Raw genomic sequence first — 44,246 nt, 5'->3', positions numbered from 1 at the left:
GCCAACGCCTGAGCGTAAGCGCAAAGCAGCAGCCGCTGTTAAGCGTCACGCCAAGAAAGTTCAGCGCGAACAGCGCCGCGCCGTTCGTCTGTACTAATACACAGACGATCGTAGCAAGCTTCTGCCAAGCCCGGCCCTCAGCCGGGCTTATGGCATTTGCGGATATCGCTTGATGCTTCACTGTCAAAGCCGCAGACGCGACCGCGACAAACTGCTTTACACGTCAGACCTGGCTCTTTTGCCAGCAGTGCACGTCTCTTCTGACGAGCCTTCCAAGGCTACTGACGAGCACACCCTACTGATTCCTCTCAACGACGATCAGCCCAAGGCGCCTTCTTGCGTGCCTGCTTTTGAGCTATCCGAGGCCTGTCACCGGGCACTGCGGGACTCAGCGCAATACTTTCGAACAGTCGAACCCTGATTGGGACTAACCTCAGTGGATTTTCGGCGGATACACTCCCCTACCGCGAATACGCAGACGATACCTGGTCGAGCCGCACACTTGCCGCGCCTCAAAATCATGACCGGTATCCACTCGCCTCTCGCGTGGGCCAGATACTCACATGCAGTGATGACGAGAACGCCATGGCCGGGCTGATTCCCCAGAGCTTTATTGACGACCTTCTGAACCGCACCGACATCGTCGATGTGGTCAGCTCGCGGCTGCAAATGAAAAAAGCCGGCAAGAACTACACCGCCTGCTGCCCGTTCCACAAAGAAAAGACCCCCTCCTTCAGCGTCAGCCCGGACAAACAGTTCTATTACTGCTTTGGCTGCGGCGCGGGAGGCAATGCCCTCGGCTTCCTCATGGACCACGACAACCTGGACTTCCCCCAGGCCGTCGAGGACTTGGCCAAAGCCGCCGGCATGGAAATTCCCCGCGAAGAAAGTGGCCGCCCGCACAAACCCCGGCAACCCACCGACTCGCCGCTGTACCCGCTCCTGAACGCCGCCGCCGACTTTTACCGCCAGGCCCTGAAAAGCCATCCGGCGCGCAAAGCCGCGGTCGACTACCTGAAGAGCCGCGGCCTGACCGGTGAGATCGCCCGGGATTTCGGCCTGGGTTTTGCGCCTCCTGGCTGGGACAACCTGTTCAAACACTTGAGCAGCGACACCCTGCAACAGAAAGCCATGATCGATGCCGGCCTGCTGATCGAGAACGCCGAAAGCGGCAAGCGCTACGACCGCTTTCGCGATCGCGTGATGTTCCCGATCCGCGACAGCCGTGGACGCATCATCGCCTTTGGCGGCCGGGTGCTGGGCGACGACAAGCCGAAATACCTGAACTCACCGGAAACCCCGGTCTTTCATAAAGGCCAGGAACTCTACGGCCTGTATGAAGCGCGCAAGAACAACCGCAACCTCGACGAGATCATCGTCGTCGAGGGTTACATGGACGTCATCGCCCTGGCCCAGCAAGGTCTGCGCAACGCCGTCGCCACCCTCGGCACCGCCACCAGCGAAGAACACCTCAAGCGCCTGTTTCGGGTGGTGCCCAGCGTATTGTTCTGCTTCGATGGCGACCAGGCCGGGCGTAATGCCGCCTGGCGCGCCCTGGAGTCGACGCTGTCGAGCCTGCAGGACGGACGACGCGCACGCTTTCTGTTCCTGCCGGAAGGCGAAGACCCGGACACCCTGGTCCGCTCCGAAGGCACCGACGCCTTTCGTGCCCGCATCAACCAGCACGCACAACCCCTGGCCGACTATTTCTTCCAGCAGTTGATCGAAGAGTCCGATCCGCGCTCGCTTGAGGGCAAGGCCCACATGGCCACCCTCGCCGCGCCGCTGATCGACAAGGTGCCCGGGGCAAATCTGCGCACCCTGATGCGCCAGCGCCTGAGCGAAATCACCGGCCTCAACAGCGAAGCGGTCAGCCAACTGGTGCAAAGCGCACCACAAGAAGCGCCGCCAGCCTACGATCCAGGCATCGATTACGACGCCATGCCGGATTATTCCGACTACCATCAACCGCAGGAAGCCTACGCGCCCCAGCAGGAATGGACGCCGAAAAAGTCTGGCGGCGGCAAGAAATGGGAAGACAAACCCTGGGACAAAAAAGGCAAGCGAGGCGGCGATCGCGATCAGCCACGTGCCCCGCGCGTCCCGGCCGCCGTCGAACCACCAACACTGGCCGCTTTACGCACGCTACTGCACCACCCGCAACTGGCGGAAAAAGTCGAGGACGCCGGGCACTTCGCGGCCGAGGACCACTCCAACACGCAATTGCTGGTGGCACTGCTCGAAGCGGTACAGAAGAATCCCAAGCTAAACTCATTTCAGTTGATTGCGCGCTGGCACGGGACCGAACAAGGTCGCCTGCTCAAGGCATTGGCCGAAAAGGAATGGTTGATTGATGGCGACAACCTTGAACAACAGTTTTTCGACACCATAACTAGCTTGTCAGCCCGCCAACGCGAGCGAAACCTGGAACAACTGCTCAGGAAAGCACGTCAAAGTGAGCTGAGTAGCGATGAGAAAAACCAACTGCGCGACCTTCTAAGTCGCAATGTTTCCGCATCAAGCCCGACCTCAACTGGCGCGTGAGGTCATAGCTCAGGTATAATCCTCGGCTTGTTTTTTGCCCGCCAAGACCTTCAGTGGATAGGGTGTTATGTCCGGAAAAGCGCAACAGCAGTCTCGTATCAAAGAGTTGATCACACTCGGTCGTGAGCAGGGCTACCTGACTTACGCGGAGGTCAACGACCACCTGCCGGAGGATATTTCAGATCCGGAACAGGTGGAAGACATCATCCGCATGATCAACGACATGGGGATCAACGTATTCGAGGTTGCGCCAGATAAGGATTCCCTTATGCTGGCCGACGCCGATACCGACGAAGCCGCGGCCGAAGAGGCAGCAGCAGCGTTGGCAGCGGTTGAGACCGACATTGGTCGCACTACCGACCCAGTGCGCATGTACATGCGTGAAATGGGTACCGTAGAGCTCCTCACTCGTGAAGGCGAAATTGAAATCGCCAAGCGTATTGAAGAGGGCATCCGTGAAGTGATGGGCGCGATTGCGCACTTCCCTGGCACGGTTGATCACATTCTCTCCGAATACACTCGCGTCACCACCGAAGGTGGTCGCCTGTCTGACGTCCTGAGCGGTTATATCGACCCGGACGACGGCATTGCGCCGCCTGCTGCAGAAGTGCCGCCGCCTGTCGACCCGAAAGCAGCGCCTGCTGCCGACGATGCCGAAGAAGACGACGCTGAAGCCAGTGACGACGAAGAAGAAGCCGAAAGCGGTCCGGATCCGGTCATCGCAGCCCAGCGTTTTGGCGCTGTCGCCGACCAGATGGAAATTACCCGCAAGGCCCTGAAAAAGCACGGTCGTGACCACAAGCAAGCAATTGCCGAAATGGTCGCGTTGGCCGAGCTGTTCATGCCGATCAAGCTGGTGCCCAAGCAATTCGAAGGCCTGGTCGAGCGTGTGCGCAGTGCCCTGGATCGTCTGCGTCAGCAAGAGCGCGCGATCATGCAACTCTGCGTACGTGATGCACGTATGCCGCGTGCCGACTTCCTGCGCCAGTTCCCGGGCAACGAAGTAGACGAAAGCTGGACCGAAGCACTGGCCAAAGGCAAAAGCAAATACGCTGAAGCCATCGGTCGCCTGCAACCGGACATCATTCGTTGCCAGCAGAAGCTGACCGCACTGCAAACCGAAACCGGTTTGACGATCGCCGAGATCAAGGACATCAACCGTCGCATGTCGATCGGTGAGGCCAAGGCCCGCCGCGCGAAGAAAGAGATGGTCGAAGCGAACTTGCGTCTGGTGATCTCCATCGCCAAGAAGTACACCAACCGTGGCCTGCAATTCCTTGACTTGATCCAGGAAGGCAACATCGGCTTGATGAAAGCGGTGGACAAGTTCGAATACCGTCGTGGCTACAAATTCTCGACTTATGCCACCTGGTGGATCCGTCAGGCGATCACTCGCTCGATCGCCGACCAGGCCCGCACCATCCGTATTCCGGTGCACATGATCGAGACGATCAACAAGCTCAACCGTATTTCCCGGCAGATGCTGCAGGAAATGGGTCGCGAACCGACCCCGGAAGAGCTGGGCGAACGCATGGAAATGCCTGAGGACAAGATCCGCAAGGTATTGAAGATCGCTAAAGAGCCGATTTCCATGGAAACCCCGATCGGTGATGACGAAGACTCCCACCTGGGTGACTTCATCGAAGACTCGACCATGCAGTCGCCAATCGATGTCGCTACCGTTGAGAGCCTTAAAGAAGCGACTCGCGAAGTACTCTCCGGCCTCACTGCCCGTGAAGCCAAGGTCCTGCGCATGCGTTTCGGCATCGACATGAATACCGACCACACCCTCGAGGAAGTTGGTAAGCAGTTCGACGTTACCCGTGAACGGATTCGTCAGATCGAAGCCAAGGCGCTGCGCAAGCTGCGCCACCCGACGAGAAGCGAGCATCTGCGCTCCTTCCTCGACGAGTGATCACAAAACCCCCGGCCCTGCCGGGGGTTTTGCTTTATGCAGATTAAATCCTCGCGACATCGCTCCCGCCGCCCAGCCCGTCTACACTCGAAACATTCCCCCCCAAGCCATAACGAGACCGTTATGCCCAGACTCCCGGCCGTGCTGCTACTGTCGCTGATGACCTGGACCGCAACGGCTGGCGCGCTGACTCTTAATGACGAAGAACGTGGCTGGCTGGCGGCTCATCCAGAGTTACGCCTGGGCGTCGACGCGTCGTGGCCGCCATTCGAGTTTCGTGACGAGCAAGGCCGCTACCAGGGCCTGGCGGCGGACTACATCAACGTCGTGCGCGATCGTCTGGCCGTCAAGGTTACGCCCGTGGAGCCGGTCAGTTGGACCGAGGTGCTGGACCAGGTCAAAAAGGGCAAGCTCGACCTGCTGCCCGGCATCATGTCCACCCCCGAGCGCCAGAACTACCTGGCCTTCACCCGACCCTACCTGGACTTCCCCATCGTTATCCTGGCCCATGTGGGAGGCGCCCAGCCCCATAACCTTGAGGACCTCTACGGCCTGAAAATCGCCGTGGTGGAAAACTACGCCCCGCACGAACTGCTGCGCACCCAGCACCCCGATCTCAACCTGGTGCCCTTGCCCAATGTCAGCTCGGCGCTGCAGGCCCTGGCTACCGATGAGGTCGACGCGGTTGTCGGCGACCTCGCGTCCAGTGTCTGGAGCCTGCGCCAACTCAAGCTCGATGGGCTCTACGTCAGCGGCGAAACCCCCTATCGCTACCAACTGGCGATGGCCGTGCCACGGGATAACAAACTGCTGGTAAGCATCCTCGACAAAGTGCTGGCCGACATGAGCCCCGGGGAAATCAGCGCCATCCAGGAGCACTGGGTAGGCAACGTCCTCGATCACCGGGGCTTCTGGTCCGACCTGTTGATCTATGGCCTGCCCGGTGTGGGCTTGCTGATCGCGATTCTCGCCGTGGTGATCCGCATCAATCGCCGCCTGAGCTCGGAAATTTCCCGGCGGGTCGCCCTGGAACAGGAACTGCGCAGCAGCGAATACCATTACCGCGGTCTGGTGGAGAGCCTGTCCGCCATCGCCTGGGAAGCACGTATCAGTGACTTCACCTACAGCTACGTGTCGCCCCACGCCGAAGATCTACTCGGTTACCCCCTGTCCCACTGGTTGATCCCCGGCTTCTGGCGCAACATCATTCACCCCGCCGACCTGACACGGGCCCAGAGCTTCTGCGATCACGAAGTGCTGGCCGGGCGCGATCACAGCCTCGACTACCGAGTGATCACGGCCGACGGGCGTTGCCTGTGGGTACGCGACATCGTCAGTCTGATCGAACACGGCCACGAGCCGATCATGCGTGGCCTGATGATCGACATCAGCGAAGCCAAGCGCACCGAAGAAGCCCTGCGCCTCTCCGAGCAGAAGTTTGCCTCGGTGTTCCAGCAGTGCCCGGACATCCTGGTGATTGCGCGCCTGTCCGACGGTTGCCTGCTGGAAGTCAACGAGGCCTTCGAGGAGCAGATCGGCCTGAGCGCCGAACAAGTGGTGGGACAAACCGCCACCGATCTGAACATCTGGGGCATTGCCGGCGTCGGCCCGGGACTGTTGCAGCGTTTGCAGGCCGGCAGCATTCGCAACCTGGAGATGCCCTTTCGCCGCAGCAATGGCCAAGTGTTCACCGGCCTGATCTCCGCCGAGCCCTTCGAGCTCGACACCACGCCAGCGCTGGTGGTGGTGGTCCGGGACATCAGTCAGCTCAAGGAAACCCAACAGCAACTGCAGACCTCCGAAGAGAAGTTCGCCAAGGCCTTCCATGCCTCACCTGATGGCCTGCTGCTCTCACGGGTCAGCGACGGTCTGCTGATCGAGGTCAACGAAGGGTTCAGCCGCATCACCGGTTTCAATAGCGCCATGTCCCTGGATCGCTCGACCCTCGACCTAGGGATCTGGGTCAACCTCAATGAGCGTCGCAAAATGCTCGACCTGCTCAAACGCGACGGCTTCGTGCGCGACTTCACCTGCCACATCCGGCGCAACGACGGGCAGATCCGCCTCTGCGAAATGTCCAGCCGACCGCTACCGATCGGCGAAGAAGAATGCATGCTGACCATCGCCCGGGACATTACCGAGCGGCACCTGATGCAGGAAAAACTGCAACAGGCTGCCACCGTGTTCGAGAGCACCGCCGAGGGCGTGTTGATCACCGACACCCAGCAGCACATCAGCGCCGTCAACCGTGCCTTCAGCGAGATTACCGGCTACAGCGAGACCGAAGCCCTGGGCCACACACCCCGGCTCCTGGCCTCGGGCCTGCACGACAGCGCCTTCTACGCGGCCATGTGGCATCAGTTGACCGCCGAGGGCCATTGGCAGGGCGAGATCTCCAACCGGCGCAAAAATGGCGAGCTGTACCCCAGCTGGCTGACCATCAGCGCGGTGCGCAACAAGGACCGCTTCATCACCCACTTCGTCGCGGTATTTGCCGATATTTCGAGCCTCAAGCACGCCCAGGCCAAGCTCGACTATCAGGCCCACCACGACCCGCTGACCGGCCTGCCGAACCGCACGCTGTTCGAAAACCGCCTGCTGACAGCCCTCAACGGCCAACGTGAACAGGGTGGCCTGGGGGCCGTACTGTTTCTCGACCTCGACCGCTTCAAACACATCAACGACAGCCTCGGGCATCCGGTCGGCGACCTCCTGCTCAAGGGCATCGCCGTGCGGCTCAAGGAGCAACTGCGGGACATCGACACCGTGGCGCGCCTGGGCGGCGACGAGTTCATCATCCTGCTGCCGGGCCTGCAGCAAGCCAGCGATGCCGACAACATCGCCAACAAGCTGCTGAACTGCTTTGGCGCGCCGTTCCAGGCCGGTGAACATGAGTTCTTCATCAGCGCCAGCATCGGCACCAGCCTCTATCCCAAGGACGGTAGCGACGTCGCCACCCTGGTCAAGAACGCCGATGCGGCCATGTATCGCTCCAAGGCCAAAGGCCGCAACCGGGTCGAAAGCTATACCCGCGACCTCACCGCCCAGGCCAGCGAGCGCATAGCCCTGGAACATGAACTGCGCCGCGCCATCGAACGCAACGAATTGTCCCTGTACTACCAACCGAAAATCAGCCTCAACCATCCACGCCTGGTCGGCGCCGAAGCGCTGATCCGCTGGCACCACCCGACCTTCGGCGATGTACCGCCCGAGCACTTCATTTCCCTGGCCGAAGAAAACGGCATGATCCTGCAGATCGGCGACTGGGTACTGGAACAGGCCTGCCTGCAGATGCACGAGTGGAGCAAGCGCTACGAGGGGTTCGGCTCACTATCGGTCAATCTCGCCGGCGCCCAACTGCGCCAGCCCAACCTCTTGGGGCGCATCGAACAACTGCTCAGGGACAACCACCTCAAACCCGGCCTGCTGCAACTGGAGATCACCGAAAACTTCATCATGAGCCAGGCCGAAGAAGCCCTGGAAGTCCTGCACCAACTCAAACGCCTGGGAGTGCAACTGGCCATCGACGACTTCGGCACCGGCTACTCCTCCCTCAGCTACCTCAAGCGCCTGCCGCTGGACTACCTGAAAATCGACCAGTCCTTCGTCCGCGGCCTGCCCGACGACCCCCACGACGTGGCCATCGTCCGCGCAATCATCGCCCTTGGCCGCAGCATGCAATTCACCATCATCGCCGAAGGCGTGGAAACCCAGGCCCAACAGCAGTTCCTCGCCGGCGAAGGCTGTGAACAGATCCAGGGCTACATCGTCAGCCTGCCCCTGCCCGCCGACGAATTCGCCGCCACCTTCCTTCGTATCGCAGTTTCGGACTTTTCGGATAGCACAGCCGAGAAACCATCGCTATAATCCGCGGCCTACTGAGGGCCTATAGCTCAGTTGGTTAGAGCAGAGGACTCATAATCCTTTGGTCCACGGTTCAAGTCCGTGTGGGCCCACCAAATCCGAAAGCCGCGCACTGCGCGGCTTTCGTGTTTCTGGATGGACCACTACATTGGCCGATGAGCTGCCCGTCCACAGTCCGTGGACGTCGACCGTAGAGGACTGCCCAATGCTAGCCAAGTGGATGGATTCAGTATCTAGACAAGCCAGCTAGTTTGTAGCCTTCAAGCCACAAATAATAACTAGGACACCTATTCTGTAGCCCGTGAGCCATAAATCAAATGTGGCGTCTCTTGCGCAGATGTAGCCCAAGAGCTACATTTTCCTGCATCAAATCTGTTTTAGATGCCCAGGGGCTACAAATGACCTCTCTCTACGATATTTCCGAAATGCTGAAACAGGCGCGTGGCGATGCGAAACTGAGCCAGGACGCACTGGCCAGCCGTGCCGGCGTTTCACGCACCACGGTAGCGCGCATGGAAACATTGGCCAAAGGCGATATGAGCGTCTCAGTGCTGGTTCGGCTGCTGGAAGCAGCAGGCTATGACCTGAAGCTAGTTAAAGCCGGGCACGAACGCACGGTTGAAGACATCCTCAGCGAACAGCGGTCAGGGAGTGCTTGAGCATGATCCTCGACGTTCACGTCAGCTCAAGGTTAGTGGCCAAGCTCTACCGGGAGCGCGATGAATACGTGCTGAAGTATCTTCCAGGAACAGCAGTGGAAGACTTTGTCAGCCTGACGATGCCTGTTCGCGAAGAAGCATGGCGCTGGCCCCGCGACCTGTTCCCTTTTTTCCGGCAAAACCTGCCCGAGGGTTATTTGCTCGGTGTTATCCGTGAAGAGTTTGGCCCGCTGCTCGATGGCACCGATCTGTCGCTGCTGGGCGTGGTGGGAGGCACCGGCATCGGCAGAGTCTCGGTCACGCCTGAAGGCATTCAGCCAGGCGTCGAGATGGCCCCCCTGGAGATCAACCACCTTCTCAGGGCGCAAAACACCACCGACCGATTCGCCGCACTGGTACGGCAATACGCTCGGGTAGCCGTTTCAGGGGTCGTGCCAAAATTCATTGCCACCGACGCCGCCGAACCTCGGGAGCCGCTAGGCAAACCGACCCTGCGCACGGGCTTTCACATCATCAAAGGCTCCGACGACACTACCCCTTTTCTAGGTTTCAACGAGTTCTACACCATGCGCGTACTGGCGCGGCTTAATGTCGTACCGGTTGCAACTTGTCGCATGTCTGAGGACGGCAAAATCCTGGTGGTAGATCGCTTCGACGTGAACGAGCACGGCCTCCCACGCTGCGGCGTCGAAGACGCCTGTGGGCTACTGGGTTTGCCGCCACATGAAAAGTACGCCCCCACCACCGAACGGGTGTGGAATGCCACACGGGCCTACATCCCCGCTGACCGTCTCCAGGCTCAACGCGAGCACCTAGGCTGGCAGCTACTGACCAACTACGTGGTGCGCAATGCCGACTGCCATTCGAAGAACATCGCGCTGTTTTATACCTCGCGTGCTGACGTGGCCTTTACTCCGGTCTATGACCTGGTGACCACTCAGGCCTACCCGCGCTTCGCTAGCAGCCCTCCTGGTCTGTCCGTAGGCGGAAGACAAACCTGGACACCGGGTCGATCACTGGAAACATTTTTCAAAGCCGTGCTGAGCATTCCTCCGAGCAAGTACGCTGCCATGGTCGAACAACTCTGCGAATCCGCCGTAGAGGTCGGACTCGAAGTTATCGAAGCATCGAGAAATGAGCCCGCTTGGCGCGATGTGGCCAAACACATGTTGCACGCCTGGAACGAAGGCATGGAAACATTGCGCAGCCCCAAAGCCGCCCCGCATTTTCGCGGCTTGGATACCGCCATCGAAGAGGCTGGTTTCTCAGGGCCGCGCAAAACAGAGCGCAGCCGAGAGGTGATTGGTCGCTCTGAATTGCTGGCAAAGAAGCACTGAAACTATAGCTGGGGGCCAACTGGTTTAAACCACTCCCCACAGCAGCCTTGCGCTGCGACGCCCCAGTGAGCCAAATATCCGAAGATTGGCATTGAAGCGACTTTCGTGTTTCTAGTCGACGCGCGCTGATTCACCCCTAACCACGCTAATCAAATGTCCAGCTATCCCTGCCGTGAGGCGAATAACTTTCATCAAGCGTTGGCATGGCGGCCGGAACTATAGCGAACTCACCATCCAGAGCCCCCAGGACTCGTGCATAAGCGACCATGCCCACCGACAGATCACCCTTTTCGATGGCGATAACCTTCTGTCGAGTGATGCCCGCCAGGGCCGCGAGGCGGGCTTGGGTCAGCCCGCGATTCAGGCGGCGTTGGCGGAGCTGTTCATACCCTCAATATTCCCCGCCCTTCGTTCCCTGCAACAGCTTTCCCAGCTATTTGCGACCGCCTGCCCATTCGTGCGTTTAGGGGTTGGTCACATCACTCAGCATTTGCTAGATTCGAGCCTTGCCTGCCTGGCGAGCCTGAGAGTTGTGGGCGTCATTCCGTGCTTGAATCAGCCGCGACTGATCCCGTTTCCGGGCGTATAAAAAAACATCAATACAGTCAATGGCATACCTAGCGGACATCGGACATGGAAGTAGTTCAGGCGCATCCAGCAGTAGACTCCAGGTTGAGTCATGTGCGTGATTTCGAAGAGTGTCGCCACACCGAGAGCGGCGCTGTGTTTATTATCGCCTCGGGCAGTTCGGCCAAGGACTTCCCGATCGAAGAATTCGCTCACATCCCGATGATCACCATGAATGGTGCGATCTCGTTGTTCAGCAAGACGGCCATCCGGCCGCACTTCTACGTTTGCACCGATATGAGCTTTCCGCTCCAGCAGCCTGAGTTTTTTGCCCATGCGATGAAAATCAGCCAACGGGTTGCCTTGTGGGCAGAGTATGCGCGCCGCACAAACGTGCACCCGGCGGGGAAACTGTTCACGCTCAAACGTGCCCCGAAACAAACCTGGCTCGACTATTTTTTCCGGCGCAACAAGAACCTGGTGCAAAGCCGTGCGCCCATCGGGCAACGGGCCAAGAGTATTGGCTTCAGCAAGAACCTCAGTGATGGTTTTTTTGATGCCCGCACGGTGGCCTATCTGGCATTGCAACTGGCCCACCACCTGGGCTTCAGCAAAGTGTTCCTGGTGGGGGTCGATCTGAATCAGTCCACCGGGCGTTTTTATGAAACCACAGGCTCAGTGCTCTCCCCTTGCGGCCTCGACAAGCATTTTCACACGCGGATTCTTCCCTCGTTGAAGTTGATGTCGAACAAAGTCATGGGGGAAAACTTCGCCGTGTATAACCTGTCCAGCAGCTCGCGGATTCCTGACAGTGTGATTCCGAGAATCGATCTCCCGGCCCTCAGAACCCTTCTCAAATGAGACCTTAAAGGGCGCAGTTGTCCCCCCAGCGCCGCCATGGATGTGCTGTAACATGCACGCCCACTGACCTGTGCTGTTGGAGAAGCCGTTTTGCCTGACACTCGCCCCCTCGCGCTCGATGAAATCGACCGCCAATTGATCGCCGCCTTGCAGCTCAACGCCCGCGAAAGCGTGGCCATGCTCGCCCGGCAACTGGGCATTGCGCGCACCACGGTGACGTCGCGGCTGACGCGCCTGGAAAAGGCCAAGGTGATCACCGGCTACGGCGTGCGCCTCGGCCAGCGAGTGGTCGACGGCGGCTTGCAGGCCTATGTCGGCATCACCGTGCAGCCGCGCTCCGGCAAGGAAGTACTGCGCCGCCTGAGCAGCATGGCCCAGGTCCAGCAACTCTGTGCGGTCAGCGGTGAGTTCGATTACGTCGCCTGGCTGCGCACCGAGTCGCCGGAGCAACTGGACCAATTGCTCGACCAGATCGGCAGCGTCGATGGCGTCGAGAAAACCACCACCTCGATCATCCTCAGCAGCAAGATCGACCGCGGCCAGCCAGTCTGACCAGAATATTCGTCATATCGAAGCATCACCATGCAAAACGACGACACTTTGCGTCTTATTAACGTGCACTACGCTCCCTAGAATGGCGACAGTCTTTTCCTATACTCAGCACCTCGTGCGAGTCGCCAGCAAGGTCAGCCATGAACAACAACAATCGCCATCCTGCAGACGGTAAAAAACCGGTCACCATCTTCGGTCCTGACTTCCCTTTCGCCTTTGATGACTGGATCGAACACCCGGCCGGCCTGGGCAGCATCCCGGCGCACAACCACGGCGCGGAAGTGGCGATTGTCGGTGCCGGCATTGCCGGGCTGGTGGCGGCGTATGAGCTGATGAAGCTGGGCTTGAAACCGGTCGTCTACGAAGCCTCGAAAATGGGCGGGCGCCTGCGCTCCCAAGCCTTCGAAGGTGCCGAGGGGATCATTGCCGAACTGGGCGGCATGCGCTTCCCGGTGTCGTCCACCGCCTTCTATCACTACGTCGACAAGCTGGGGCTTGAGACCAAGCCCTTCCCCAACCCGCTGACGCCGGCCTCCGGCAGCACGGTCATCGACCTGGAAGGCCAGACCCACTACGCGCAAAAACTCGCCGACCTGCCCGCGCTGTTCCAGGAAGTCGCCGACGCCTGGGCTGACGCCCTGGAGGACGGCTCGCGCTTTGGCGAGATCCAGCAAGCGATCCGCGACCGCGACGTACCGCGCCTCAAGGAGCTGTGGAACACCTTGGTGCCGCTGTGGGATGACCGCACCTTCTACGATTTCGTCGCCACCTCCAAAGCCTTCGCCAAGCTGTCGTTCCACCACCGCGAAGTGTTTGGCCAGGTCGGTTTCGGCACGGGCGGCTGGGACTCGGATTTCCCCAACTCGATGCTGGAAATCTTCCGCGTGGTGATGACCAACTGCGACGATCACCAGCACCTGGTGGTCGGCGGCGTCGAACAAGTACCGCTGGGTATCTGGCGTCATGTGCCGGAACGTTGTGCGCACTGGCCAGCGGGCACCAGCCTCAGCTCGCTGCACAACGGCGCGCCACGCACCGGGGTCAAGCGCATCGCCCGCGCTGCCGATGGGCGCTTCAGCGTCACCGACAACTGGGGTGATACCCGCGAGTACGCGGCGGTGCTGACCACCTGCCAAAGCTGGTTGCTGACCACCCAGATCGAGTGCGAAGAATCGCTGTTCTCGCAAAAGATGTGGATGGCCCTGGACCGCACCCGCTACATGCAGTCGTCGAAGACCTTCGTCATGGTCGACCGGCCGTTCTGGAAAGACAAAGACCCGGAAACCGGCCGCGACCTGATGAGCATGACCCTCACCGATCGCCTGACCCGTGGCACCTACCTCTTCGACAACGGCGATGACAAGCCAGGGGTGATTTGCCTGTCGTACTCCTGGATGAGCGACGCGCTGAAAATGCTCCCGCAGCCGATCGAAAAACGGGTGAAACTGGCCCTCGATGCGCTGAAGAAGATCTACCCAAAAGTCGACATCGCCGCGCGCATCATCGGCGATCCGATTACTGTGTCCTGGGAAGCCGACCCGCACTTCCTCGGCGCGTTCAAAGGCGCCCTGCCCGGCCATTACCGCTACAACCAGCGGATGTACGCGCACTTCATGCAGCAGGAAATGCCGGCCGAGCAGCGCGGGATTTTTATCGCCGGCGATGACGTATCCTGGACCCCGGCCTGGGTCGAAGGCGCGGTGCAGACCTCGCTCAATGCGGTCTGGGGCATCATGAATCACTTCGGCGGCAGCACCCATGCCGAGAACCCGGGCCCGGGTGATGTGTTCAATGAAATCGGGCCAATCGCCCTGCCCGAGTAAGAGGAGTCCGAAATGCGCGTAGCCCTGTACCAATGCCCACCGCTGCCGCTGGACGTTGCTGCCAATCTGCATCGCCTGCAGCAGCTCGCGACAGAAGCCAAGGGCGCCGACCTGCTGGTGGTTCCGGAGATGTTCCTCACCGGCTACAACATCGGCGTCGACGCGGTCAATGTCCTAGCCCAGGTGTGCAACGGTGAGGCCGCGCAACAGATCGCCCAGATCGCCAGAACCTCGGGGGTCGCCATCCTGTATGGCTACCCCGAGCGTGCCGAGGACGGGCAGATCTACAACGCCGTGCAGTTGATCGACGCGCAGGGCGAGCGCCTGTGCAACTACCGCAAGACCCATCTGTTCGGCGACCTCGACCACTCGATGTTCAGCGCCGGCGAGGACGACTTTCCCCTGGTCGAGCTCAACGGTTGGAAGCTCGGTTTTTTGATCTGTTACGACCTGGAGTTCCCGGAGAACGCCCGGCGCCTGGCCTTGGCCGGAGCCGAGCTGATCCTGGTGCCGACGGCCAACATGATCCCCTTCGACTTCATCGCGGACGTCACCGTGCGCGCTCGTGCCTACGAGAACCAGTGCTACGTGGCCTACGCCAACTACTGCGGCAGTGAAGAGCAGATCCACTACTGCGGGCAAAGCAGCATCGCCGCACCGGATGGCAGCCGTATCGCCCAGGCTGGCCTCGATGAAGCGCTGATCGTCGGCACCCTGGATCGCCAATTGATGCTGGACTCGCGCGCCGCCAATCGCTATTTCCTCGATCGTCGGCCAGCACTCTACGACGCGCTGAACAAGCGCTGACCCAAGGTTTTCGCTAGCATGAGCACTTACCCAGTAGCGGAAGTGCTCATGCCTGCGCCGATCCACCCCCTTGTCCACCACGAAACCCTGGCCAACGGCCTGCGGCTTGCGCTGCGTCATGCGCCCGGTTTGAAACGTTGTGCCGCCGTGTTACGGGTGGCCGCCGGCAGCCACGACGCGCCCCTGGCCTGGCCTGGCCTGGCGCATTTCCTTGAGCACTTGCTGTTCCTTGGCACCGAACGATTTCCTGCCAGCGATGGGCTGATGGCCTACGTGCAACGTCAGGGCGGCCAGTTGAATGCGCAAACCGGCGAGCGCCGCACAGACTTTTTCTTCGAACTGCCGCCCGAGGCTTTTGCGGCGGGACTCGAGCGCCTGGGCGACATGCTCGCCCACCCGCGACTGCATCCAGACGAGCAACTGCGTGAACGGGAAGTGCTGCAAGCCGAGTACCTCGCCTGGTCCCAGGATGCCGCAGCCCAGCAACACCAGGCCCTGTTCGACGGCCTCGCGGCGGATCACCCCTTGCGCGGTTTCCACGCCGGCAATCGTGACAGCCTGGCGGTGCAGCACCCTGAGTTCCAACAAGCGCTCAAGGACTACTATCAGCGGTTTTACCAGACCGGGCAGATGACCTTGAGCCTGGTCGGCCCGCAGCCTGTAGATCAATTGCAGCGCCTGGCGCAGCTGTTGATCAACCCGTTGCGGGTCGGCGTCCGGCAACCGCAAAGTCCGCCGCACCCTTTGATGTCCGAGGCGGTCAGCAGTTATCAACAGGCCAGCGAACAGCAACTCAACCTGCTGTTCGCCTGCGAAGGGTTGCCCGAGTCATCCGCCGAAGCCCTGGACTATCTCTGCACCTGGCTCAATTGCGCCAAGCCCGGCGGCCTGCTCGCCGAGTTGCGCCAGCGCCAGTGGGTCGACAGCCTCAAGGCAACAGCGCTGTACCACTTTGCCGGGCAAGCGCTGCTGCATGTGCAGTTCCAGCTCAGTGCCACCGCTACCGCGCAGCCTGCCTCAATCCGCAGTCTGTTCAACGACTGGCTGAGCTTCTTCGGCCAGCAGTACACCGCGCCAAAACTCGGCGAAGAATATGCCCTGCTGCAGCAACGCAGGCGCCAGTCGAGCAACGCCTTGAGCCTCGCTCGCCTCGACATCGAGCCCGTGCAACCGCTGCTGCCTGAGTCCGCGGTCGGTGCCCTCGCGACGATCTTGCAACAGCTCGATCCGGCACCTGTGGATAACCCGGCCATCACCTGGCAACTGCCACCGCCCAATCCGTTCCTGCGCAGCGCCGAAGAGCCGCCAGCCGCCGGCCTGATTCGCGGCCAAACCAGTGCGCACCGGGGCTTGCGCACCTTCGCCCAGGACCGCACCCGCGGTCGTCGCGAGCGTTCGGCCTTGCAGTTCAACCTGGCGCTGCCAGACACCAGCGGTGAAGGGGCTGTGTGCCTGCGCTGGCGCCTGGCCTCAACTCCGTCGGCCAACCTGCAGCCGGTGCTGGCCCGCAGCCTGCAAGGCCTGATCGACGACGCCGGCCAAGCAGGCGTCGAATTGTCGTTCAGCGAAACTGGCGACCAATGGCTGCTGAAGTTGCTGGGTCGACATGAGCCGATGCCGGCAATTCTCGAACAGGCGCTGTTGTGCCTGACCCAGCCCGCCGCCGAACACTGGCACGCCACACAAGCGCCGCCAGGGTTGATCGCCATCCGACAATTGCTCAAGGCCCTGCCTGAGGTGTGCCTGGGCCAGACGCCAGGCGCGACAGCAGACGCTGCCGGCCCTGCGGACCTGCCCGCGATCTGGGCCAGTGCGCATTGGGATGGCCTGGCTGCCGGCCTGCCCGCCAGCGCACACACCACCATTACCCGGGCCCTGAGTCGGGCTCCGGGCATCGCCGACAGTGAGCCGACGCCACCCGTCGCCATCGCCGGTCAACGACTCTGGAGCACAGTGCCCTGCCAGGGTGGCGAGCACGCGCTCTTGTTGTTCTGCCCCACACCATCGCGGGACGTGGCCGACGAAGCCGCATGGCGCCTGCTGGCCCAGCTCAGCCAAACGCCTTACTACCAGCGCCTGCGGGTCGAACTGCAGTTGGGCTATGCAGTGTTCAGCGGGGTGCGGCAGATCCACGGGCAAACCGGCCTGCTGTTCGGCGTACAGTCGCCAGGTACCCCGGCAGCGCAACTGCTCGCTCACATCGAGGCGTTTATCCAGCAACTGCCAACGCAACTCGCCAGCCTCGACGATGCCGCGCTGGCCGAACAGTTGCAGACGCTGGCCGGACAACTCGACAGCCATACCCTGCCCTTGCCCCAGGCCTTCGATCTGCTCTGGCAGGGCAAACTGGCCAACCACCCGTCGGATTACCTGATGCAATTGCAACAAGCTGTACTGAATCTGCAACGTCCCGCCCTGCTGCACGCCGCCCACTGCCTGGAGCAGGCCACAGGCGGATGGCGATGTGTATCCAGCGATGCCGGCCCACAGGGCGCGTGGCAAACGAGTGGGGGATCATTACCGGGGCTGTAATGGGTTTTCTTCGAGAGAAGTCTCCAATAAGCGGAAACGTTTCAGTAAGATAGCCACCTAAGCATCTGAACATCTCCGGTTGGAGATGGACTATATGTATAGGGTTCGATCATCCCATCCACTGAAGGAGCATCTTTATGACCTGGTCCAAACCTGCCTACACCGACCTGCGTATCGGCTTTGAAGTCACCATGTACTTCGCCAGCCGTTGATTTTGCCTGCGGGCGGAACACGCGGTACAACGCCTCGGCCAGCCCGGGGCGTTTTCATTTTTAGCGTTGATGTGATGGAGCAGCCATGTTTGTCCAGATTCTAGGTTCCGCCGCCGGCGGCGGATTTCCGCAGTGGAACTGCAACTGCGTGAACTGCGCAGGGTTTCGTGACGGCAGTCTGCGGGCCCACGCGCGTACCCAATCGTCGATCGCGATCTCCGATGACGGCGTGAACTGGGTGCTGTGCAACGCATCGCCGGACATCCGCGCGCAACTCCAGGGTTTTGCGCCGATGCAGCCTGGTCGCGCCCTGCGCGATACGGGGGTGCAGGCAATCATCCTGATGGACAGCCAGATCGACCACACCACCGGCCTGTTGAGCCTGCGTGAAGGTTGCCCGCACCAGGTCTGGTGCACCGACATGGTCCACGAAGACCTGAGCAGCGGCTTCCCGCTGTTCACCATGCTCAGCCACTGGAATGGCGGCCTGAACTGGAACCGCATCGAACTCGACCAGAGCTTCAGCATCCCGGCCTGCCCCAACCTGCGTTTCAGCCCCTTGCCCCTGCGCAGCGCCGCACCACCGTACTCGCCCCATCGCTTCGACCCACACCCGGGTGACAACATCGGCCTGATCGTCGAAGACCTGCGCACCGGTGGCAAACTGTTCTACGCCCCGGGGCTGGGCAAGGTCGACGCGCCGTTGCTGGAGATCATGGCCGGTAGCGACTGCCTGCTGGTGGACGGCACGCTGTGGGACGACGACGAAATGCAGCGCCGCGGCGTCGGCACCCGCACCGGTCGGGAAATGGGCCACCTGGCCCAGAACGGCCCGGGCGGTATGCTCGAAGTGCTGGAGCAACTGCCCAAGCAACGCAAGGTGCTGATCCACATCAACAACACCAATCCGATCCTCGATGAAGACTCGGCCGAGCGTGCCGAGCTGGTGCGGCGCAATGTTGAAGTGGCGTATGACGGCATGAGTATTGTGCTGTAGCGGATGGCCTCATCGCGAGCAAGCTCGCTCCCACATGGGATCTGTGGCGCATACAAAACCTGTGGGAGCGAGCTTGCTCGCGATGGCGTCCGAACAAGCACCAAAGCATCCACCGGATGTACACCGGAGAACCGCAATGACCGACACACCGCTGTCCCCCGCCGAGTTCGAAGCCGCGCTGCGGGCCAAGGGCGCCTACTACCACATCCATCACCCGTACCACGTGGCGATGTACGAAGGCCGGGCCAGCCGCGAACAGATCCAGGGCTGGGTCGCCAACCGCTTCTACTATCAGGTGAACATCCCCCTGAAGGACGCGGCGATCCTGGCCAATTGCCCGGACCGCGAGATCCGCCGCGAATGGATTCAGCGCCTGCTCGACCACGACGGTGCGCCCGGTGAAGACGGCGGCATCGAAGCCTGGTTGCGCCTCGGCCAGGCCGTGGGCCTGGACCCCGAGCAACTGCGCTCCCAGGAACTGGTGTTGCCGGGCGTGCGGTTTGCCGTCGACGCCTACGTCAACTTCGCCCGCCGCGCCAGTTGGCAGGAAGCCGCCAGCAGTTCGCTGACCGAACTGTTCGCCCCGCAGATCCACCAGTCACGCCTGGACAGTTGGCCACAGCACTACCCCTGGATCGACCCGGACGGCTACCAGTATTTCCGCACGCGCCTGGGTCAGGCGCGGCGTGATGTCGAGCACGGGCTGGCGATCACCCTGCAGCACTACACCACCTATGCAGGCCAGCAGCGCATGCTGGAAATTCTCCAGTTCAAACTGGACATACTTTGGAGCATGCTCGATGCCATGAGCATGGCCTATGAACTGAACCGCCCGCCTTACCACAGCGTGACCGAGCAACGGGTCTGGCACCGAGGAATCGCCTTATGAGTTTCGACCGCAGCAGGACCCCCACCTGGCGTCCCGGTTACCGCTTCCAGTACGAGCCGGCGCAAAAAGGCCATGTGCTGCTGTACCCCGAAGGCATGATCAAGCTCAACGAAAGCGCCGCGCTGATTGGCGGCCTGATCGATGGCCAGCGTGACGTCGCCGCGATCATCGCCGAACTGGACAGCCGATTCCCCGGCGTGCCTGAGCTTGGCGAGGATATCGAGCAATTCATGGAGGTCGCCCGTGCACAGCACTGGATCGAACTCGGCTGATCCTGCGGCCCTGCCGGCCAAGCCGGAAGTCGGCCTGCCGCTGTGGCTGCTCGCCGAGCTGACCTACCGCTGCCCGCTGCAGTGCCCCTACTGTTCGAACCCGCTGGACTTCGCCGCACAAGGCCAGGAACTGAGCACCGAACAGTGGCTGAAAGTGTTCCGCGAGGCGCGGGAAATGGGTGCCGCGCAACTGGGCTTCTCGGGTGGCGAACCGCTGGTGCGCCAGGACCTTGCCGAGTTGATCGGCGAGGCGCGCAAGCTGGGGTTCTACACCAACCTGATCACCTCGGGCATCGGCCTCACCGAACAGAAAATCAGCGACTTCAAAAAGGCTGGCCTGGACCATATCCAGATCAGCTTCCAGGCCAGCGATGAGCAGGTGAACAACCTGTTGGCCGGCTCGAAAAAAGCCTTCGCGCAGAAACTGGAGATGGCCCGGGCGGTGAAAGCCCATGGCTACCCGATGGTGCTGAACTTCGTCACCCATCGACACAACATCGACAAGATCGACCGCATCATCGAGTTGTGCATCGCCCTGGAAGCCGACTTCGTCGAGCTCGCCACCTGCCAGTTCTACGGCTGGGCCCAGCTCAATCGGGTCGGCCTGCTGCCGACTCAGGAACAACTGGTGCGCGCCGAACGCATCACCAACGAATATCGCGCCAAACTGGAAGCCCAAGGGCATCCGTGCAAGCTGATCTTCGTCACCCCGGACTACTACGAAGAACGCCCGAAAGCCTGCATGAATGGCTGGGGCAGCATTTTCCTGACCGTCACCCCCGACGGCACCGCGCTGCCCTGTCACGGTGCCCGACAGATGCCGGTACAGTTTCCCAACGTGCGCGAGCACAGCATGCAGCACATCTGGTACGACTCGTTCGGCTTCAACCGCTTTCGCGGTTATGACTGGATGCCCGAGCCGTGCCGCTCGTGTGACGAGAAAGAAAAGGACTTCGGCGGCTGTCGCTGCCAGGCCTTCATGCTCACCGGCGACGCCAGCAACGCTGACCCGGTGTGCAGTAAATCCGAGCATCATGGCATGATCCTCAAGGCGCGCGAAGAAGCCGAGCACGCCACCCAGACCATCGAACAGTTGGCCTTTCGCAATGAACGAAACTCACGCCTCATCGTTAAAGGCTGAAGCCTTGAGCGCCCTCAAAGCCGTGTCCGCGGGGGTCGACTTCGCGGACCTGCAGGTGGGCGCCCAAGGCCTGTTCTGGAATGAATATCGCCCCCAGGATGGCGCCTGCCGGATCTGGCACTGGCGCGAGCAGCACGCCCATTGCCTGACTCCACCCGGTTTCAGCGTGCGCAGCCGGGTCTACGAATACGGCGGCGGTGCATTTTGCCTGGGCGATGACGCGCTGTTCTTCGTCAACGAGGCCGACCAGCAGCTTTACCGCCAAACCCTGACGGGCGCACCACCCCAGGCATTGACCGCGGGCGAGTGCCGATACGGTGATTTGCAGTGGGCCAACGGCCAGGTGTTGGCCGTCGAAGAACAGGCCAACCAGCACCGCCTGGTGGCCATCGCTGCCGAGGGTCAACGCCAGCTGCTGGTGGAAGGTGCGGACTTTTACGCCGCGCCGACCTTGAGCCCCGACGCCCGGCAACTGGCGTGGATCGAGTGGAGCCGCCCCCATCAGCCCTGGACCGCCACGCGCCTGATGCTCGCCCAATTGAATCCCGACGGCAGCCTGGCCCCACCCCGTTGCGTGGCCGGGGCAGATGTCGAGGAGTCGCTGCAACAGCCGCGCTTCGATGAGCGCGGGCGCTTGTATTGCCTGAGTGACCGAGATGGATTCTGGCAGCCGTGGGTCGACAGCGAATCAGGCTGGCAACCGCTGCCCAGTGCCGTGGCCGACCACGGTCCGGCGCCCTGGCAATTGGGGGGTTGCACCTGGCTGCCACTGGACGAGCAGCGCTACCTGGCCAGCTGGACAGTTGCCGGCTTTGGCCGCCTGGGCCTGTGCTCAGGCCAGCAGGTCGAGGACTACACCGGCGACTACAGCCGCTTTCGCAACCTGGCGCTGGATCAGCAGTTCATCTACTGCATTGCCGCCTCACCGGTCAGTCCCTCTGCCGTGATCGCCATCGACCGCCACAGCCACCAGGTGCAGGTCCTGGCCGGCGGCGTCGCGCTGTTACCCGCCGAGCAGATCAGCCAACCACAGACCTTGCGTTACCCCAGCGGCAAGGGCGAGGCCCATGGGTTCTTCTACCCAGCCATGGGCAATGTGGAAAAGCCGCCGTTGCTGGTATTCATCCATGGCGGGCCGACCTCGGCCTGCTATCCGATGCTCGATCCACGCATCCAGTATTGGGCCCAGCGCGGCTTTGCCGTGGCCGACCTCAACTACCGTGGCAGCAGCGGCTACGGCCGAGCGTACCGACAGGCCCTGCATCTGCGTTGGGGCGAGGTGGATGTCGAAGATGCCTGCGCGGTGGTGACGTATCTCGCCGCACAAGGCTTGATCGATGGCGAGCACGCGTTCATTCGCGGCGGCAGTGCCGGCGGCTACACCACCCTGTGTGCCCTGGCGTTTCATCAGGTGTTCCGCGCGGGGGCCAGTCTGTACGGGGTCAGCGACCCTGTCGCCCTGGGCCGTGCTACCCATAAGTTCGAGGGTGATTATCTGGATTGGCTGATCGGCGATCCCATCGCCGACGCCGAGCGCTACGCCGCTCGCACCCCGCTGCAACACGCACAGAATATCCAGGTGCCGGTGATCTTTTTTCAAGGCGAACTCGACGCCGTCGTTGTCCCGCAGCAGACCCGCGACATGCTTAAGGCCCTGCAAGACAACGGCATCGCGGCGCAGGCCCATTACTACCCAGACGAACGCCACGGCTTTCGCAAGGCCAGCAATCAGGCCCACGCACTGGAGCAGGAATGGTTGTTTTATCGCGAGGTGATGAAGCCAGCCCAGGGCTGATCGCAGCGCGGTTCAACGCTGCGATCCACAGGCTTAACGCTTGGCGATGATGTACACCGCGTGAACGATGCCCGGAATATAGCCACACAAGGTCAGCAGGATATTCAGCCAGAACGCGCCGCCGAACCCCACTTGCAGGAATACGCCCAGTGGCGGCAACAGAATGGCAATGATGATGCGAATGAAATCCATAGGGCAGCTCCTGAGTAAGGTGGGCTGTGATCAGCCACACACCTAATCGACCCGCGGCGTTGGCCAGGGTTCCGTAACCTTCCGGCCAGGTGCCACTATTGCGGCCTGGTCAGGCCAGAATCTCCAACCCATGCTTTTGCACGATGCTGAGCAGTTTGAGGGCCATGCCACTGGGTTGTTTGTCGCCGGCTTCCCACTGCTTGACCGTGGAGGCGCTGGTGTTCAAGTAACGGGCAAACACCGGCTGGCTGACGTTGTTGCGCTCGCGCAGTTGCTTGATCTCCAGCGCCGCAATCGCCTGGGGTACGTGGGCCAGGCACGTCTCGTCGAATTGGCGCATGGTGGTCTTGCTGATGGCCCCGATCGACAGCAAGGCAGCAGCCGAATCGTGAGCCGACTCAAGGGCTTCACTTTTGAATTTATTGCTCATGGTGCATCTCCACAAATTCCTTCATATCCAGCAACTGCCGGACCTGTGTCTCATCAAGCTTTTCATAGGCTTTCGCCAGTTCTCGAAAAGCGGCCAGTTCCGTCTGGCTGATATTGCCTTGATCTTTTTTGGCAAACAGGAATTGGTATATCCAGTAACGGCCGCCCTTGGCCAGGATGATCGAACGGTGTCGGTTTTGGTTCAGGCGTTTTTTCCAAACGCCGCCTCCCAGGCTGTCCGCTTGTCCTTTTAACAACTCGGCGAATGCTGACCTCAACTCATCGTCCCCAATCCAGGCTTTGGCAGCCTGGAGGGCAAAACGCTTGGTCTTGAACAGTCTGATACTCATGGACATCCCTTCCCTGAAAAATACCACCTAGTGGTATGGATAGCCAATCCGACCGTCGTCATTTCTGCGCACCGGTATCGGCAATCCTTGCCGACTCCATAAAAAGCCATTGTTGCGGTTACCGCTCAAGCCCTGAATAGGCTCCTGAAAATCGTCGGGACAAAAAAAACGCCCCATGCCAAAAGGATCAGGCATGGGGCGATGCGTTATACCGCGAGACGGTTCGGTAATTCAGGTGTTGCGATCACGTCAGACCGCGATGCCTTTGCGACATTGCAATTGGGCGGTGCGCACCCGGGCAAAGGCGCGCGCCAGGCGCAGGAGCATTTCGTCGATGTTGGCCTGGCTGACGGTCAGCGCCGGGGTGAAGCGCAGGCAGTCGGCTTGTGGGGCGCTGATCAGCAGGCCTTCGTACATCGCGGCCTTGACCACGGCGTCGGCCGAGTCATCGCTGAGCCTGAGCCCCCAGAGCAAGCCGTGACCGCACAACTCGCCGTGCCCGTAGCGATTGGCCAGGCGCGCCAAGCCTTCGTGCAGGTGTTGAGCGCTGTCGCGTACATGTTCGAGAAAACCGTGATCGAGCACGCTATCGAGCACTGCCAGGCCAACCGATGCCATCAGGGCATTGCCGTGATGGGTGCCGTCCAATTCGCCCGGTTCAAAACAGCAGGCGCTGCCCCGGGCCAGCAAGGCCGCCACCGGCACTCCGCCACCGAGGCCCTTGCCCATGACGACAATGTCGGCCCGCACGCAATACAGCTGTTCGGCCAACAGCCGACCGCAACGGCCCATACCGGTTTGCACCTCGTCGAGGATCAGCAGAATCCCCAACTCACGGCACAAGCGCTCGACGCCCTTGAGGTAATGCTCGGTCGCAGGCAGTACGCCCGCCGCAGCCTGGATCGGCTCCAGCATGATCGCCACAGTCTGCGCGTCCACCGCCGCATGCAGCGCCGGCAGGTCGTTGAACGGAACACGATCAAAACCCGGGAGCCGGGGCTCGAAGCGATTGTCCTGGCAGTCCGAGGCAGACAACGCAGCAAAGCCATGACCATGGCAGCTACCGCTGGCGGTAATGATTCGCGAAGCACCGCCGCGATGCAATTGGCCCCATTTGCGCGCCAGCTTGATCGCGGCTTCGCACGCCTCACTGCCGGTATTGAGCAGGTACACCTGGTCGCTGCCAGTGCTGTTGCACAGCCGCTCGGCCAAGTTCAACTGGCAGCGATTGAGCAATCCCGAGCCAGGATTGATCAGCGCCTGCGCCTGGGCCGTCAGCGCCTTGACCAGTGCCGTGGGGCTATGGCCGAGGCTGTTGGCTCCGGCGCCCTGGGTAAAGTCCAGGTAGGCGCGGTCAGCGCTGTCCCACAGCCAGGAACCCTGGCCACGGACGAAAATCTGCGGGGCTCGCTCAACACTCGGCATCAGGCACTCACTGGACAGGTTAGCGCTCCTTGCAGGTAACAAACCCTCGGCCGCCAGGTCATCCAGGCTCGGCTGCGGGCGACGCAGGTTGAACAGGTTCATGCGCGCAAACCCTCCAGCGGCAAGCCCAGCAGACGCGCCGTCCAATCCTCGACCCGCCCGCTGCGCAGGCGCTTGATGGCAATATCGCGCCAGCGCGAAGACAGCGCCGGACAATCAATCAGCTTTTTCAAACCGGTATGTTCCAGCGGTTCGCGATAAAAACTGCGCAACGCCCAGGCCACGGTCAGGCCGGGGTAACTGCGCTGGATCAGTTCGAACGGTTGCTCGGCGCTGACAAACCCAGGCTTGAGCACGCGGTAGAACCAGCCACAGCGTCCGGTGTCCTGGGCGAGCTGGGGCAGGATCGGCACACCCCAGCGACGGCTCAGGCGATAGCACGGCGAACGCGGCTGGCTGACCTGCAACAGCGCGCCACCCCAGCGAAACAGATCGCCCAGGCACACTTGCTCTTCACCGAGGCCGTGGGTCGAGAGGTTCTCGCCGAAGGCCGGCGCCTGCCAGTCAATCTGTGGATAACGTTTGCGCCAGTACGCGTAGTGCTCGGCCGGGTAGTGATGCAGGGCCCGTTCGGGACCGGTGTGAAAGCGCGGATCGCCGTGCTCGTCACTGCCCAGGCCCTGCGGCCACAACCAGAGTCGATTGGCAATCCGCTCTTTGTCGGTATCGCTGACCAAGCCCTGCCCCAGGTTTTTTGCCTTGCCTATGTAAACACCATCAACGTAAACGGTATTCATCGCGCTCTCTGGCCCTATAAGCCTTGTGAATGCGGTTAGACTAGGCTTCTGCAGGGCGCTGAGCCATTTCGATTTCCCAGCTTTTTCGATAAGAAATACTTATGGATTTTAAGCAACTGCGTTATTTCGTCGCGGTGTACGAAGAAGGCCATGTCGGCCGGGCCGCCGAACGTCTGTCGATCTCCCAGCCGGCGCTCTCGCAACAGATCCGGCAACTGGAACAGAACCTCGATGTGAGCCTGTTCGAGCGCAGCAGCAAACGGCTGCTGCCCACACTGGCCGCGCATACCCTGTACAACCACGCCCTGCCCTTGCTCGATGGCATGCAACGGGCGCGCGAAGCCTTGGGCAACTTCAAGGGCCAAGCCTCGCGCACCTTGGCCATCGGGGTCCTGCAAACCGTGCACACCAGCCTGGTGCCAAAAATGCTTGAGCGGGTGCGCACGGCCCAGCCCCATTTGGTGGTGCAGATCTACGAGCTCACGGGGCTGGAAATCGAACGCCGCCTGCTTAACGGCTCGCTGGACATCGGCATCAGCTACCTGCCGCCGCGCCAGCCGGGGCTGCATGGCGTGCTGCTGTACGAAGACGAACTGACCCTGGTGATCCCCGTCGACCACCCACTGCGCGAATTCAAGAAAGTCTCCATGAGCCAGGCCGCCGAATTGCCGATGTTGCTGCTGGGCGAGGAGTTTCAGATCCGCCAGATCTGGCAGGGACAACTGGCCAGCCTCGGCCGCCGCCCGCAAGTGCAGGCCGAGCTGAACAACATGGCGGGGATCCTCGACAGTTTGCCCCACACCCGGCTGGCGACTGTTTTGCCCGGACGCTCACAGCGCGAGCATGGCAACAAGGCGTTGTTGTGGAAACCGTTGAGTGAACCGCGGGTGCCGCTGAAGGTGGGGCTGGTCTGTCGGGATGTGCAGCGTCAGCAGGCCACCCTGGAATTGTTGCGCAACCTGCTGGAGGATGTGATGGATGGCCCGGACGGGCGCCTGGCGAGCCCGACTGTTCTGGATGTCCAGGGTTGATGGGCAAAACATAAATCGCAGGCAAAAGAAAACCCCGCCGAAGCGGGGCTTTGCAGACTGTTTCCCTGACATCCATTTCACTCCGCCGTCCTGGCAGAATCCTACGTGTCCGTGTTGTTGCTTTGCGCTTCCTGCGCGACGTCCATATGAGTAGATTAGCTGTGGATCCAATCTGCGAACAGGGGAGAACAGCAGCACGTCATGTAAGCAAATGCTTACATGAGGTTACATTCCTCAGAACTGCGCGGCATCCAACAGGAACAACGACTCGCTGCCGGCTTTGACCGAAGCGCTGAGCGAGTGAATCCGCGGCAGCAGACGGGCGAAGTAGAAGCGTGCGGTGCCCAGCTTGCTGGCGTAGAACTCATCCTGTGTTTCCTTGCCGATGGCAGCCTTGGCCATCAGGGCCCACATGTAGGCGTAGGACACATAGCCAAACACCTGCAAGTATTCGACCGAGGCCGCGCCGATTTCGTTCGGATTACCTTGCACCCGGTCCAGCAGCCAGGCGGTCAGTTCGTCCAGCGTCTCCACTGCACGGTTCAACGGCCGGGTAAATTCACCCAGCTCGGCACCGGCGGTCGCAGTGAAATGACGAATCTCATCAGCGAACAGGTTGTAGAGCGCCCCGCCACTGCCGACGATTTTGCGCCCGACCAGGTCCAGCGCCTGAATGCCGTTAGTGCCCTCGTAGATCTGGGTAATGCGCACGTCGCGTACCAGTTGCTCCTGGCCCCATTCGCGAATGTAGCCATGACCGCCGAACACTTGCTGGCCGTGAATCGTGGTTTCCAGGCCCAGGTCGGTGAGGAACGCCTTGGCGACTGGGGTCAGCAACGCCACCAGGTCTTCGGCACGTTTGCGGGTGGTTGGGTCTTCGCTGAACTTGGCGGTGTCCAGTTGCATGGCCACGTAGGTGGAGAAGGCACGGCCACCTTCGTTCGACGCCTTCATGGTCAGCAGCATGCGTCGCACATCAGGGTGAACGATGATCGGGTCGGCAACCTTGTCCTTGTTCTGCGCGCCGGTTGGCGCACGGCTTTGCAGGCGGTCACGGGCGTATTCAACCGCGTTCTGGTAAGAGCGCTCGCCGGTGGCCAGCCCCTGGATACCGACGCCCAGACGCTCGTAGTTCATCATGGTGAACATCGCCGCCAGGCCTTTGTTCGGCTCACCGACCAGGTAACCCACGGCTTCGTCGAAGTTCATCACGCAGGTGGAGGATGCCTGGATACCCATCTTGTGTTCGATCGAACCACAGTTGGCCGGGTTACGTGCGCCCAGGCTGCCGTCGGCGTTGACCAAGAACTTCGGCACCAGGAACAGCGAAATGCCTTTCGGACCCGCCGGGGCGTCCGGCAGCTTGGCCAGCACCAGGTGAATGATGTTCTCGGTCAGGTCGTGTTCGCCGCCGGTGATGAAGATCTTGGTCCCACTGACTTTGTAGGAACCATCGGCCTGAGGCTCGGCCTTGGTGCGGATGATCCCCAGGTCAGTCCCGGCATGGGGTTCGGTCAGGCACATGGAACCGGCCCAGACCCCGGCGTACATGTTCGGCAGGTACGTGGCCTTCAGTTCTTCGCTGGCATGAGCGTTGATCGACAGGCAGGCACCGGCGGTGAGCATCGGGTACAGGCCGAAAGACAGGCTGGCGGAGTTGACCATCTCCTCGACCTGGGCTGAAACGGTCTTGGGCATGCCCATGCCGCCGAACGCCGGATCGCCACCGACCCCGACCCAGCCCCCTTCAGCGTAGGTCTGATAGGCCTGTGGGAAACCTGCCGGGGTGGTCACGGCACCGTCACTCCAGTGGCAACCTTCTTCGTCGGCGGCCCGGCTCAGTGGCGCGATGCTTTTGCTGGTGACTTTGCCAGCTTCCTCAAGGATCGCCTCGACGGTCTCGGCATCCACGGTGTCGGCCAAAGCAGGAAGTTCTGCCCAGAGCTTGGCCACCTCGAAAACTTCATTGAGGACGAAGCGCATATCGCGCAGGGGCGCTTTGTAGTCAGCCATGGCAAACCTCGTAATACGTGAAAGGTGATTCGTGGGGATCGGGATACAACAAGTGCCGGGAGTGTACCCGAACAACTTTTGCGACACATAGGGTCGACTCGTGACTTATTTGTAATTTTTAGTCACTAAAAACCATCGCGGGCAAGCCTTGCACCGCCTTCCCGGCGCTGCAGGGCTTGCCCGCGATGTGCTTAAACCACCACCGTCAAAGCGCAAACAGCCCTGCTGGTAGCTTCATCAGGCAATCACTGCCTGCCTGCACCGCCGCCCGATGGGCCGCCGTGCGCGGCAGCAGACGCTTGAAGTAAAACTCGCAGGTGGCCAATTTGCCCTCACAGTAGTCGGCATCACCACTGCCCGCCTCCAACTGCGCCTGAGCCACCAGCGCCATGCGCAGCCACAGGTAGGCGTGGATGATGTAACCGCTGTACATCAGGTAATCCAGCGCCGCGGCCCCCACTTCATCAGGGTTCTTCAGCGCCGCCATCCCGACCTGGGTGGTCAGTTCACCCCACTGCTGATTGAGCCCGTCGAGCTGCGCGACATACGTCTTGAGCTGTGGATGCCCGGCGTTGGCGGCACAGAACCTGTGAACGATTTTGGTAAAACCGCGCAGCAACTGGCCCTGGCTGCCCAGTACCTTGCGCCCCAGCAGGTCCAGCGCCTGGATGCCGTTGGTGCCCTCGTAGATCGGCGCAATGCGGCAGTCACGCACCAACTGCTCCATGCCCCACTCGCGGATATAGCCGTGACCACCAAACACCTGCATCCCGTGGTTGGTCACCTCCAGGCCGGTTTCGGTCATGAACGCCTTGCAGATCGGCGTCAGGAACGCCAACAGGTTCTCGGCGTCCTGGCGTTGCTCGGCGTCGCTGGACAGGTGCGCGGCATCGAGCAATTGGGCGGTGAAGTAGGTCAGCGCCCGATTGCCTTCGTTGAAGGCTTTCATGGTCAGCAGCATGCGCCGCACATCGGGGTGGACGATGATCGGGTCGGCGGCTTGTTCCGGGGCCTTGGGCCCGGTCAGCGCGCGCATCTGCAGGCGCTCGTTGGCGTACTTGATCGCACCCTGGAAACTCGCCTCGCCCAGGCACAAGCCCTGCATCCCAGTGCCGAGCCGAGCGTGGTTCATCATGGTGAACATGCAGTTCAGGCCTTTGTTCGCCTCGCCGATCAGGTAACCCGTGGCGCCGTCGAAGTTCAGCACGCACGTGGCCGAGGCCTTGATGCCCATTTTGTGCTCGATCGAACCACAGGTAACCCCGTTGCGCTCGCCCGCCTCGCCTTGGCTGTCGGGCAGGAACTTGGGCACGATAAACAGCGAGATGCCTTTGGTCCCGGCCGGCGCATCCGGCAGCTTGGCCAGCACCAGGTGAATGATGTTGTCACTCAGGTCGTGCTCACCAGCGGAGATGAAGATCTTGCTGCCGGTGACCGCGTAGCTGCCGTCGGCTTGGGGCACCGCGCGGGTCTTGATGATCCCCAGGTCAGTGCCGCAATGGGCCTCGGTCAGGCACATGGTGCCGGTCCACTGGCCGGCCGTGAGTTTGCCCAGGTAGGCCTGTTTCTGCTGCTCGGTGCCGTGGGCGTGAATGGCCGACATCGCACCGTGGGTCAGGCCCGGGTACATGCCCCAGGAGGTGTTGCTGGAACCGACCATCTCGCTGATCACCAGCCCCAGTGAACTCGGCAACCCTTGTCCACCATACGCAGGGTCCGCCGCCAGCCCATGCCAGCCACCTTCGACATACTGGGCGAACGCCTGCTTGAAGCCCTTGGGGGTGGTGACCACGCCATTGTCGAAATGGCAGCCTTCTTCGTCACCGGAGCGGTTCAGCGGGGCCAGGACGTTTTCGCAGAAGCGGGCGCCCTCTTCGAGGATTGCATTGACCATGTCCGGGCTGGCATCGGTAGCCCCGAGCGCGGCGTAGTTGGCATGGAAGTCAAACACGTGGTCGATCAGAAAGCGCATGTCGCGCAGGGGGGCTTTGTACTCAGGCATGGTCATTGCTCCGTCAGCAGATCCCTGCAACCTACTGCCGCACGCCCCCCCGGACAATCACAGTGCAGGCGCTGAATGCGCCATCATCACTCAATCCGTTGCCCCGTCCATGCGCACCGCGCCACGGCGGTTCTGCCCAAACGCCATCACACAATTTCGCCCGGCCCCCTTGGCGCTGTAGAGTGCCTGGTCGGCGCTTTTCAACACCTCTTCCGGCGTACGCTGCGCCAGGCGCTCGGCAACCCCGATGCTCACCGTGACCGCCACGCTGCAAGCACTGGCCCCGGAGCGGCGCTGCCGACCTTGTTGATCGTCCAGGGGCCGGCTGTCTTGATTGCGCAGCTGAATGTTGTAGCTGGCAATCGCTTCGCGGATCTCCTCCAAGTACGGCAAACACTCTTCAAGGCTCTTGGCCGCGAATACCAGGGCAAACTCTTCGCCGCCATAACGATAGGCACGGCCACCGCCACCGATCTTCGACAATTTGCTGGCCACCAGGCGCAGCACCTGGTCGCCGACATCATGCCCGTGGGTGTCGTTGAATTTCTTGAAGTGATCGACGTCGCTCATGGCCAGCACGTAATTGCGGCCCAGCCGTTGCAAGCGCTCGTTCAGCGCCCGCCGCCCGGGCAAACCGGTCAGCTCATCGCGAAACGCCATCTGGTAGGCCTCGTGTGCCACCGCGGCGGCGATCATCAACATCACCTGGCTGCACATGATGTTCAGGGTAAACGGCAGGATGAAGGTCTTGGGCAGCATCCAGAACAAGCCGAGCAGGCCCACCAGTTGGGCCGCGTGCAAAGGTCGGGGATGGCGCCAATATTGGTAGGCCAATAACCCAAAGGCCGCGAGGAACAGCGGGTACGCCAGCTGGATCAGGCTCATCCAGGCCCCATGCAGCGCCGGCCAACGGATTTCCGCCAGCCAGGCCTGCACGGCCTGGGGATAACTTTGCTCCAGGGCCAGGGCCACACTGCCCACGGCCAGCAGTACCGCGAACCGCGCGACCAGGTCCTGAAACAGATGGGTCCGCTCCTGCCACGCCGCGAATGTCCCGTACAACACGGGCAGCAGCAGGCAGCAGAGATGGAAGATCACCGCGGCGTCTTCGCGTACCCCGCCAAAGTCACGGTAATAGTCGGTTTGGGTGTCGAGCAGAAAGTAGGCGATGTACACCGTGACCATCAGGAACAGTTCACGCTGGCGTCGGTAAACCGCGCAGTACGCGCCGCCGAGCAGCAACACCAGGGTCGGCAGGACGTTGAACAACGAGGTGAAAAACACGTTGAGTTCCCTGACGTAAGCCACTGCGAGGCCTGCGAGCAACAGCAGCAGCGAAGGCAGGAAGTGACTCAAACGTACAGCAGAGGAACGCGACAAGGGTAAAGCTCCGGCCCGGCAAATTGACTGATGGCATTATGCCCTCATGCTGGCACGACAGTGCATGAAATGTACTGTCTACGGTTCTTTAACGGCCGCCATAGCGCACGGTTGGGTGTTTCAGCCGGGGGTTTGTATCGCTTTATTTCGGGAATAAAAAAACCGCTGCACCCGAAGGTGCAGCGGTTTGTTGAAGGACCTGCCTTAGGCTCAGTAGCCCAGTGCGAAGTCTTCTTCTTTCATGTCCATCAGGTTGTTGGCGCCCGACAGCATGGTTACAACGTGAGTGCGGGTACGCGGCAGGATACGCTGGAAGTAGAATCGCGCAGTCTGCAACTTGGCGGTGTAGAACGCCTCTTCGGTCGTGCCGGCAGCCAGTTTTTCGGCGGCCAGGCGCGCCATATCAGCCCAGAAGTAAGCCAGGCAGACGTAACCGGAGTACATCAGGTAATCCACGGAAGCCGCGCCCACTTCTTCGCGGTCTTTCATCGCGGCCATGCCGACCTTCATGGTCAATTCGCCCCACTCTTTGTTCAGTGCTGCCAGCGGTGCCACGAATTCCTGGACCGCTTCGTTGCCTTCGTTGGTCTGGCAGAACTTGTGCACGATCTTGGTGAAGCCTTTCAGAGCCTCGCCTTGGGTCATCAGCACTTTACGACCCAGCAGGTCGAGAGCCTGGATGCCGGTAGTGCCTTCGTACAGCATGGAAATACGGCTGTCGCGAACGTTCTGCTCCATGCCCCACTCGGCGATGAAGCCGTGGCCGCCATAGATCTGCACGCCGTGGTTGGCCGATTCAAAACCGACTTCGGTCATGAAGGCTTTGGCGATTGGAGTCATGAAGGCCAGCAGTGCGTCGGCTTTCTTCTTCTCTTCTTCATCTACGCCGTACTTGACGATGTCGACCTGCTTGGCGGTGAAGTAAACCATTGCACGGTTGCCTTCGGCGAATGCCTTCATGGTCAACAGCATGCGACGAACATCCGGGTGCACGATGATCGGGTCAGCGGCTTTTTCCGGGGCTTTCGGTCCGGTCAGGGAGCGCATCTGCAGGCGATCGCGAGCGTATTTCAGACCACCCTGGAAGCCGATTTCGGCGTGGGCCAGGCCTTGCAGGGCGGTACCCAGGCGTGCGGTGTTCATGAAGGTGAACATGCAGTTCAGGCCTTTGTTCGCCGGGCCGATCAGGAAACCGGTGGCCTCGTCGAAGTTCATCACGCAGGTGGCGTTGCCGTGGATACCCATCTTGTGTTCCAGGGAACCACAGGTCACGGCGTTGCGCGCACCGATGCTGCCATCGGCGTTGGGCATGAACTTTGGAACGATGAACAGGGAAATGCCTTTGGTGCCAGCCGGAGCGTCCGGTAGGCGGGCCAGTACGATGTGGACGATGTTATCGGCCATGTCGTGTTCACCGGCCGAGATGAAAATCTTGGTCCCGGAAACCTTGTACGAACCATCGGCCTGTGGCTCGGCCTTGGTGCGCAGCATGCCCAGGTCAGTGCCGCAGTGCGGCTCGGTCAGGCACATGGTGCCGGTCCATTCGCCGGAAACCAGCTTGGTCAGGTAAGCCTCTTGCTGCTCTGGCGTGCCGTGCTCGGAGATGGTGTTCATCGCGCCGTGCGACAGGCCAGGGTACATGCCCCACGACCAGTTGGACTCGCCAACCATTTCGCTGACTGCCAGGCCCAGGGACTCCGGCAGGCCTTGGCCGCCGTGCTCGATGTCGTGCGCCAGGCTCGGCCAGCCGCCTTCAACGAATTGTTTGTAGGCTTCCTTGAAACCAGTTGGCGTCTTAACGCCCGACTCGCTCCAGGTGCAGCCTTCGGTGTCACCCACGCGGTTCAGCGGAGCCAGCACCTGCTCACAAAACTTGGCGCCTTCCTCGAGAATGGCGTTAACCATGTCCGGGGTAGCGTCCTGGCAAGCCGGAAGGCTCTGATAGTGCGCTTCGTAGCCGAGCAGTTCGTCACGAACGAAGCGAATATCACGCAAGGGGGCCTTGTAGTCAGGCATAGCGATAAACCTCTGCTGATGTAACCGGGAATGAACGACCGCGATGATTTGTTGTGACGGTCAAACAGTTGTTTGAAACATACGTTTACGCTGAAATCTTGTCAAGCGTCGATCCTTCGCCGTTCGTCAACGGCCTCCTGAATTACGCACACAACAAAGCGCACGGCCGATGCACAAAGCATCGCCGTGTGTCACAAAGATTAGTTGAAGGAGCAGCAATAGCCCGGCCCGACAGCGTATCCATCACGCTGTCGACCAGGGAAGGAGTGGGCGTTAGTCGAGCAGATCCAGTTGCAGGTGTTCGGCCACCGCTTCGGCGGTGACCACCTTGAGTTTCGGCACCCGTCCCAGGCAAGGCGCGGGCAGTCGCTCGGCCAGGGTTGCGAGGTTTTCTTCCAGGCGTGAGGTCTTGGGTTCGATGATATTGGCCACCCACCCGGCCAGTTGCAGTCCGTCGCGGGCAATCGCTTCGGCGGTCAGCAAAGCGTGATTGATGCACCCCAGGCGCACCCCGACTACCAGGATCACCGGCAGACCGAGCGCCATCGCCAGGTCCGACAGGTTGTCTTGGTCGGCCAGCGGCACACGCCAGCCACCGGCGCCCTCGATCAAGGTGAAGTCCGCCTGCTTATCGAGGATATGGCGCATCGGCGCCACCAGCGACTGGACCGTCAGCGCAACACCGGCCTCGCGTGCCGCCAGATGGGGGGCGATGGCCGGCTCGAACGCCTGCGGATTAACCTCGGTGTAGGTCAGCGGCAACGAACACTGTGCCAGCAACGCCAGTGCGTCGGCATTGCGCAGGCCCTTGGGCGTCACGTCGCAACCGGAAGCCACGGGCTTGCCGGCCGCCGTGCTCAACCCTGCCAAGCGTGCGGCGTGCAACAGGCCGGCGGCCACCGTGGTCTTGCCGACATCGGTATCGGTGCCCGTGATGAAATACGCTGCGCTCATCGAGGTTTCTCCAATACGGCATAGACCACCTGATACGTGGCTGGCAGCCCTTGCGCCTGACGGAACTGCTCATAGGCGGCGATCAAACCACTGATGCGCGCCCGACCTGTCAGCCCACCTGGCCGACCCGGATTCAGATTATGCGCGCCCAGCGCTTTAAGTTCATGGGTCAAGCTGCGCACGTCCGGATAATGCAGCACATGGGCACACTGCTGCAGGTCCAGCACGTTCAAACCGCTGGCCGCACATAACTGCTGATAGCGGCTGAACTCACGGAACCGATTGACGTGCACCTGGCCGTCGACCTGCCGCCAACTGTCGCGCAGTTCATACAACGTGCCGACGCACAGGCTGGCAAAGGCCAACACCCCTCCCGGCTTGAGCACCCGATAGGCTTCACTGAGCACCGTGGCAAAATCGGCGCACCACTGCACCGCCAGGCTGGAAAACACCAGGTCGCAACTGGCGTCCTGCAGGGGCAGGCGTTCCGCGTCCCCGGCAATGAAATGCTGCGCCCCGCCCAAGGGCCTGGCGTGCTTGAGCATGCCTTCAGCAATGTCCAGTGCCACTCCGGCGCTCGCAGGAAACCGCTCTTGCAACGCTCGGCTGAAATACCCGGTGCCGCAGCCCATGTCTAGCCAAACAGCAGGGACAAAATCTTCCGGTAACCGACGTAACAACTCACTACCCACGTCGCGCTGCAACTCGGCCACGCTGTCGTAACTGGCCGCCGCCCGGGAAAAGGACGCCGCGACCTGGCGCTTGTCGGGCAAACCGCCGGGCAGGTTGGGAAGAGACAAATCAGTCATCACCGCACTCGTGCAAAAAGGCTTGGATCGCCCCCGCCACACCGTGGGGGTCTTCCAGAAGAAACGCATGACTGGCCTGTTCAATCAGACCAATTTCAACATCGGGCAACAGGCTCAACAGCTCGCCCGCAGCCTCGGCCGGCACCAAGCCATCGAGGCCGGCAAACAGATGCAACTGCGGCCCGCGGAAAGCCTGCAAGGCCTTGCGGGTGTCCAGTTGGGCCAGCAGTTCCAGGCCACTCATCAGCACCGCTGGCGCCGTATGGGGGGCACCGCCCAACAACAGCCGCGACAGGCCGCGCGAGTCTTCGGCGCCCTGGGCGCAGAGCAGGCTGAAGCGTTTGAGGGTGGTGCGCGGGTCGGCGTTGCAACCGGCCAGGAACCCGTCGAACGTCTGCGCCGGCATGGCGCTGGACCACTCGGCATGGGCGACAAACGATGGATTGCTCGCCAGCGTCAGCAAGCCACAGCAGCGCTCGCCACGGCGGGCGGCCAGTTCTGCGGCGAGCATCCCGCCCAGTGACCAACCGCCCAGCCAGGCGTCTTGCGGCACACTGGCGTCGAGTTCTTCGAGCCATTCATCAAGGTCGCTGGAGTCCAGCTCCGGCAAGGGTTCGATCTCCACCCGCAGGTGTTCGTCGAGACCTTGCAACGCGGCCGCCAACGGCTCCAGTGGAGAAATACCCAGGCCCCAGCCCGGCAACAGAATCAGTCGATCACGCATGGTTCGCCGCCGCTCCCAGATGCTGTACACAATCGGCCAGCCCTTCTAACAATAGCTGCACCTGTGCCTCGCTGTGGGCGGCGGTCAGGGTCACGCGCAAACGGGCGCTGCCGGCCGGCACGGTGGGTGGGCGAATCGCCGTGACCATCAACCCGCGCTCACGCAGCATCTGCGAGAACCGCAGCGCTCGCCCGGCATCGCCGATCATGATCGGCTGAATCGGCGTGGCGCTGTCCATCAGTTCCAGGCCAATCTGTTCGGCACCCTGGCGGAACTGACGGATCAGCACCTGCAGATGCTCACGTCGCCAATGCTCGCTGCGCAACAACTCCAGGCTCTTGAGGGTCGCGCAGGCCAGGGCCGGCGGTTGGCTGGTGGTGTAGATGTACGGGCGAGCGAATTGGATCAGGCTTTCGATCAACTCTTCACTGCCAGCCACAAACGCACCGGCCGTACCGAAGGCCTTGCCGAGGGTGCCGACCAATACCGGCACATCTTCCTGGCTCAGGCCGAAATGCTCGACCACTCCACCGCCAGTGGCACCCAGCGGACCAAAACCGTGGGCGTCATCGACCATCAGCCAGGCGCCCCTGGCTTTGGTTTCCCGAGCCAGGGCGGGCAGGTCGGCAATGTCGCCATCCATGCTGAACACGCCATCGGTAACCACCAGGGTATTGCCGGTGGCCTTCTCCAGGCGCCTGGACAGGCTGGCCGCGTCGTTGTGCAGATAACGATTGAATCGCGCCCCCGAGAGCAAACCGGCATCCAGCAACGAAGCGTGGTTGAGACGGTCTTCCAGCACCGTATCGCCCTGCCCCACCAGCGCCGTGACTGCCCCGAGGTTGGCCATGTAACCGGTGGTGAACAGCAGCGCCCGCGGGCGACCGGTCAGGTCGGCTAGGGCCTCTTCCAGTTCGTGGTGCGGCGTGCTGTGGCCGATCACCAGGTGTGAAGCGCCACCGCCCACACCCCAGCGTGCCGCGCCCGCGCGCCAGGCTTCAATCACTTGGGGATGATTGGCCAGGCCCAGGTAATCGTTGTTGCAGAACGCCAGCAACGGCTGTCCATCGACCACCACTTGTGGGCCCTGCGGGCTGTCGAGCAGCGGGCGCTGGCGATAAAGGTTTTCGGCACGACGGGCAGCAAGGCGCGCAGCGAGATCGAAAGACATGCAGGCCTCGAGTGTCAGATCACATAAATCAAATGAACACGATCCCTGTAGGAGCGAGCCTGCTCGCGATGAACGTTAACGATGACGCGTGTTACCTGAATAAAAACGCGTCGTTTTTGAGTTCATCGCGAGCAAGCTCGCTCCTACAAGGGTTACGCATTCCAGACGATCAAACAGCGGCGTTATAGAACTGCTCGCTGCTCTTTTGCTCCACCAGCGCCTGTTCGATGGCGGCCTGGTGGACCTCGTCGGCGTGCTCTTCGCGAGCCTCCGGCAAGATGCCCAGGCGCGCGAACAGCTGCATGTCCTTGTCGGCCTGCGGGTTGGCGGTGGTCAGCAATTTGTCGCCGTAGAAAATCGAGTTGGCACCGGCGAAGAAGGCCAGGGCCTGCATTTGCTCGTTCATGGCCTCACGGCCAGCCGACAGGCGCACATGGGATTGGGGCATCAGGATGCGCGCGACGGCCAGCATGCGAATGAAGTCGAACGGGTCGATGTCTTCGGCGTTTTCCAGCGGTGTGCCCGCCACTTTCACCAGCATGTTGATCGGCACCGACTCCGGGTGCTCCGGCAGGTTGGCCAACTGGATCAGCAGGTTGGCGCGATCGTCCAGCGACTCGCCCATGCCCAGGATCCCGCCCGAGCAGATCTTCATCCCCGAATCACGCACATAGGCCAGGGTCTGCAGACGCTCGCTGTAGGTGCGGGTGGTGATGATGCTGGTGTAGAACTCCGGCGAGGTATCGAGGTTGTGGTTGTAGTAGTCCAGGCCCGCTTGCGCCAGGGCCGCGGTCTGGTCCTGGTCGAGCCGGCCCAGGGTCATGCAGGTTTCCAGGCCCATGGCCTTGACGCCTTTGACCATCTCCAGCACGTAGGGCATGTCTTTGGCCGAGGGGTGTTTCCACGCCGCGCCCATGCAGAAACGGGTCGAACCGATGGCCTTGGCACGAGCGGCCTCTTCCAGGACCTGCTGCACTTGCATCAGCTTTTCTTTTTCCAGGCCGGTGTTGTAGTGACCGGACTGCGGGCAATATTTGCAATCTTCCGGGCAAGCGCCGGTCTTGATCGACAGCAGGGTCGAGACCTGGACGCGGTTGGCATCGAAATGCGCACGGTGCACCGTCTGCGCCTGGAACAACAGGTCATTGAAAGGCTGAACGAACAGCGCTTTAACTTCGGCCAAAGACCAATCGTGACGCAATTTGGCGGTGATGCTGGCGCTCATCGGCTCATTTCCTTTCTTATGCTTTGGCACGTACCCCGGGAAAAACCGAATTCCCACAGGCACAACACGGATGTTTCAGCATATTTAAGGAAGAGTCATGCGCTGTCAACCACAGTACGAAGGGCTGGTTTACATCTGGTTAAAAAACACACGGCAATGTTTGCTCTGCAACGATCCAGCCGACACCCCGCAGCCCATTTGCCAACCCTGTGAAACCGAACTGCCCTGGCTGGTCGAACATTGCACGGTCTGCGCATTGCCCCTGGCCTTCAGCGGCCAGGTCTGCAGCCAGTGTCTGAGCACCCCTCCGGCCTTCGCACAGGTGATCGCGCCCTGGTCCTATAGCTTTCCGGTAGACAGCTTGATCACCCGTTTCAAGCACTCGGCGAACTGGCCCTATGGCCGCCTGTTGGGCGAACTTCTCGGACAATTCGTGCAACATTGCTTCGATGAAGGTTTGCCCCGCCCCGCCGCACTGGTGCCGGTACCGCTGGCACGCCAAAGGCTTCGCGCGCGAGGTTTTAATCAGGCGGCGATGCTGGCCAACTGGCTTAGCGCCAGCTTGCAGATACCCAGCGAGGAACACCTGCTCCAACGCATCCACGACACCACCGCGCAGCAGGACCTCAGCGCCAGGGCGCGCCAGCAGAACCTGCGCAACGCCTTCGCGCTGACCCCGCAGGCAGCTATCAAAGGCCGGCACCTGGCCTTGGTCGACGATGTGCTGACCACCGGCGCCACCGCCCAGAGCCTGGCGCGCCTGTTGATCGACGCGGGCGCCAGCCGCGTCGATGTCTATTGCCTGGCGCGCACCGCAAAACCCGGCGCGCCAACTTGACTCCGACGCGCCGAGCCGCCAACGTCCGAGTCCATCACCCGTACTCGCAGCGCAGATCATGTCCTTGCCTACTTTGTTGTCTCAACACATTGTCCGTCGCCCGCAACGCATTGCGCTGCTGCAGCACATTGCCGAACAGGGTTCGATCACCCGCGCCGCGAAAAGCGCCGGGCTGAGCTACAAGGCGGCGTGGGATGCCATCGATGAACTCAACAACCTGGCACAAAAGCCCCTGGTGGAGCGCAGTGTCGGCGGCAAGGGCGGCGGTGGCGCGCGACTGTCCAGCGAGGGCGAGCGCGTGCTGCGCCTCTACCTGCGCCTGCAGGCCTTGCAAGCGCAGGTCCTGGAAGCGGCAGAAGATGCCAGCGACCTCGACCTGCTCGGTCGCTTGATGCTGCGCACCAGCGCCCGCAACCAGTTGCATGGCACGGTCGCCGGTATCGAGGCCCAAGGGCGCAATGACCTGATCGCCCTGACCCTGGCGGGCGGCCTGACCCTGCACGCGCAAATCACCCACGACAGCACCCAGCATCTGGACCTGCAAGCCGGCACCGAAGTGGTCGCGCTGATCAAGGCCGGCTGGCTCGAGCTGCTGGCGAGCGAACAAACGCCTACGCCTGGCTATAACTCCCTGAACGGTACGATCGAGCAGATTCTCGACGCCGAAGACGGCCCCAGTGAGGTGCGAATCGCCCTACCCAACGGTCAGACTTTGTGCGCCCTGGCCGAGCCATTGCACCTGCGGAGCAACTCCCTGCTGATTGGCAAACCGGTGCGGATGCAATTCTCCCCTGCCAACGTGTTGCTCGGCACACCGCTGTGAACCGCTGAGCACTGCAATATTTGTGTCATCAACGCCCCTTATGGTGACTGCCAAAACCAGCAGGGAGCCTGATGTGAGCCTATTAGAAGAAAACCAAGCCACCGACCTCGAACAAATCGTCGGCCTCAGCCGTCGCGGTTTTATCAGTGCCGGTGCGCTGTGCGGTGCCGCGATGTTCCTCGGCGGTAACCTGTTGAGCCGCAGCGTGCTGGCCGCCAGCGTCAGTGCCGCCAACAGCAAATTGCTGGGTTTTGCCAGTATCGCCGCCGCCACCAGTGACACCATCAGCCTGCCGGCGGGCTACACCTCCTCGGTACTGATCAGTTGGGGCCAACCCCTGCACAAGGACGGCCCGGCCTTTGACCCCAGTGGCAACGGCACCGCCCTGCAGCAGGAAGCCCAGTTCGGCGACAACAACGATGGCATGAGCCTGTTCGCGTTCCCGGACGACGACAACCGCGCACTGATGGCCATCAACAACGAATACACCAACTACCGCTACCTCTACCCCCACGGCGGCATGCCGCAGTCGGCCGAAGAGGTGCACAAGGCCCTGGCCTGCGAAGGCGTATCGGTCATTGAAGTGCAGCGCCAGGACGGCCAATGGCACTTCGTCCAGGGCTCGCGCTACAACCGCCGCATCCACGGCAACGCGCCGATTCGGGTCGGTGGCCCGGCCGCCGGGCACGCCTTGTTGCGGACCAGCGCCGATCCCAAAGGCCTGAATGTGCTCGGCACGTTCCAGAACTGCGCCAACGGCAAGACGCCCTGGGGCACCTACCTGACCTGCGAAGAGAACTTCACCGACTGTTTTGGCAGCAGCAACGCCGATCAGAAGTTCGACGCCGCACAAAAACGCTACGGTGTAGTGGCGACCAGCAAAGAGATCAACTGGCACCCCCACGATCCGCGTTTTGACCTGGCGAAAAACCCCAACGAGCTCAATCGCCACGGCTGGGTGGTGGAAATCGATCCGTTCGACCCACAGTCGACCCCGGTCAAACGCACCGCCCTGGGCCGTTTCAAGCACGAAAATGCCGCCCTGGCCGAAACCCATGACGGGCGTGCGGTGGTGTACATGGGCGACGACGAGCGAGGCGAGTTCATCTACAAGTTCATCAGCCGCGACAAGATCGACCACCAGAACCCCAAGGCCAACCACGACCTGCTGGACCATGGCACCTTGTACGTCGCCCGTTTTGATGCCGGCGACAGCAACCCCGATCACCCCAAGGGCCAGGGCCAGTGGGTCGAACTGAGCCACGGCAAGAACGGCATCGACGCCAGCAGCGGCTTTGCCGATCAGGCCGAAGTGCTGATTCACGCGCGCCTGGCGGCCAGCTTGGTCGGCGCAACGCGCATGGACCGCCCGGAGTGGATTGTCGTCAGTCCGAGCGACGGCCAGGTCTATTGCACCCTCACCAACAACGTCAAGCGTGGGGAAGAGGGGCAGCCGGCGGGCGGACCGAACCCGCGGGAGAAGAACGTCTACGGGCAGATCCTGCGCTGGCGCACCGAGGGCGACGACCATGCCTCGCCGGCGTTCGCCTGGGACCTGTTCGTGGTTGCCGGCAACCCGACGCTACACGCTGGCACGGCCAAGGCCGGCTCGTCGAACATCACTCCGCAGAACATGTTCAACAGCCCCGATGGCCTGGGCTTCGACCAGGCCGGTCGCCTGTGGATCCTGACCGACGGCGACTCCAGCAATGCCGGGGACTTTGCCGGGATGGGCAACAACCAGATGCTCTGCGCCGACCCTGAAACCGGGGAAATCCGCCGCTTCATGGTCGGCCCGGTAGGTTGTGAGGTCACAGGCATCAGCTTCTCGCCCGACCAGAAAACCCTGTTTGTCGGCATTCAGCACCCCGGTGAGAACGGCGGTTCGACCTTCCCCGAGCACCTGCCCAACGGCAAGCCGCGCTCCTCGGTCATGGCCATCCGCCGGGAAGACGGCGGGATCGTCGGCGCCTGACCCGGCCCTTCGCGAACCGGCTCGCCTGCACAGCCAACTGTGCGAGCCGGCTCGCGATGCCATCTGCACAGCCCCCACCTATCTGCGTCCGTCTGCGCTACCATGCTTGGCCGGACGCGGCAGCCTGCTGCGCGCAGGAGTCAGCATGTCTCACCCGTTTGAAACACTTACCCCCGATCTGGTGCTCGATGCCGTTGAAAGCATCGGCTTTCTCAGCGACGCCCGCGTCCTGGCACTCAACAGCTACGAAAACCGCGTGTATCAGGTCGGCATCGACGACAGCGAACCCCTGATCGCCAAGTTCTATCGCCCGCAGCGCTGGACCAACGAAGCCATTCTCGAAGAACACCGCTTCACCTTCGAGCTGGCCGAGTGTGAAGTGCCGGTGGTGGCGCCGCTGATTCACAATGGCGAAAGCCTGTTCGAACACGCCGGTTTTCGCTTCACCCTGTTCCCGCGCCGTGGCGGCCGTGCCCCGGAGCCGGGCAATCTCGACCAGCTCTACCGCCTGGGCCAGTTGCTCGGGCGTTTGCACGCGGTGGGCTCGACCCGCCCGTTCGAACACCGCGAAGCACTGGGAGTGAAGAATTTCGGCCATGACTCGCTGAACACCCTGCTCGAAGGCAATTTCGTACCGCGCAGCTTGCTGCCCGCCTACGAGTCAGTGGCACGCGATCTGCTCAAGCGCGTGGAAGAGGTGTACGCCAGCACGCCGCACAAGAACATCCGCATGCACGGCGACTGCCACCCCGGCAACATGATGTGCCGCGATGAGATGTTCCATATCGTCGACCTCGACGACTGTCGCATGGGCCCGGCGGTGCAGGACCTGTGGATGATGCTTGCTGGCGATCGCCAGGAATGCCTCAGCCAATTGTCGGAGCTGATGGACGGCTACCGCGAGTTCCACGACTTCGACCCGCGCGAACTGGCGCTGATCGAGCCGCTGCGCGCCCTGCGCCTCATGCACTACAGCGCCTGGCTGGCCCGTCGCTGGGACGACCCGGCATTCCCCCGCAGCTTCCCCTGGTTCGGCACCGAGCGTTACTGGGGCGACCAGGTGCTGGCGTTGCGTGAGCAATTATCGGCGTTGAACGAAGAGCCCCTGAAACTCTTCTGACCCATACAAATCCCCCCTGTAGGAGCGAGCCTGCTCGCGAAGAACGCAAGGGCAACGCGTTTATCCAGACAGCACGCGTTATCGTTAACGTCCATCGCGAGCAGGCCGCAAGCGGGCGCTCGCTCCTACAAAGACCGATGTTCACAAATGACCTACCTATTCAGTCAGGACATTCGCAGACAAATTTCCTTACAATCACTCTTTG

Annotated in this window: 35 protein-coding genes, 1 tRNA gene and 2 pseudogenes; 23 read left to right on the top strand and 15 right to left on the bottom strand. The window is 61.6% G+C overall.

Translation table 11 applies throughout. The annotated features are described in order from the left end of the window. From rpsU to ACIOVD_RS01465, 7 genes and pseudogenes are all read left to right on the top strand, one after another. Positions 1-97 (top strand): annotated as a pseudogene (gene rpsU / locus ACIOVD_RS01495) (30S ribosomal protein S21); the annotation flags it as partial. Positions 98-585: 488 nt separating this feature from the next. Next, complete coding sequence (dnaG, locus tag ACIOVD_RS01490) at positions 586-2,544, top strand: DNA primase (protein WP_401125670.1); 1,959 nt, start codon at positions 586-588, stop codon at positions 2,542-2,544. A gap of 67 nt (positions 2,545-2,611) precedes the next feature. Beyond that, on the top strand, positions 2,612-4,459 hold the full coding sequence (rpoD, locus tag ACIOVD_RS01485; protein ID WP_095170598.1) for an RNA polymerase sigma factor RpoD: 1,848 nt from the start codon (positions 2,612-2,614) through the stop codon (positions 4,457-4,459). Between the two features lie 123 nt (positions 4,460-4,582). Further along, positions 4,583-8,326, top strand: a complete 3,744-nt coding sequence (locus tag ACIOVD_RS01480) for a bifunctional diguanylate cyclase/phosphodiesterase (protein ID WP_095170600.1) — start codon at positions 4,583-4,585, stop codon at positions 8,324-8,326. A gap of 15 nt (positions 8,327-8,341) precedes the next feature. Next, positions 8,342-8,418, top strand: a tRNA-Ile gene (locus tag ACIOVD_RS01475). A 303-nt stretch (positions 8,419-8,721) separates the two neighbouring features. Next, positions 8,722-8,982 carry a helix-turn-helix domain-containing protein gene (locus ACIOVD_RS01470; protein WP_095170602.1) on the top strand — a complete coding sequence of 87 codons (261 nt, stop codon included), beginning with the start codon at positions 8,722-8,724 and terminating at the stop codon, positions 8,980-8,982. 2 nt (positions 8,983-8,984) lie between these two features. Next, a complete protein-coding gene (locus tag ACIOVD_RS01465) occupies positions 8,985-10,319 on the top strand; it encodes a type II toxin-antitoxin system HipA family toxin (protein WP_095170604.1) in 1,335 nt (444 codons plus the stop codon). 145 nt (positions 10,320-10,464) lie between these two features. Here ACIOVD_RS01465 and ACIOVD_RS01460 read toward each other — a convergent pair. Beyond that, positions 10,465-10,704: pseudogene (locus ACIOVD_RS01460) on the bottom strand (helix-turn-helix transcriptional regulator); the annotation flags it as partial. A 248-nt stretch (positions 10,705-10,952) separates the two neighbouring features. On the opposite strand from ACIOVD_RS01460, the gene ACIOVD_RS01455 reads away from it, so the two are divergent. The 11 genes from ACIOVD_RS01455 to ACIOVD_RS01405 all read left to right on the top strand — a co-directional run bounded on the left by ACIOVD_RS01455 (position 10,953) and on the right by ACIOVD_RS01405 (position 22,767). Beyond that, positions 10,953-11,747 carry a lipopolysaccharide biosynthesis protein gene (locus ACIOVD_RS01455; RefSeq protein WP_095170607.1) on the top strand — a complete coding sequence of 265 codons (795 nt, stop codon included), beginning with the start codon at positions 10,953-10,955 and terminating at the stop codon, positions 11,745-11,747. A gap of 90 nt (positions 11,748-11,837) precedes the next feature. After that, positions 11,838-12,299, top strand: coding sequence for an Lrp/AsnC family transcriptional regulator (locus tag ACIOVD_RS01450; RefSeq protein WP_095170609.1), 462 nt, complete (start codon positions 11,838-11,840; stop codon positions 12,297-12,299). A 140-nt stretch (positions 12,300-12,439) separates the two neighbouring features. Next, on the top strand, positions 12,440-14,122 hold the full coding sequence (locus ACIOVD_RS01445; RefSeq protein WP_095170611.1) for an NAD(P)/FAD-dependent oxidoreductase: 1,683 nt from the start codon (positions 12,440-12,442) through the stop codon (positions 14,120-14,122). A gap of 12 nt (positions 14,123-14,134) precedes the next feature. Beyond that, complete coding sequence (locus ACIOVD_RS01440) at positions 14,135-14,929, top strand: carbon-nitrogen hydrolase family protein (RefSeq protein WP_320333144.1); 795 nt, start codon at positions 14,135-14,137, stop codon at positions 14,927-14,929. Positions 14,930-14,977: 48 nt separating this feature from the next. Beyond that, positions 14,978-17,461 (top strand): pyrroloquinoline quinone biosynthesis protein PqqF, encoded by a 2,484-nt coding sequence (gene pqqF / locus ACIOVD_RS01435; RefSeq protein WP_401125719.1) that lies wholly within the window; start codon positions 14,978-14,980, stop codon positions 17,459-17,461. 137 nt (positions 17,462-17,598) lie between these two features. Further along, positions 17,599-17,673 (top strand): pyrroloquinoline quinone precursor peptide PqqA, encoded by a 75-nt coding sequence (pqqA, locus tag ACIOVD_RS01430; RefSeq protein ID WP_003194766.1) that lies wholly within the window; start codon positions 17,599-17,601, stop codon positions 17,671-17,673. A gap of 85 nt (positions 17,674-17,758) precedes the next feature. Beyond that, complete coding sequence (pqqB, locus tag ACIOVD_RS01425) at positions 17,759-18,670, top strand: pyrroloquinoline quinone biosynthesis protein PqqB (protein ID WP_401125667.1); 912 nt, start codon at positions 17,759-17,761, stop codon at positions 18,668-18,670. A 136-nt stretch (positions 18,671-18,806) separates the two neighbouring features. Next, positions 18,807-19,559: a pyrroloquinoline-quinone synthase PqqC gene (gene pqqC / locus ACIOVD_RS01420; protein WP_401125665.1), complete on the top strand. Its 753-nt coding sequence runs from the start codon at positions 18,807-18,809 to the stop codon at positions 19,557-19,559. Next, positions 19,556-19,831, top strand: a complete 276-nt coding sequence (pqqD, locus tag ACIOVD_RS01415) for a pyrroloquinoline quinone biosynthesis peptide chaperone PqqD (RefSeq protein WP_095164265.1) — start codon at positions 19,556-19,558, stop codon at positions 19,829-19,831. Before pqqC ends, pqqD begins: the two co-directional genes overlap by 4 nt. Next, complete coding sequence (pqqE, locus tag ACIOVD_RS01410) at positions 19,803-20,972, top strand: pyrroloquinoline quinone biosynthesis protein PqqE (protein WP_095164267.1); 1,170 nt, start codon at positions 19,803-19,805, stop codon at positions 20,970-20,972. Before pqqD ends, pqqE begins: the two co-directional genes overlap by 29 nt. Then, the gene (locus ACIOVD_RS01405) at positions 20,938-22,767 is read left to right on the top strand and encodes a prolyl oligopeptidase family serine peptidase (RefSeq protein ID WP_401125662.1); all 1,830 of its coding nucleotides are present in this window, start codon (positions 20,938-20,940) and stop codon (positions 22,765-22,767) included. The genes pqqE and ACIOVD_RS01405 overlap by 35 nt, the downstream gene beginning before the upstream one ends. Positions 22,768-22,800: 33 nt before the next feature. Here ACIOVD_RS01405 and ACIOVD_RS01400 read toward each other — a convergent pair whose 3' ends face one another. From ACIOVD_RS01400 to ACIOVD_RS01380, 5 genes are all read right to left on the bottom strand, one after another. Continuing rightward, on the bottom strand, positions 22,801-22,959 hold the full coding sequence (locus tag ACIOVD_RS01400; protein WP_003228885.1) for a YqaE/Pmp3 family membrane protein: 159 nt from the start codon (positions 22,957-22,959) through the stop codon (positions 22,801-22,803). Positions 22,960-23,068: 109 nt separating this feature from the next. Continuing rightward, positions 23,069-23,389: a DNA-binding transcriptional regulator gene (locus tag ACIOVD_RS01395; protein WP_095164271.1), complete on the bottom strand. Its 321-nt coding sequence runs from the start codon at positions 23,387-23,389 to the stop codon at positions 23,069-23,071. Next, entirely contained in the window at positions 23,379-23,738 is a 360-nt protein-coding gene (locus tag ACIOVD_RS01390) for a type II toxin-antitoxin system RelE/ParE family toxin (RefSeq protein ID WP_095164273.1), read from the bottom strand. The genes ACIOVD_RS01395 and ACIOVD_RS01390 overlap by 11 nt, the downstream gene beginning before the upstream one ends. 249 nt (positions 23,739-23,987) lie before the next feature. Beyond that, the gene (locus ACIOVD_RS01385; RefSeq protein WP_401125658.1) at positions 23,988-25,265 is read right to left on the bottom strand and encodes an aspartate aminotransferase family protein; all 1,278 of its coding nucleotides are present in this window, start codon (positions 25,263-25,265) and stop codon (positions 23,988-23,990) included. Continuing rightward, positions 25,262-25,960, bottom strand: a complete 699-nt coding sequence (locus tag ACIOVD_RS01380; RefSeq protein ID WP_095164277.1) for an MOSC domain-containing protein — start codon at positions 25,958-25,960, stop codon at positions 25,262-25,264. The genes ACIOVD_RS01385 and ACIOVD_RS01380 overlap by 4 nt, the downstream gene beginning before the upstream one ends. A gap of 101 nt (positions 25,961-26,061) precedes the next feature. Here ACIOVD_RS01380 and ACIOVD_RS01375 point away from each other — a divergent pair, with 101 nt between their 5' ends. Beyond that, positions 26,062-26,991 carry a LysR family transcriptional regulator gene (locus tag ACIOVD_RS01375; protein WP_159998253.1) on the top strand — a complete coding sequence of 310 codons (930 nt, stop codon included), beginning with the start codon at positions 26,062-26,064 and terminating at the stop codon, positions 26,989-26,991. Between the two features lie 234 nt (positions 26,992-27,225). Here ACIOVD_RS01375 and ACIOVD_RS01370 read toward each other — a convergent pair whose 3' ends face one another. The 9 genes from ACIOVD_RS01370 to bioB all read right to left on the bottom strand — a co-directional run bounded on the left by ACIOVD_RS01370 (position 27,226) and on the right by bioB (position 39,285). Then, positions 27,226-29,004 carry an acyl-CoA dehydrogenase C-terminal domain-containing protein gene (locus tag ACIOVD_RS01370; RefSeq protein WP_401125654.1) on the bottom strand — a complete coding sequence of 593 codons (1,779 nt, stop codon included), beginning with the start codon at positions 29,002-29,004 and terminating at the stop codon, positions 27,226-27,228. Between the two features lie 205 nt (positions 29,005-29,209). Continuing rightward, a complete protein-coding gene (locus ACIOVD_RS01365) occupies positions 29,210-31,006 on the bottom strand; it encodes an acyl-CoA dehydrogenase C-terminal domain-containing protein (RefSeq protein WP_320333149.1) in 1,797 nt (598 codons plus the stop codon). 90 nt (positions 31,007-31,096) lie between these two features. Continuing rightward, positions 31,097-32,386 carry a diguanylate cyclase gene (locus tag ACIOVD_RS01360; protein WP_159998259.1) on the bottom strand — a complete coding sequence of 430 codons (1,290 nt, stop codon included), beginning with the start codon at positions 32,384-32,386 and terminating at the stop codon, positions 31,097-31,099. 210 nt (positions 32,387-32,596) lie between these two features. Beyond that, positions 32,597-34,402 carry a phenylacyl-CoA dehydrogenase gene (locus ACIOVD_RS01355; RefSeq protein ID WP_095164286.1) on the bottom strand — a complete coding sequence of 602 codons (1,806 nt, stop codon included), beginning with the start codon at positions 34,400-34,402 and terminating at the stop codon, positions 32,597-32,599. 273 nt (positions 34,403-34,675) lie between these two features. Then, positions 34,676-35,356 (bottom strand): dethiobiotin synthase, encoded by a 681-nt coding sequence (bioD, locus tag ACIOVD_RS01350; protein ID WP_159998261.1) that lies wholly within the window; start codon positions 35,354-35,356, stop codon positions 34,676-34,678. Continuing rightward, complete coding sequence (gene bioC / locus ACIOVD_RS01345) at positions 35,353-36,165, bottom strand: malonyl-ACP O-methyltransferase BioC (protein ID WP_401125649.1); 813 nt, start codon at positions 36,163-36,165, stop codon at positions 35,353-35,355. Before bioC ends, bioD begins: the two co-directional genes overlap by 4 nt. Further along, complete coding sequence (locus tag ACIOVD_RS01340; RefSeq protein ID WP_095164293.1) at positions 36,158-36,889, bottom strand: alpha/beta fold hydrolase; 732 nt, start codon at positions 36,887-36,889, stop codon at positions 36,158-36,160. Before ACIOVD_RS01340 ends, bioC begins: the two co-directional genes overlap by 8 nt. Beyond that, entirely contained in the window at positions 36,882-38,060 is a 1,179-nt protein-coding gene (bioF, locus tag ACIOVD_RS01335) for an 8-amino-7-oxononanoate synthase (protein WP_401125647.1), read from the bottom strand. The genes ACIOVD_RS01340 and bioF overlap by 8 nt, the downstream gene beginning before the upstream one ends. Before the next feature lie 169 nt (positions 38,061-38,229). Further along, entirely contained in the window at positions 38,230-39,285 is a 1,056-nt protein-coding gene (gene bioB, locus ACIOVD_RS01330; protein ID WP_095164297.1) for a biotin synthase BioB, read from the bottom strand. 97 nt (positions 39,286-39,382) lie between these two features. On the opposite strand from bioB, the gene ACIOVD_RS01325 reads away from it, so the two are divergent. The 4 genes from ACIOVD_RS01325 (at position 39,383) to ACIOVD_RS01310 (ending at position 44,041) form a co-directional block, all read left to right on the top strand. Continuing rightward, positions 39,383-40,123 (top strand): ComF family protein, encoded by a 741-nt coding sequence (locus ACIOVD_RS01325; protein WP_401125644.1) that lies wholly within the window; start codon positions 39,383-39,385, stop codon positions 40,121-40,123. A 58-nt stretch (positions 40,124-40,181) separates the two neighbouring features. Continuing rightward, positions 40,182-40,946: a TOBE domain-containing protein gene (locus ACIOVD_RS01320; RefSeq protein WP_401125642.1), complete on the top strand. Its 765-nt coding sequence runs from the start codon at positions 40,182-40,184 to the stop codon at positions 40,944-40,946. A gap of 73 nt (positions 40,947-41,019) precedes the next feature. After that, positions 41,020-42,921, top strand: coding sequence for a PhoX family protein (locus tag ACIOVD_RS01315; RefSeq protein ID WP_401125640.1), 1,902 nt, complete (start codon positions 41,020-41,022; stop codon positions 42,919-42,921). Between the two features lie 145 nt (positions 42,922-43,066). Beyond that, entirely contained in the window at positions 43,067-44,041 is a 975-nt protein-coding gene (locus tag ACIOVD_RS01310; protein ID WP_159998273.1) for a serine/threonine protein kinase, read from the top strand. Positions 44,042-44,246: the final 205 nt, after the last annotated feature.

The organism is Pseudomonas sp. NPDC087626 (assembly GCF_044743405.1).
Lineage (GTDB): Bacteria > Pseudomonadota > Gammaproteobacteria > Pseudomonadales > Pseudomonadaceae > Aquipseudomonas.
Note: the sequence above shows the minus strand (reverse complement) of the source record. Positions and strands in the feature narration are given on the sequence as shown.

Coding starts and splice junctions, on each gene's coding strand:
- dnaG (WP_401125670.1), top strand. CDS start 586: ATGGCCGGGCTGATTCCCCAGAGCTTTATTGACGACCTTCTGAACCGC.
- rpoD (WP_095170598.1), top strand. CDS start 2,612: ATGTCCGGAAAAGCGCAACAGCAGTCTCGTATCAAAGAGTTGATCACA.
- ACIOVD_RS01480 (WP_095170600.1), top strand. CDS start 4,583: ATGCCCAGACTCCCGGCCGTGCTGCTACTGTCGCTGATGACCTGGACC.
- ACIOVD_RS01470 (WP_095170602.1), top strand. CDS start 8,722: ATGACCTCTCTCTACGATATTTCCGAAATGCTGAAACAGGCGCGTGGC.
- ACIOVD_RS01465 (WP_095170604.1), top strand. CDS start 8,985: ATGATCCTCGACGTTCACGTCAGCTCAAGGTTAGTGGCCAAGCTCTAC.
- ACIOVD_RS01455 (WP_095170607.1), top strand. CDS start 10,953: ATGGAAGTAGTTCAGGCGCATCCAGCAGTAGACTCCAGGTTGAGTCAT.
- ACIOVD_RS01445 (WP_095170611.1), top strand. CDS start 12,440: ATGAACAACAACAATCGCCATCCTGCAGACGGTAAAAAACCGGTCACC.
- ACIOVD_RS01440 (WP_320333144.1), top strand. CDS start 14,135: ATGCGCGTAGCCCTGTACCAATGCCCACCGCTGCCGCTGGACGTTGCT.
- pqqF (WP_401125719.1), top strand. CDS start 14,978: ATGCCTGCGCCGATCCACCCCCTTGTCCACCACGAAACCCTGGCCAAC.
- pqqB (WP_401125667.1), top strand. CDS start 17,759: ATGTTTGTCCAGATTCTAGGTTCCGCCGCCGGCGGCGGATTTCCGCAG.
- pqqC (WP_401125665.1), top strand. CDS start 18,807: ATGACCGACACACCGCTGTCCCCCGCCGAGTTCGAAGCCGCGCTGCGG.
- pqqD (WP_095164265.1), top strand. CDS start 19,556: ATGAGTTTCGACCGCAGCAGGACCCCCACCTGGCGTCCCGGTTACCGC.
- ACIOVD_RS01405 (WP_401125662.1), top strand. CDS start 20,938: ATGAACGAAACTCACGCCTCATCGTTAAAGGCTGAAGCCTTGAGCGCC.
- ACIOVD_RS01400 (WP_003228885.1), bottom strand. CDS start 22,959: ATGGATTTCATTCGCATCATCATTGCCATTCTGTTGCCGCCACTGGGC.
- ACIOVD_RS01395 (WP_095164271.1), bottom strand. CDS start 23,389: ATGAGCAATAAATTCAAAAGTGAAGCCCTTGAGTCGGCTCACGATTCG.
- ACIOVD_RS01390 (WP_095164273.1), bottom strand. CDS start 23,738: ATGAGTATCAGACTGTTCAAGACCAAGCGTTTTGCCCTCCAGGCTGCC.
- ACIOVD_RS01385 (WP_401125658.1), bottom strand. CDS start 25,265: ATGAACCTGTTCAACCTGCGTCGCCCGCAGCCGAGCCTGGATGACCTG.
- ACIOVD_RS01380 (WP_095164277.1), bottom strand. CDS start 25,960: ATGAATACCGTTTACGTTGATGGTGTTTACATAGGCAAGGCAAAAAAC.
- ACIOVD_RS01375 (WP_159998253.1), top strand. CDS start 26,062: ATGGATTTTAAGCAACTGCGTTATTTCGTCGCGGTGTACGAAGAAGGC.
- ACIOVD_RS01370 (WP_401125654.1), bottom strand. CDS start 29,004: ATGGCTGACTACAAAGCGCCCCTGCGCGATATGCGCTTCGTCCTCAAT.
- ACIOVD_RS01365 (WP_320333149.1), bottom strand. CDS start 31,006: ATGCCTGAGTACAAAGCCCCCCTGCGCGACATGCGCTTTCTGATCGAC.
- ACIOVD_RS01355 (WP_095164286.1), bottom strand. CDS start 34,402: ATGCCTGACTACAAGGCCCCCTTGCGTGATATTCGCTTCGTTCGTGAC.
- bioD (WP_159998261.1), bottom strand. CDS start 35,356: ATGAGCGCAGCGTATTTCATCACGGGCACCGATACCGATGTCGGCAAG.
- bioC (WP_401125649.1), bottom strand. CDS start 36,165: ATGACTGATTTGTCTCTTCCCAACCTGCCCGGCGGTTTGCCCGACAAG.
- ACIOVD_RS01340 (WP_095164293.1), bottom strand. CDS start 36,889: ATGCGTGATCGACTGATTCTGTTGCCGGGCTGGGGCCTGGGTATTTCT.
- bioF (WP_401125647.1), bottom strand. CDS start 38,060: ATGTCTTTCGATCTCGCTGCGCGCCTTGCTGCCCGTCGTGCCGAAAAC.
- bioB (WP_095164297.1), bottom strand. CDS start 39,285: ATGAGCGCCAGCATCACCGCCAAATTGCGTCACGATTGGTCTTTGGCC.
- ACIOVD_RS01325 (WP_401125644.1), top strand. CDS start 39,383: ATGCGCTGTCAACCACAGTACGAAGGGCTGGTTTACATCTGGTTAAAA.
- ACIOVD_RS01320 (WP_401125642.1), top strand. CDS start 40,182: ATGTCCTTGCCTACTTTGTTGTCTCAACACATTGTCCGTCGCCCGCAA.
- ACIOVD_RS01310 (WP_159998273.1), top strand. CDS start 43,067: ATGTCTCACCCGTTTGAAACACTTACCCCCGATCTGGTGCTCGATGCC.